We start from the raw sequence: 57,126 nt of genomic DNA, 5'->3' as shown, positions 1-57,126 counted from the left end.
TCGGCCGCGAACTCTCCGGCTGCCAGTCTCGCCCAGAAGGCCTTGTATTCCGCGGAGCGGCTGTAATCCGCTTCGCAGAACATCGCGTGATGCTTGCCGACGATCTCGGACAAGGAATAGCCGAGCGTCGCCAGAAAATTCTCGTTGGCGGTGATGATGTTGCCCTCGGGCGTGAACTCGATCACCGCCTGTGCGCGTGAGAGCGCTTCGAGCTTGCCCTTGTCCTCGGCAGCCTGCTTCTTGGCGGCGGTGATGTCGGTCGCGAATTTCATCACCTTGTATGGCTTGTTGCCGCGATAGATCGGATTGTAGGTCGCCTCGATCCAGATTTCGCGGCCGCCCTTGGCGATGCGTCGATATTGGCGCTGGTCGAACTTACCTTCGCCGAGACGCGCCCAGAAATCCGCATAATCCCTAGAGTTCGCCTCGGCCGGATCGACGAACATCCGGTGATGCCTACCGACGATCTCGCTGAGCTCATAGCCGACCGCCTTGCAGAAATTCTCGTTGGCCGTCAGAATCTTTCCGGTGAGGTCGAATTCGATGATTGCCTGCGACTTGTTCAACGCGTCCAGCACGGCGCTGCTGGAGGAGCCGATGCTTGATAGAAATCCGACCATGGACAAACCCCGATATGCCAAGCGTGCCAAACCGCACGCCGGGCAAATCTATGGGATTTGAGTAAATATTCGCTAAATCTCTATTAGTGTTGAGTTTTTCGGATTATGCGACCTTTGGTAGAGGGCCAGTATAGATCGAGCGGGGGCGGATCAATCGGCCGTTGAGTGCCTGCTCCCGGGCATGGGCGATCCAGCCCACAGTGCGCCCGATTGCGAAGACGCCGGTAAAGGCCTGCCGCTCGAAACCAAGCGATTCGAGAAGCAACGCCGTGTAGAACTCGACATTGACGTCGAGCGGCCGATCCGGCTTCCGCTCTTTGAGGATATCGAGAGCGGCGCGCTCGACGGACGCTGCCAGCGCCATCCGTTCACGATCGACCTGGCCGGAGCGAACCAGAGGCGAGAGCGCATTCTTCAGCGCGTCGGCTCTCGGATCGCGAACACGATAGATCCGGTGCCCGAACCCCATCAGCCGCTCTCCGCGATCAAGTGCTGATGTCAGCCATGCATGGGCGTTGGCTTCGGTTCCGATCGCATCCAGCATATCGAGCACAGGGCCGGGCGCGCCGCCGTGAAGCGGTCCTTTCAGGGCGCCGATGGCGGCCAGCACGGAGGATGTCAGTCCCGCCTGGGTGGAGGCGACGACGCGCGAGGCGAAGGTCGAAGCGTTCAATCCATGATCCGAGATCGTCACCAGATAGGCGTCCAGCGCCGCTGTCTGCTCCGCGCTCGGCATCCTGTCGGTCAACATCCGCAATATGTCCGCGGACTGCGACAGCGACGCATCCGGCGCCACCGGCCGCTGGCCGACCTGCAGCCTGAGGATGGCGGGCAGGAACACGGCTGGCGCTGCCATCAGATGCAGAGCCGTATCGAAATCCTGACCGTCGGCAAGGCGCGCGATCATCGCGCGCATGGCGTCGACTGGCGGCAGCGCCAAAAGTCCTTCGTCCAGATGCGTGATGTGCGAATAGAGTTCGACCCTCGCGGCCCCGAGCAGCGACCGCAATGTCGTCGCACTGACCGGACGTTCCATCAGTCCATCAAGCAGCAGTGCTGCGACACCCTCATATGTCTCACCGGGAACGAGATCATCAAGCGAGACGCCGCGTATCACCAAGCGTCCGCGTTCACCATCCACATCGGATAGTTGGGTTTCCGCTGCAATCACATCTTCCAAGCCGTTCTTCATTGCGTTTCTCCTTTACGCTTGGAAAGATCGGACCTAGATAGATTGACGTCAATATTGACGAATAAGATCAATGTAAGGGGTCGCATGGCGTGGCTGACAGCCGAGGAAGCGTTGGAACGGCTCGGCACGAAGCCGCAGACGCTCTATGCCAATGTCAGCCGCGGTCGCATCCGCGCGAAGCCCGATGCCGCCGATAGCCGCCGGAGCCTCTATCACTCCGAGGATGTCGCGCGTCTCGCCAAGCGCCATGCCGGCAGAGGAAAGGCGGAGGCGATAGCCGCCGAGACGATCGACTGGGGCGAGCCGGTGCTGCCGACAGCGATTTCGACGATCGCGGATGGCCGGCTTTACTATCGTGGCCGCGAGGCCGTCGCCTTGTCCGAACGGGCGACGTTCGAGCAGGTAGCGGCGTTGTTGTGGGACAGCCCGGCAGCGAAATGCCCGCCAGTCGAATTGTCCGCAGACGAGCCATCAAGGATATCAGGCGCTTTCGTCTTGCTGGCGAGGAGAGCGGCGGCGGATCTGCCGGCTTTGGGCCGTGCGCCCGCCGCGTTGAAGTCGGAAGCGGGGCAGGTGCTTGCAACGGTGGCAGCCGCGCTTGCTCCGAGCCAGACACTCGACTTGCCGCTGCACGAGCGCCTTGCGCAGAGCTGGGATCGGCCGGAGGCGGCGGAGCCGATCAGGCGGGCACTTGTGCTTGCCGCCGAACACGAACTCAACGTTTCCGCATTCGCGGCACGTGTCACCGCTTCGTCGGGCGCTTCACTGGCCGCCGCCACACTATCCGGTCTCTCGACGCTGACCGGCCCTCGCCATGGCGGTGCCTGGCAGGGCGCCGTGCGGCTGATGGAGTTGTCGCGGGAAATCGGCGCGCGCGAGGCGATCAGGACGATGTTGGCGACGGAAGGCTTGGTGCGGGCCTTTGGCCATAAACTCTATCCTGACGGCGATCCGCGTGCCGCAACGATCATGAGTTCGTTCGAGATGCCGAAGCTCTACGCCGAGATTGCCGGTCTCGGCGCGGAACTGTTGGGCGAGCCTGCGAATATCGATTTCGCGCTGGCGGCGATGGCCGGGCATTTCGACCTTCCCGACGACGCACCGCTTGTCATCTTCGCGCTTTCCCGCACCGCCGGCTGGCTGGCGCACGCCATCGAGCAGGTGACCAGTGGAACCATGATCCGTCCGCGTGCCCGCTATGTCGGACCATCGCCGGAGGCGCTCTGATGGAGCACGCGGGATGGTCTCATCGCCTGTGTAACTGCCGCCAAGCGCATTGCGGTGCCGGGCGAGGCGGGGTTAGAGTGCACTATTCGGTCGTGGGGCGGAAATTGTTAGAGGGGGATATCATGGAGACAGTATCGTACGGTCGTCCTTGTCTGGCCGCCGTTCTCGCCGGAACAACTTTGCTTTGGGCTGGCTTGGCATCGGCGCAGTCCGCAGGCTGTACGCTTGAACGCGTCGCCGGCACGGCGCGCCAGATCATGCGCTGCGCCGATGGCGTGACCGTCACCGCCGAAGGTGGCGCGCGCTTCCAGCTTGTCGACAGCAACGGCGACGGTCGCCCCGATTCGGTGTCGCTGCGTAACAAGGCAGTGCTTGTCGATGTCGACAGCGCCAGGCGCAGTGGCGGCTTTGAGGTGGTGACACCGCAGGCGATCGCCGCGGTGCGCGGCACGCGTTGGGCCGTCGACGTCAAGAATGGCACGACATCGGTCTTCGTCGTGCGTGGGCGTGTGGCTGTGGGCAGGCCATCGGCGGGGCCGAGGGTCGTGCTGGCGCCGGGCGAGGGCGTGGACGTGTCGCGCGGGAGCGGTGCGCTCACCGTCAAGCGTTGGCCGCAGGCGCGCGCGGCGGCACTTCTCGCGCGGCTGGGCCAGTAGTCGCCCATGCAGGCCAGACGGCTTCTGATAACCATATCGCTGATCGCGGCCGCCCTTTGGGGCGGCGCGCTCGGCTATCTCCACATGCAGGGCAATGCCGGCTTTCTCGATCGCATGGAAGCATCGCTGGCGGACCTCAGAAGCCATCTCATTGGGCCAAGCAGCGCGCCTTCGGTTGTCACCATCGTCGCGATCGATGACCAGACGGCGACCGCCAACGGATATCCCCTGAGCAGGGCGACGCTCGCGCGGCTGGTGGAAACCATCGGCGCGCTGAAGCCGAAGGTCATTGCGCTGGACTTGCTGCTCGTTGATCCCGGACCGGAGGAGGGTGATCAGGCGCTCGTCGATGCGCTGAAGGGCGTTCCGACTGTCATCGCTGCGGCCGGCGTCTTCCCGTCAAGTCTTCAGTCGGTGACATCGAGTGCCGAGGATCCGCTCGCCACCATTCCGGTGGCCGACCGGATGATGCTGCCGATTGCCCGTTTCGCCGATTCCGCCGCGATCGGCGTCGTCAACGTGTCGACCGATCAGGGCGGAACGCCGCGCTACATTCCGCTGATCTCGCGCGGTGCGCAGCGGGTCGATGCCTCGTTTCCGCTGCGGGTGGCGTCGGTGGCGCTCGGCGTCAATCCGGCCTTTACGCCGGCAGCCCTTGCGCTCGGAGAACTGCGCCTTCCGACCGATATTGGCCAGCGCCTGCCGCTGACCTTTTACGGACCGCGCGGAACGATCCCCACCTTCAGCGCCGCCGATGCGCTCGCCGGCAAGATCGACGCCAAGATGGTCGAGGGCAGGGTGGTCGTGATCGGCTCGACGGTAACCGGTGGCGGAGACGTCTTTCCGACGCCGTTCGATCCGGTGCTTCCCGGCGGCGAGGTGATGTCCACGGCTATCACCCGGCTGATTGCAGGCGACAATATCGTGCGCGACGGCAATGTGCGCTCGTTCGATGCGCTGCTTGGTATCGCCCTGCCGGTGCTGATCATCAGCCTGCTCGGCTGGCGCCGCAGCGCCGTGGCCTATAGCGCAATCGCAGCCGCCGTGCTGGCATGGCTCACGTTCAACATCGTCGCCTTCTCGCATGGCTATTGGTTCAGCGCCGCCCTGCCGATCGCCGCGACCTTGCCGCCGGTGCTGCTGTTCGGCGCGATGGAGCTATGGCTCGATCGCCGCCGCGCCATCCATTTCGCGGCGCAGAGCGACCTGCTGCAGCGAATCGAGGCGCCGGGCCTCGGCGAATGGTTGGCGCGCGATTCAACCTTCCTGTCGCGCCCGGTGCGTCAGGAAGCCGCGGCGGTGTTCGTCGATCTGTCCGGCTTCACCGGACTGAGCGAGGCGATCGGTGCTGCGCGCGTGCAAGAGGTCCTGAGCGGCTTCTTCGAGCTCGTCGATGACGAGGCGCGTGCCCATGGCGGCGCGATCACCAGTTTCATGGGCGATGGCGCGATGATCCTCTTCGGTCTGCCGCGACCGGCCGATGACGACGCCTTGCGGGCGGCTGCCTGCGCAGTCGGGCTCGGCGACCGCCTGAGGGCCTGGCTTGCAGCAGATCCCGGGCTTTCCGACCGCAAGATCGGCTTCAAGGTCGGCGCCCATTGCGGCACCGTCGTTGCCTCGCGGCTCGGCACCGGCACACGCCAGCAGATCACCGCGACCGGCGATACCGTCAACGTCGCAAGCCGCCTCATGGAAGTGGCGGCAGCTAACGGTTTCGAGCTCGCGCTCAGCGCAGCCGTGATGAGCGCGGCGGGCGCCGGGGCCGCACCCAACCACCAAGGGGACCTCGAGGGCCCAATCTCCGCCAGGATCCGGGGCCGTGCCGAAAGCATCGACGTCTTTCTGTGGCGCGGACATCCGCTTTGACATTTGTCGTTTGACGCAGTAGGAACAGCCCAACTTTTCAACCGGCAAGTTCCGGACGGCGCACCGTGCGCCCGATTATTCCGAAAGACAGACAAAATGACAGAGATAAGCGGCGTCGTTCCGGCGATCGGCAAGGCGTTGGCGAAGCGCGGTTATTCCGAGCTCACCCCCGTTCAGCAATCCATGCTCGATCCGGCGCTTGCCGCATCCGACGCGCTGGTATCGGCGCAGACCGGCTCCGGCAAGACGGTTGCTTTCGGCCTCGCCATGGCGCCGACCTTGCTTGGCGACGATGAACGCTTCGAGCCAGCCGCCACCCCGCTGGCGCTTGTCATTGCGCCGACCCGCGAGCTTGCGCTGCAGGTCAAGCGCGAGCTGGAATGGCTCTATGAGCTGACTGGCGCCGTCATCGTCAGCTGCGTCGGCGGCATGGATATCCGCAGCGAGCGCCGCGCGCTCGAGCGTGGCGCCCACATCGTCGTCGGCACGCCCGGTCGTCTCTGCGACCACATTCGCCGCCGCGCGCTCGACATGTCCGATCTGAAGGCCGTCGTGCTCGACGAAGCCGACGAGATGCTCGACCTCGGCTTCCGTGAAGACCTCGAATTCATCCTCGATGCGTCCCCGGATGACCGCCGCACGCTGATGTTCTCGGCAACCGTTCCTGCCGCCATCGCCAAGCTTGCGAAGAGCTATCAGAAGAACGCCGTGCGCATCGCCACCACGACGGAAGAAAAGCAGCACGTCGATATCGAATACCGTGCGCTCGCCGTCGCCCCGAGCGACCGCGAAAACGCCATCATCAACGTTCTGCGCTATTACGAGGCGACCAACGCCATCGTCTTCTGCTCGACCCGTGCGGCCGTCAACCATCTGACCGCCCGCTTCCATAACCGTAATTTCGACGTCGTCGCGCTCTCGGGCGAACTGACGCAGAACGAGCGCAGCCACGCGCTGCAGGCAATGCGCGATGGCCGCGCCCGCGTCTGCATCGCGACCGACGTCGCCGCCCGCGGCATCGACCTTCCTGGCCTCGATCTCGTCATCCACGCTGACCTGCCGACCAATCCGGAAACCCTGCTCCATCGCTCGGGCCGTACCGGTCGCGCCGGTCGCAAGGGCGTCAGCGCCATGATCGTGCCGCTCAACGCCCGCCGCAAGGCCGAACGTTTGCTCGACAATGCCGGCATCGCCGCCACCTGGGCGCTGCCGCCGTCTGCCGAGGAAGTCATTGCCCGCGACGAGGAACGCCTGCTCGCCGATCCGATCTTCGAAGAGGCTCCGCGCGAAGAGGAGCAGGACATCGTCAAGCGCCTGCTCGAAGCGCATGGCGCCGAGAAGCTCGCAAACGCCTTCGTCAACCTCTACCGCGCCAAACAGTCGGCGCCGGAAGATCTGATGGAGATCAGCCTGCAGGCCGGTCCGCGCAAGCCGCGCGACAACGCCGATGGCCCGCGCGATACCAGCCCGCGTGGCCCGCGTGACGATTTCGGCCCCAGCGTCTGGTTCTCTTTGTCGGTCGGCCGCAAGCAGAATGCCGAGCCGCGTTGGCTGATCCCGATGATCTGCCGTAACGGCAACCTGACCAAACGCGACATCGGCGCCATCAAGATGCAGCCGGAAGAGACCTTCGTTGAGATCGCCGCCGGTAGTGCCGATGCGTTCCTCGCCGCGACCGGCCCTAACAAGACGATGGAACGCGGCATCCGCGTCAGCCGTCTGCCCGGCACGCCGGAATTCGGTCGCCAGGATTATGGCAAGCCGGATTTCAACAAGTCTGGTCCGAAGCCTTATGCCGCCAAGAAGAGCTATGACGACCGCCCGCGCGACGGCGGCTTCAAGAAGGGACCGCGCAGCGATGCCGCCCCAGCCGGCGAGCGCGACAGCAAGCCGTGGAGCAAGCCCGGCAAGCCTAAGTTCGAGGGCAAGCCGAAATACGAAGGCAAGCCGAAGTTCTCCAAGAAGAAGGGCTGAGGCCCAAAGCGTGACGGCGAGGATCGCATGCGCTGCCAGTCGTTCGGATTGTCTTGATTTTCAGGGCACCACTCGACCTGGCAGCCATGTCTCGCCGTTTCTCATATCAAGCAATCGCGAAACATGAATCGCGCGGTTGCTGATCCGGACCGGGCGACGCGATGCATGACAGGACTGAGCGCATGACATCCGTTTCCGCTGACGACGGTGCCCAGCCGCAGAAGCGCACATCTTCCTTCGACATCAACGCGTTCATCGCCCGTAACCTCCGGCTTCTGCCCGTGCCGGGTCTCGAAGATATTCAGCTCTACACCGCCCATTCCGGCAGCCGCCTGTCACGGCTCGGCGGCACCGATCCAGACGCGCCGGCACCTTACTGGGCCTATGGCTGGGGCGGCGGTGCGGTGCTCGCACGTCATATCGCCGAGAACCCGCATCTCGTGCGCGGCCGCCGCGTTCTCGATCTTGGAACCGGCTCCGGCCTCGTCGCGATCGTCGCCGCCAAGGCAGGCGCAACATCCGTGGTCGCCGCCGACATCGACGACAACGCCATCGCCGCCGCCCGCCTTAATGCGACCGCCAACGGCGTCGAGATCGATCTTGTTCATGCAGATCTCCTCGACGGTGCGCCGCCTGCGGTCGATATCGTTCTGGCTGGCGATCTCTTCTATGACGAAGCGCTGGCAAAACGCGCGCTGGCGTTTCTCGAAACCTGCCGCGCCGCCGGTATCGACGTCCTGATCGGCGATCCCTACCGAGTGCCGCTGCCAACGGAGAAGCTGCGTTGCATTGCCGAGTATTTCGTTCCGGATTTCGGTCTTGGTAGCGACGGGGCCGAGGTGCGCGCTGGTGTCTTCAGCTTGGCCGCTGTTCCTGGCCGTTAGCCAATTCCAGGCGCTCCAACGTCAGTCTGCCGCTGCCTGCAGCTCCAGAAGCACCCGCATGGCTTCTTCGGCGTTGGCCGTTGGCACGAAGACATGGTCGTGATGATAGGCGGCCACCATGTTGCACGAGATGTTGTGATTGGCGAGCGCTGTGGCGACGGCGGCCGTCAGCCCGACACCTTCAAGCGATGAGAACACGGTGAGTGTGATCCGCCGCATGATGAGCGCGGTGTCGAAGCCCAGCCGTTGCGCATCGCCGGCCAGCAGTATCAAGGACACGCCTTCGGCTTCGCGAAACCAGCCGAGCGATAAAGGCGCAGCCTGCACGGCCAGTTGCTCGTCCTCCGTCGTGCAAAACACATAGTCTTTAGCATCAAGGCTCGGCGTCATGCCACGCAGCATGGCCTTCGTATCGCGAACCGGCTCGATGGTCATGATCAGCCCTCCCAACTATGAGTGAAGTGCGCGGAGTGTGGAACGCGCGCGCTATCCGCACAAGTCGCCGCGATAACCGAGATCTGTCGTTACCGGCGCACGACCAAGCGTTCAGCCGAGCAGCTCCGGACGGATCAGCATCACCTCGCATGCCTCTCTGGCCTCGAGAGCGGGCGCATGCGGGGGCCGTATGATCAGGCAGTCGGCTTCCGCGAAAATCTTCATCATCGACGAATCCTGCTTGCCGAATGGCTCGACGCGCAGCGCGCCCGATGCTGAACGCACCGCTCTTGCCCTGACGTAATCCTGCCTCTGGTCGTTCGCCTTCATGCTCACGCCAACTTCTGCCGTAGCGCTCCGCTTGACCGGCGGCAGGGATGCGAGCTTGCGGATCAGCGGTTCGAGAAACAGCAGGCCGCAGACGAGGCTGGAAACCGGATTGCCCGGAAGACCAAGCACATGCGTATCGCCGAAACTGCCGACCATCAGCGGCTTTCCTGGCCGCATGGCGATCCGCCAGAAATCGAGCTCCATGCCGGCGGCAAGCAAGGTCGCCTGCACGAGATCGTGGTCCCCGACGGACGCGCCGCCAAGTGTCACGATCACGTCCACCTTGGCTTGTCGCGCTCTTTCAACAGCGGCCGTGATCGCCGCCTTGTCGTCGGGAACGATACCGAGATCGAGCACCTCGGCGCCGGCCTTGCGCGCGAGTGCCGCAATCCCGAACGTGCTGGAAGCGATGATCTGCGAGGGGCCGGGCTGTTGTCCTGGCGTCACCAGCTCGTCGCCGGTGGCAAGCAGCGCGACCAGAGGCTTGCGCCGAACATCGAGCGTCGCATGGTTCATCCCGGCAGCAACAGTCAGTCGCGAGAAATCGATCACCGCGCCTGCCATCAGAACGGGCTCGCCCTCACGAAAGTCCTGCCCGCGTGGCCGCACATGCTGGCCGGGACGCACGGGATAGGTGGTGCGGATGCCGTTGCCCGTCTTTTCGGCGTCTTCCTGCAGCAACACGCTGTCGGCGCCCTCGGGAACGGGCGCACCGGTGAAGATCCGCACGGTCTCGCCGGCGCCGATCGTGCCGTCAAACGCGTGTCCTGCGGACGACGTCCCGATTATCAGTAGCTCGCTGCCGGGCTCAAGCGCGTCCTCGCCGCGCAGCGCATAGCCGTCCATCGCCGATGAATTGAAGGGCGGCTGGGTCAACCGAGCCGCGACGTCGGTCGCGAGAACACGCCCCTCGGCCTCAGCCAGGGAGACGGTCTCAGGCGCCATGATGGGCTTTGCCCGCGACAGCAGGCGTTCCTTAGCTTCGGCAACGGGCAGCAGGCTCATTTCGCATGCTCCGGATGTCTGAAATCGCCCGACTTCCCGCCCGACTTCTCAAGCAGCCGGATGCCGCTGATCTCCATCGCCTTGTCTGCCGCCTTGGCCATGTCGTAGATCGTCAGGCAAGCGACCGAGACGGCCGTCAGTGCTTCCATCTCCACGCCGGTCTTGCCTGTAAGCTTGGCGGTCGCGGTGACGCGCAGGCCGGGCAGGGCGCTATCCTCGGCAATCTCGACCGAAACCTTCGTAAGCATAAGCGGATGGCAGAGCGGGATGAGATTGCTGGTCTGCTTGGCGGCCATGATGCCGGCCAGCCGCGCCGTGCCGATCACGTCGCCCTTCTTGGCGTTGCCCTCTAGGATCAGCTGAAGTGTTGCCGCCGCCATCTTCACATGGCCCTCAGCGGTGGCGATGCGGGTGGTGTCGGCCTTGTCGCCGACATCGACCATATGCGCCTCGCCGGCCGCGTCGATATGGGTAAGACCGGCCTTCTCGCTACTCATCTTATTCGGCCGCCAGCGAGGCCTGGCCGAACAGCAGCGCCTGCGTGGCAGCCGTCACATCATCCTTGCGCATCAAGCTCTCGCCGACGAGGAAGGTGTTGATGCCGAAAGCCTGAAGCCGCTTGCAATCCTCATGCGTGAAGATGCCGCTTTCACCAACCAAAAGCTGGTCATCCGGCACCATCGCCGACAGTTCCTCGCTGACCGTGAGGCTGACCTCGAAGGTCCTGAGGTTGCGGTTGTTGATCCCGACCAGCGGCGACGAGAGCTTCAGCGCCCGTTCCATTTCTTCGGCGTCGTGAACCTCGACGAGCACATCCATGCCGAGCCCGAAAGCCTCGTCCTGCAGACGCGCCGCATCGCTGTCGGAGAGCGAGGCCATGATCAGCAGAATGCAATCGGCGCCCCATGCACGGGCTTCCTGCACCTGATAGGTCTCGAACATGAAATCCTTGCGCAGCGCCGGCAGCTTGCAGGCCGCGCGTGCCGCCATCAGGAACTCGGGCGCGCCCTGAAAGCTCGGCGTATCCGTGAGCACGGACAGGCAGGCCGCGCCGCCAAGCTCGTAAGCCTTGGCCAGCGCTGGCGGATCGAAATCAGGACGGATCAGTCCCTTGGACGGGCTTGCCTTCTTGATTTCCGCGATCAGACCGAACTGGCCCGCATCGCGCTTGGAGACCAGCGCCTTGTGGAAACCGCGCGGCGCGGTCTGGTCCTGCTGCATCGCCTTCAGATCGGCGAGCGATACCTTGGCCTTCGCAGCGGCGATCTCTTCGCGCTTGTAGAGTTCGATCTTCTGCAGAATGTCGGTCATGGCGGTATCCTAGTCGAGGTCGTTGGATACGGCGACAAGTTTGTCGAGCGCACCCGCGGTGGCGCCGCTGTCGAGCGACTGCGCGGCAAGCCGCATGCCGTCGCGCAACGTCTCGGCCTTGCCGGCGATAACGAGCGATGCGGCGGCATTGGCAAGCGCGATATCGCGATAGGCATTCTTCGCGCCGCTCAGCACATCGCGCAAGGCAGCGGCGTTGACAACGCCATCGCCGCCCTTGATCGCCTGAAGCTCGACCGTATCGACGCCGAAATCGCTAGGCGACAGCTCGAAGCTTTTGATCTTGCCGTTCTCGAGTGCTGCGACGCTGGTCTTGCCCGTCGTGGTGATCTCGTCGAGGCCATTGCCGTGCACGACCCAGACGCTCTCAGAGCCAAGATCGCGCATCACTTCGGCGATCGGCATGACGAGTTGCGGCGAGTAGACGCCGAGCAGCTGGCGGCGAACGCCGGCCGGATTGGAGAGCGGGCCGAGAACGTTGAAGATCGTGCGCGTGCCGAGTTCGACACGCGACGGGCCGACATGGCGCATGGCCGAGTGGTGCTGCTGCGCGAACATGAAGCCGACGCCGGCTTCGCGGATGCAGCGCGAGATGACCTCAGGCGTCACGTCGAGCTTGACGCCCAGCGCAGCCAGGCTGTCGGCAGCACCCGATTTGGAGCTGAGTGCGCGGTTGCCGTGCTTGGCGACCGGTACGCCGGCGCCGGCGACGATCAGGGCCGCCAGCGTCGAGATGTTGTAGGTGCCGCTGGCGTCACCGCCGGTGCCGACGATGTCGATGGCATCGGCTGGCGCTTCCACCGTCAGCATCTTCGAGCGCATGGTGGTGACGGCGCCGACGATCTCGTCGACTGTCTCGCCGCGAACGCGCAGCGCCATCAGAAAGCCGCCGATCTGAGAGGGCGTCGCCTGGCCGGACATCAGGATGTCGAAGGCCTCGCGGGCCTCCTCACGTGTCAGAGGTTCGCGGCTTGCGGCCTTCGCCAGGAGGGGCTTCAGATCGGTCATGCGTTCATCTTCCCCTTAGCGCGAGGCTGCCTGTTCGGCGAGCTGCTGGTTGATCGACACGCCATACTGCGTCTGCAGCAGGGAGACCATCTGGTCCAGGATGTCGTCGCCGGCGGCGTTGGCGATCGCGTTGATCTGCTGGTCCTGGTTGGCAAGCACGTCGCCGGTCGGCTCGGTGTTCACTTCTGTCACCTTCATCAGGATCTGCGTCGTCGGATCGGCGCCGATAGCGGTTGCGATCGTGTCGATCGGGCCAGAGAAGGAGGCGTTGACGCCGCCGGTGCCAAGAACCACGTCGTCCATGCCGCGAGTGATGCCGCTCTTGCTCTCGACCTGAATGCCGAACGGTGCGGCGATGTCGGCAAGCGAGGTACCCTTCTGGGCCTGCTGCTTCAGCTCGTCCGCCTTCTTGGCGAGCTCCGTCTTCTGCTGCTCGGCGGTCCAGTCGGCGACGGCCTTGTCGTGAACTTCGGCAAGCGGACGGTCGCGCTCGGGCGTGATGTCGCCGAGAGCAAACCACAGATAGCCATCCGTACCGATCGAGAGCGACGGGATATCAGCACCAGCTTCGGCACGGAACACCGCGCCCAGCACCTGCTGCTTCTCCGGGATGTCCTTGATCTCATTGCCGGCCTTGTCGAGGCCCGTTGCATCGACGGCGTCGACGGTCACGGCCTTGAGCTTCAGCTGCGTGGCGATCTGGTCGAGCGTCGAGCCGGAGCTGCGCAGGTCTTCGATCTGATCGTGAACGGTGATCATCTGCTGCGACGCATTGGCGACGGCAAGCTGCTTGCGCAGGTCTTCCTTGACCTCGTCGAAGCTCTTGGCGCTCTCCGGCTTGATGTTGGTGATGCGCAGGATAACCGGGCCGAAGCTACCCTCGACGACAGGCGAGGTGGCGCCATTGCGGGAAACGGCGAAGGCCGCGTCGGCAACGGACTGGTCGGGAACCTTGTCCTTGGTGAACTCGCCGAGCATGACGTCATTGGCGGTCTTGCCCTGGTCGGTCACCAGCTGGTCGAAGGTCGTGCCGGTCTTGAGCGCATTTGCGGCCGCGTTGGCGAGGTCCTTGTTCTGGAAGGTCAGCTGCTCGATCGTGCGGCTTTCCGGCGTACGATAGGCGTCCTTGCGCTTTTCGAAGTCCTCACGGATCTGATCGTCGGTCACCGTTCCGGCGTCTGCGATGTCGGCCGGCTGCAGTTTCAGATAGGTGAACTTGCGATATTCGGGCGCACGATAGCGCGCCTTGGCGCCTTCGAACCACTTGGCCAGAACATCGTCAGCCGGCGCCTTGATCGGCTCGATATTGGCGTTCGTCAGCAGCAGGTAGTCGATGCCGCGGCTTTCCTGGCGGTAGAGCTTCAGCGAATCGACCAACGTCTTCGGCGGCGTGAAGCCGTTCGAGATCGCATCGACGATCTGGCTGCGAACCGCGACCTTGCTGCGCTCCTTGATATAGTCGTCCTCGCGGATGCCGGCGTTGCGCAGGCGCGAGGTGAACAGCGAACGGTCGAACTGGCCGTTGACGGCCTTGAACGCCGGATCGTCACCAATCAGCTGGGCGAGACGATCTTCGGAGAGGCCGAGCCCCATGTCGGCGGCGAGCTGGTCGAGCGAAGCGCCGGCCACCAGCTGCGAAATCACCTGCTGCTCGACGCCGAAGGCGCGGGCCTGATCGGGTGTCAGGCGCATGCCGAACTGCTGGCTGAGGTTCGAGACCTGGCGCTGATAGGCGAGGCGGAACTCGTTGACGTCGACCTGCTGGTCGCCGACCGTCACCACGGTCGTGCTGGTGCTGCCGGTCAGCAGGGAGTGTGACACACCCCAAATGCCGAAAGAGGCGACCAGGAGCAGCATCAGGAGCTTGGCCGCCCAGGTCCGGGCAGCTCTACGCAGAAGATCGAACATCGAAACGCAAACCTCGCATTATATTCGCCCGTTCGCGGGCAAAGCATTGGACGTTCCTTAGAGCAAACGCATCAGGAATTGAAGGGTTATCGCGCGAAAACATCTGCGCTATACCAGCCGTGTTTCGCGACGCCGATCGAAGACAAAAGATGCTCTTTCGCGGAACCTTTGACGGCGCTATTTCGTTGAGCAGCATCCCCAAGAAACAGGAGCAAACAATGGCCGACATGAAAACCGCCTCCGCACAGTCCACAGCCGCGCGCGTCAAGGCGGAGATTGCAACGGACGATCTGTCCGCGCAGGTCGCCGCATTGCGGGAAGACCTGGCGCGTTTGTCCGAGAGCGTTGTCGCGCTGGGGCAGGGTGCAAAGACCGCCGTTGCTGATGAGGCCTCAGTTTTGACCGAGCGCGTTCGCGACAAGGTGCGCGAAGAGCCGATCCTTGCCATCGCGGTGACCGCCGGCGTGGCATACCTGTTTGGCCTGATGAGCCGCAGATAGAATTTTCTGAAATGAGATCGAAAGGGCCGGGCTGTGGAGCTCGGCCCTTTTTGCATCCGATTGTCGGCACGCCGAATTCGCCAAAGAAGACGCTTGTGACAACTGTGCTTTGGTTGATCGATCATCTTACCCAGATGTTCGCCACGACGCAGGAAATCACGCAAATGTGAAATACAACTACCGGGGGATTTTTATGAAATTACTCGACACATTGTGGAGTGATTGGACGTGGCGCGCGCTTCGATGAGCAGAGGTCTCTCACATGATGATCCATTTTGGTCGCAATGTTATTTTGGCGCCGCTTTGTGGTTTATATAAAATCAACCTTTAGAAGAATTTAGGATGATACATAGAGACAAAATATGTTCGAATATAAATGCGGAAACATGGTATCGATGTGATCTCGATTGTCTTGGATAATACTATGTAGAACTTTGACGGTGCGATAGATGTTGTTTGGTTGTTTTGTCGATGCCGAAGTATGTTTCATCATTTTCAATGATGTATCGCCAACTATGGAACATATTTATCACCCCATTCGCATCACTTTCGGTCAGGTTGCATGACTGATCGCTTTAGGCGAGTGTCGTTGAAAAACCTCATCCGCTGGCAAAATTTAGGTTTTGATCAGCAATCCCTTGCTCAACCTGCAATCTATGTCATGGTACAGCCTTGGACATGAGGGGTAACAGAGATGATCAATCTTCAGTCAGCTCGCAGTGACACCAACCACGACCAGCGTTTGCTCGATTGCCGCGCCGACGTCGAACCAGCACTCCACCAGATTATCAGGGAAGCGCAGAAGAACGGCTGGGCGGCGGCCGAGGTGGCGATGGCGATTGCCGATGCCGCCGATGATTATATTCTTCTGCTGGCGAACCGCAAAACCACCGCGCACTGATCGTCTTTTTCCTTCGCTCATCCGACGTCTTCGCTCGTGCTCCCGCGCCATTATGCGAGATCACGGCGCGAAGACGCGGCCGGGCTGGTTGACGGTGCCGACGAAGCAGCTTAAAGCCTTCGAAACCTGATTTGGTGACACCCAAGGTGCGCGCATTTTGCCGCCGGGCCATCAGATTTGGTGCGCTGGATGGGTGGCCGAGTGGTTTAAGGCAACGGTCTTGAAAACCGTCGTGCGGGGAACCGTACCGTGGGTTCGAATCCCACCCCATCCGCCATTTTCGGCAAATTATCGAACTAAACCGACTGAGCCCACACCGGACAAACGTCCGCTGTGCGCGGCTCTTCAGGTGGCCGTCAGCCTCAACGATCAAACTCCCTGCGTACTTCGATTATTGAGGTTTGCAGTGAAGAGCTTTTTTGCCAATAGTGGAAAGATGTTGCGGTCCGTTGCCGCTGGTGTGCTGCTCGCCGGCGCGCTTTTTGGCGGCTATATCGGTTATCTGCAGCTGAGCGGAAACTTCCATCGCGTGGTCAGAGACCAGCTGTACCGCTCCGCGCAGCTGTCCCCGGCGCAACTGGAGAAGCATGTTCGCGACCACGGTATCAAGACGATCATCAATCTGCGCGGCGAGAACGTGAACGCGCAGTGGTACAATGCGGAGATCGAGACGGCGCGGCAGCTTGGCGTCGAACATATCGACTTCGCCATGTCGTCTGGAACGGTGCTTACGCCGGAGCGCGCCGATGAACTCGTTGCGATCATGAAGGCCGCGCCCAAGCCGATCCTTATCCATTGCCAGAGCGGCGCCGACCGCACCGGCTTGGTATCGGTGATCTACAGCCAGCAGATCGCCAGCGTCAGGGAGGATGTCGCTGAGCGCCAGCTTTCCGTTCGCTACGGCCATGTCGCCATCCCGCACATTTCATCCGTCTATGCGATGGACGTCAGCTGGGACCGTCTGGAAACACATTATGGCATCAAAGGCTGAGGCGCGAATAGCTTTGGGCTGAGACGCGCTTTCAGGCTTGTGTCAGAAAAGGCAGGCATCCCGTCAACGATAGGCGGGATTTGGCCATCGTTTTCCGATGGGGTCCCGCGGCATGTATTGCGGAGACACCGAATTGAACGACAGTAAACCCCGAGGCGCGTCGCGCTTCTTTCGACCTGAAATCGGAAGCGTGACGCTCTGCCTGTTGACGACCGCCTATCTGCTGATCGTCACCAACCGCACGTTCTGGACGAAGGCATTTGGTTATTTTGCAGCGGATCGTTTCGGTTTCACGATCTTCGTGATCGGCATCGCAGCGGCGAGCATGGGTGTTATCACCTTTTTCTCTGCGAAATACATCACCAAGCCCTTCCTGATCTTCTTCGTCATCGCGGCATCGGCCGCTTCCTGGTTCACCGATTCGTTCGGCGTGATCGTCGACAAGGAAATGATCCGCAATGCTGCGGTGTCGACCGGCGCCGAAGCCGGGCACCTGGTTACGCCTCGTTTTGCCTTGCACCTCCTGCTCACCGGCATCATTCCATCGCTGCTAATCCTCTGGGTGCGTATTCGTCACCGGCCGATCCTGAAGAAGCTCGCGCACAACACGGCGGTCATCCTGGTATGCGCTGCGGTCTTCGCGGCGATTGGGATTGGCGACTATCGCACCTTCGCCGGCGTCGGGCGCGCTCACAAGGATCTGCTCGACACGCTCAATCCCTTCGTTCCGATCACCAGTGCTCTTCGCTTCGCGATCTCCTCCGGCCAGGATGCAAACATCGTCGCCCAGCCGCTGGGCACGGACGCCCATCGCGTCAACACCGCCGGCACGACGAAGCCGCGCGTGCTGATTGTCGTCGCCGGCGAAACGGCGCGCGCGCAGGACTTCTCGCTTGGTGGCTATGAGCGCGATACCAATCCGGAGCTGGCCAAGCAGAACGTCGTCTATTTCCCCAACACCAGCAGCTGCGGAACCGCCACAGCCATCTCGATCCCATGCCTGTTCTCGGTCTACCCGAGAACGGCCTATACGCATCGCAAGGCGCTCGAAACCGAGAACGTTCTCGATGTGCTCGGCCATGCCAACGTGTCCGTATCCTGGCTCGACAACGACACCGGCAGCTACCATGTCACCGACCGGATACCGTATCAGTTCCTTCCCGACACCGCCGATCCCCGTTTCTGCAAGGATGGCGAATGCCTGGATGCGATCCTACTCGACAAGATGGATGCGTGGCTGGACCAGGTGAAAGGCGATAGCGTGCTTGTGCTGCACCAGCTCGGCAGCCACGGCCCGGCATACTACGCTCGCTACCCGGAAGAATACCGTCGCTTCCAGCCGGATTGCCGCGCCAACGACTTTGGAAGCTGCTCGCCGGAAGAAATCCGCAACGCCTACGACAACACCATCCTTTATACGGATCACATCGTGTCGGCGGTGATCGACAAGATGAAGCAGCGCGCGGACAAGATGACGGCGTCGGTCGTCTACTTTTCCGACCACGGCGAATCCCTTGGCGAGAACGGCCTTTATCTACACGGCACGCCTTATGTCGTTGCTCCCATCCAGCAAACCCACGTGCCCTTCGTGGTCTGGTTATCCGATGATCTGCAGGCCTCTGCCGGCTATGACACGGCGTGCCTTGCCGCAAACGCCAACAAGCCGACCTCGCACGACAATGTCTTCCATAGCGTGCTCGGTCTGATGGATGTCTCCACGAAGGTCTACGATCCCGCGCTGGATGTCTTCTCCGGTTGCCGCAAGGCCGCTGCACACGTCGCCAGCGCGAAGGTGTCTGCAGGCGTGAACTGATAGCAGATAATGACATATGGGAGGCCGGGGCGGCTCCCGCTCCGGCCTCCTTTTTTGCGGAAATAATGTAGCCGGCTATCATTCAATGATCGTCGAGCGTTTGCCGGACGCAGGCGTGAGCAGATTCCACTGTCGCAATATTGTCATTCTCGCTTCAGGCTAGTGTCAGCAGCACCCAGCATAGAGTGTATCTCTCGATTGTTTCTTGGAGATACTTTTGCGCGCACTGAAACGACTTCGCATTCCACGTGCGGCTAAGGTTGCCGGCGGCCTTGTTCTTTTCGCTGGTCTGACCCTCGGTGGATACGCCGGCTATCTCCAATTGACCGGAAATTTTCATACTGTCATAGCCGGGCAACTTTATCGCTCCGCCCAGCCGTCGCCATCCCAGCTTGAGCGCTATATCCGTGACAACGGCATCAAGACCGTCGTCAATTTGCGTGGCAATTCCGGATACGCGAAGTGGTGGTCGGAGGAGGTTGCGGTATCCGAGCGGCTGGGTGTCGAACATGTCGATTTCCCGATGTCCGCTTCGAAGATTCTTACCGCCGAAAAGGCCGATCGCCTCGTTGCCATCATGCGCGACGCGCCGAAGCCTATCCTGATCCATTGCCTCTCCGGCGCCGACCGGACGGGGCTGGCCTCGGTGCTCTACAGCCAGCAGATCGCCAATGTCACGGAGGACGTTGCCGAGCGTCAGCTGTCCTTCGCCTTCGGTCATGTCGGCATCCCGCATCTGTCATCCGCCTATGCGATGGATCGAAGCTGGAGCAATTTCGAAAAGCGCCACGGGCTCGATAAGCCTGAGCAGGCTCTACCGGTCCGCGACGCTCAGCTTGAGAGCGATCCGGTCAACGGCGGCGCTGGTTAGGCGTCGAAGGGCAAGCAGCTATGAATGTCCTGCTGGTGGAAGATAACGCGGTGCTCGGCGATGCCGTCTGTGACCACGTCAGCGCCCACGGACATTCGGTCGAATGGTGCTTGACGCTCGCGGATGCGACGCGCGCTGCCGACAGCGGCGAGTATGGCCTCGTCCTGCTCGATCTGCGCCTTCCCGATGGAAATGGCCTGTCGCTGCTTCGCCAGTTGCGTGGCCGCAGCAACAATGTACCGATCATCATTCTGACAGCGCACGATCAGGTATCCGACCAGATAGAGGGCTTCAACTGTGGTGCCACGGATTATCTGGTCAAGCCGTTCGGCCTGCCGGATCTCGACCGCCGGATGCAGGCGGTGACCCGCGCGCAGCGCGCCAACTGAACAGCGCTTTGACTGATCAAGCCCCTTTGCTAGGCATGCAGCCGGCGAACACGTCGAGTTTCGCATCATAAGCGCTTGTGGTGACGTTCATCATTCCGAGGACGCTGTGAAAGAGGTTGTCGTGAGAGGTCGGCTGTGCGCGCTGCCGTGCCACGCATGCCATGTCCACGCCCATCGATTTCCGGAAGTCCGGGTCGAGCCACACGAGGAACGGCACATGCGTCTGTTCCTCCGGTGCGAAGATGTAGGGCGTCCCGTGGAGGTAGAGACCGTTTTCGCCGAGGGATTCGCCGTGGTCGGACATGTAGATCATCCCGGCCGCGATCTTGTCGCTGCGGGCCTTCAGCTTGTCGATGATGCCGGACAGGAAGTGATCCGTATAGAGAACGGTGTTGTCGTAGGCGTTGACGATGTCGGCGTCCTTGCAATTGCCGAGCTCGGCCGTCTGGCATTCGGGCGTGAACTTCCGAAACGCCGCCGGATATCGCAGGTAATAGGCCGGTCCGTGGCTTCCCATCTGGTGAAGCACCAGAACGCTGTCCTTCTTCACATTGGCCAGCCATTCGTCGAACTTGTCGAGAAAGATCCCATCCTGGCATTCGCCGCCGCTGCAGTAGCGAGCGTCTGTGGACTTTGCGAGGTCGATATAGGTGATCCGATCGGCGACGCCCTTGCTGCCCGTGTTGTTGTCGAACCATGCCGTGTCGATCCCGGCATGGGCGAGCACATCCATCAGCCCCTCGTTGGCGAGGCCTTTGGCATGATCGAAGTTGTCCCGCGTGAACTGGGAGAACATGCAGGGGATCGACGTTGCAGTCGCCGTGCCGCAACTCGTGGCATTCGGGAAATAGATAATGTCCTGATTCTCAAGTTCCGGATTGGTGTCGCGATGATAGCCGCCGAGCGAGAAGTTCATCGCGCGCGCGGTTTCGCCGGCGACGATGATCGTCACGCGCGGCTTGTCGATGGTGCCCGCGGGCGTCGAGACCTTCGCATCCAGTCCGAGCGGCGCGACCACCAGCCTGGCCTCTTCTCCCGTCTGGACGAAATACTTCGCCGTGCTGATGACCGGAACGACGGGGTTGAGGCTCTTCACGATATCGCGATGCTGCCGGATGGCCGCCGTATAGGTTTTCGAATAGGTGAGGGCGGCAACGGCAAAGACCGCCAGGCAGACTATGACGGTAAGGCTGTTCCACATGAGCTTTTGCAGGATCGGACGATGAACCACGCGCACCCATAGGACCAGCGCGATAGGGATAACGCCATACAACAACGAGTGCAGCAGTAGACCGGGCGTGATCAGATGTTGCGCCTCCGCCGGCGTCGTCTGCATCGCGTTGCGGATCATGTCGCTGTCGAGGATGACACCGAAGGAATCCGTGAACCACGCCGCCATCGCCGCCGCGATGATCAGGAAGATCAGCACCGGCTTGATAACATATTTCGCGGAGAACAGCGTGATCGCGCCGATGAACAGCATGGCGATCGCGATATAGAGCGCGACAACGGCACCCGGCTCGAAGCCGAGATAGGCGTGCACCTTCTTCCAGAAAGTGAAATTGGTGAACAAGACGAGATAAAGGCCGACGATGGCGGACAGGGTCACGCTGCCGATGCGTGGGCGCGCCAGCAGGGATTTACGCACGTCGCTTTTCTCTGTCATGCCGATACTTCTCGAGGTTGCTTGCACATCGCGGCGGCCTGGCCAACCTCGTCCCGCCGCCGGCCCGTAAGTGCTGCACAACCCTGACATCAGCCTGAATTTCCAAGACAATCGTGATGGCGTCGGCACGTGTGCGCCCAAAAGCGACCGGTGGTCGCGGCGTATGGCGCCGAGACGTGGTCCGCTCAAAACAGCAAGGCCCACGCAAGCAACCGGGCACACAAGTGAGCTCGAATATTTGCAAACCGGTGATAGCGCGGCGAGTCACGCCGCAGTCGATCAGGCCGGTTCAATGGAGTTGATGCCCGTGAAAACTGCCGCCGCCCAGATGCACGAATTTGAAGACCTGCACGCGATAGCGGGCAAGGCGGCGATCGTTCGCACGGTCTATGAGGGCAAGGACATTTCGCCCTATTGGGATGCGCTGATGGCGCGGGTATCCGCAGATGTCTCCGATGCGGGCGCCTTCATGGACCTCGCGATCATCCTGCAAACCCTCGGCAAGAGCCAAGAAGCCGCCATCACCCAGAAGGGCGCGCTGGAGATGAGCCGCAACTACCATATTCGCAACGGCAGCGGCGCTGGCCTTCGCGTCCTCGTGATCGCCACCCGCGGCGACTTCATGGCCAACACGCCGATCGAATTCCTGCTTGAGAGCTCAGATGCGAATATCTTTCTCCACTACGTCGATGAGCTGACGCCGCACCTTAACGATGTGCCCGAGCATGATGTGGCCTTCGTCGCCGTCGGCGAGTCGCCCGAAAATCTGGCCGTGCTGGAAAACCTCGAGCATCTGCTTGCAAGCTGGACCGGCCCGATTGTGAACAAGGCGCCGCGCCGGGTCATCGACCTGTCGCGTGAGGGCGTGGCCGAAGCCTTCCGCAACGAGCCCACCATTCTCGCTCCGGTGACAACGCGGATCGCTCGCCAGACACTCGTCGATCTGGCAGCGGGCCTGCTCCCGATCGCGGCGATGGACGGACTGACATCCTTCCCGATCATCCTTCGCCCGATCGGCACCCACGCCGGTCACGGAATGGAAAAGATCGGCTCTGCCGATGCGATTGCCGCCTATCTAACCGGCCGGCCGGAAGGCGAGTTCTACATTGCTCCCTTCGTCGACTACAGCGACGAAGACGGCAAGTTTCGCAAGCAACGCATCGCGGTCATTGATGGCAAGCCTTATGCGAGCCATCTGGCGATCTCCGATCACTGGATGGTGCACTACCTCAGCGCCGGCATGGCGGAGCATGCCGAGCGGCGTCTGGAGGAGGCGTCGTGGATGGCGGATTTCCAGACCGATTTCGCCGTGCGCCACGCCGACGCCTTTGCAGCACTGCACCGCCGCCTCGGCCTCGATTACTTCGCCATCGATTGCGCCGAGCTATCGGACGGACGCCTGCTGCTGTTTGAGGCAGACGTCGCGATGATCGTCCATTCGATGGATTCCGAGACCGTCTTTCCCTACAAGAAACAGGCAATGGCAACGCTGTTTTCAGCGTTCGAAGATGCGCTGGCCAGCCGCGCGCGGGAGGGCAAACCTCTACGAGGCCAGCAGGCGCACGGCTCCAATCAGGCAGGCGTCGTGTCGCTTGTGGAAGCGCTGTGATCGCAGCTTCGAGGGCGACCAGATCCGGAGACGACATATTCGCTGCCAGGGAGATGGCCGAACTTGTTCCTGATTACCGGCACAAGCTGGGCGCGGCCAGCATCGACCACACGCTGTCGCTTCTGTTGGCGGCCGGCGGCGACAGCCGTATCTGGCCGGATGCAGCAACCGGCCGCAATCGATACGGAACCCGCACTGCGCCTGCCAGGAACGAGATTTCCTTCGCGTCCACAACCGCGAGCAACGTCTCGCCGCAGGGCTTCACCGCTGCCGGCCATCAGCTGAAGCGGCTCTTCGGCGTCGATGGCGCCGCTGCGATCGCCGTCGACGAATGGTTCGCCGAAATCCGTGGCCGTATCGGCAGCAGCATCGGATGCGACGAGAGCGGCATCATGCTTGCCGCATCCGGAACGGATGTGGAGCTTCTCGCGCTCGGCCTGATGCTTGCGCTGTCGCCACGCCCGATCACCAACATCCTGATCGCGCCTGAAGAGACCGGAAGCGGCGTGCCGCGCGCTGCCGCCGGCCGCCATTTCGCGGGTGTGACGGCGCTGGGCCACGCGGTGAGCGCAGGCGACATGCTCGCCGGTATTGCCGCCGATCGCGTCGAAGTCCAGACGGTGGCGATCCGCAACACTTTGGGTCAGGCGCGGAACCCCGACGATGTCGACGCCGACGTCATATCGCTTGCCGAGGACGCGCTGAAGCGCGACAGGGATGTCCTCATCCATGTTCTGGATACCTCCAAGACGGGCTTGACCGGGGTCTCGCGACAGGCTGCGCGATATATTTCGGCGCGCGCGCCCGGACGTGTTCGCGTTCTCGTCGATGCCTGCCAGTTTCGCTGCAGCGCCGCCGCGCTCGCCAGGGATATAGCCGACGGCTTTCTCGTCGCCGTCACCGGCTCGAAGTTCCTAGCCGGACCGCCCTTCGCGGGCGCGCTCGCGATACCGCCGGCGCTCGTTGAGGAACTCGCTACGAAGCGCGCGTTTGCGCCAGGGCTATCCGACTACACGGCCCTTCATGATTGGCCGGCGCTTCTGCGCGGCGGTCATGATCAGCAATTCGGGTCGCACTTCAATCTCGGGCTGGGCCTGAGGTGGATCGCTGCGCTTGAGCAGCTTGATCCCTTGGCGGCAATCGACACCGCCGTTCAGCGTCGCATCAAGCAAGCCTTCGCCGATCTCGTACGCGCCCGCGCGGAAGCTCTTGAAGGTGTGTTGATCCATCCCGATGACGAAGGCGACCACATCGTCGATCGCGCCATCTTCCCCTTGACCATGACCGCCGAGGGCAGCGGCTTCGCGTCGCTTGCGCAGGCGCAAAGGATCCATCTGGCGCTCCGCGAGAACGACATTGGGCCAGTCTGCCACCTAGGGCAGGCAGTCAATCTCGGTGCCCGCACGATCCTCAGGGTCGCGGCCTCCGCGATCGACATCAATGCCGTGTCCGATAGATTGGCCGGCGGCGACAGCATGGAAAAGGCGATGCGTCCGATCGCCGACGATCTCGACGTCGTGTTCGAGAAATGGGCCGCCGTCTCCCGGGCTGATCGAGGGCTCTGATGTCACGGATTGCGAAGACGGACGCGCCGGCGGGCTCGGATCTGGAGAAACCAACGAGCCTCGACCCCGCAGACTGGCAGGCGTTTCGCGAAGCAGCGCACCGCATGCTCGACGACATCATCGATCATATCGCCAATGTCAGGCAAAAGCCGGTCTGGCAGCAGATGCCGTCGGACACGCGGTCAAGGTTCGCCCGCGCGCTGCCGGATGATCCCCGTGCGCTTGACGATGTGCTTGATGATATCCGCACGCATGTTTTTCCCCACGCCACCGGCAATCTGCATCCGCTGTTCATGGGCTGGGTGCATGGCGCGGGCACACCCGTCGGCATGGTCGCGGAGATGGTCGCCGCCGGCTTGAATATGAATTGCGGCGGCCGCGATCATGTCGGCATCGAGGTTGAGAAGCAGATCGCCCTGTGGATGGCGCAAGTGCTTGGCTATCCCTCATCGGCAAGCGGCCTTTTCGTCACCGGTTCGTCGATGGCCAATTTCCTGGCACTGACTATCGCTCGCACCGAGGCACTGACCCAGAGCGTGCGGCGGGACGGATTGCGCAAGGCCGACAGACAGTTGGTCGCCTACACATCCTCGCAGGCGCATGTCTGCATCGCGCAGGCCATGGAGCTGTCCGGCATTGGCTCGGCGAACCTGAGATCTATCGCGGTCGATGACGCAGGCCGCATGAGCGTCGAGGCGCTGGCCGTAGCGATCGCGCAAGACCGCGCGCGGGGCTTGCTCCCGTTCCTCGTGGTCGGCACGGCAGGCACGGTGAACACAGGTGCGATCGATCCTCTGTTGGAGATATCCAAGGTCGCCGAAGCGGAAAACATCTGGTTCCACGTCGATGGAGCCATCGGCGCGCTTGCCATGCTGTCGGCCGAGATGCGCCAGCTGTTTTCGGGCATCGAGCGGTCTGCCTCGATCGCGCTCGACTTCCACAAATGGGGGCACGTGCCCTATGACGCCGGCTTCCTGCTGGTTCGCGACAGCGCCGCGCACAAGCGCGCATTCGCCCAACCGGCCGCGTATTTGCAACGCTCGGGCAGGGGCCTTGCAGCCGGTGAGACATGGCCTTGCGATCTGGGCCCCGATCTGTCGAGAGGCTTCCGGGCGCTGAAGACCTGGATGACGATCGAAACGCTCGGAACGGAGCGGATGGGCAATGCCATCGCGCGCACCTGCGAACTCGCCCGCTATCTCGCCGCAAGCCTCAAGCGCGATCCTCGCTTCGAGATAAAGGCGCCGGTTGGCCTCAACATCGTCTGCTTCGGCATTCGCGGTGCCGACGACGGCTTCATTCGCGATCTCGTGCTTGATCTTCATGAGCAGGGATTGGCCGTGCCCTCCTGGACAACGCTGCAGGACGAGCTCGTGGTGCGCTGCGCGATCGTCAATCACCGCACGACCAGCGAGGATATCGACGTCTTTCTCAAGATTCTGACGGATTACCTCGACCGGTATCCGCGAGCCTGAGCCGAGGCGTCGGCAGCGTAGCCACGCGGGCACTGTTGTCTTCCAGACACTACGCAGCAAATGAATCAGACGAGCGGTGCTACTGAAATAGCCCTGTTACAAACGGCGGCGAATATCCCGGCCATCGCAACCTGGGGACCATTCATGCGCCGCGCATTCCGCCTCTCCACATACGCACTCGTTACCGCTGCCTGTCTCTACGCTCCGGCAAAGGCCGAGGATTTGCAGTTCTCCGCTTATGGTGGTTACCAGACGGCACCGCATAGCGGTGTGGATGTCTCCGACGGCACGCATTTCAATGCCGGCTGGGAAGGCAAGTCCTTCGGCTCGCCACCCTATTACGGCGCGCGCGTCACCTGGTGGCTCGAGAACTTCAATCATCCGAACCTCGGCTTCTCCCTCGATTATACCCACGCCAAGGTCTATGCAGACGAAAAGACGCTGGCGACATCGGGCTGGTCACATTTCGAATTCACCGATGGCCTGAACCTTCTGACGGCGAACGCGCTCTATCGCTTCCCGATCGAAGGCCAGCGTTGGACGCCATATATCGGCGCCGGCGTCGGCATCAACGTCCCGCATGTCGAAGTGACGCGCCCGCAAGGCACGACCTTCGATTACGAGTTCGGCGGCGTGACGTTCCAGGCCCAGGCCGGTGTGGATTTCCGGATCACCGACCGCTGGTCGACCTTCGTCGAGTACAAGGGAAATTACTCCCGCGTGAACGTGCCGATCGACAGCGGCGACAATCTGAAGACCAACATCTTCACGAACGCCGTTAACCTGGGTGTGTCGTTTCACTTCTGACGGCCCGGCCGGCAGCCAGTCCGCGCTGCCGAAGAGGTCATGAATGTGCCGGATCGCTTCATTAATTTAGCGATCCATTAACCATATTCATTAGAATTGTCTCTATCTCGGCGAAAGCTTTCGCAAATTCGCCGCGAAGGTCGCATGATTAAAGTCTCGTTAGGTTGATGGCGGTACGGCTTGTTTTGCCTGAATGGGCGGACTTTGAGCCATAACGGTCTTGAGCGGCGTGGGACATATGAGACGAGACTTCGGGGCGGCGGCACTTGCGACACCAATGCGGTGGGTAGGTTTGTCGCTTATCTGTGCGACAGTGACCGCTTGCGGAACGGCACCCACGACGACGGCCAAGCGCACGCACGGCAAGGAGTATTTTGCCGAGTCGGAATATGGCGTCAAGGCGAGCCCGCGTGTCGCCACCGGCAACAATATCCCGAAGGGCGGCGGTCGCTACATCGTCGGCAATCCCTATGTGGTCAAGGGGAAGACCTATTTCCCGAAAGAGGATTTCTCCTACAATAAGGTCGGTATCGCCTCCTGGTACGGCTCGGCTTTTCATGGTCGCCTGACAGCCAATGGCGAAGTCTACGACCAGATGCACATTTCCGCCGCGCATCCGACATTCCCGCTGCCGAGCTATGCGCGCGTCACCAACGTCGAAAACGGCTCCTCCATCATCGTGCGCGTCAACGACCGCGGCCCTTATCACGAAGGTCGCATCATCGACCTGTCGAACAAGACCGCAGACCTGCTCGATCTCCAGCACAGCGGCACCGGCAATGTGCGCGTTCAGTATGTCGGCAAGGCTCGAATGGATGGCCACGACATGCCGTATCTGATGGCCTCCTACGTGCCGAAGGGCAGCCGCATTCCCGGCGTCTATCCGGGCGAAGGGCAGATCGCGACTGGCGTCATGGTCGCCTCCAACAGCAAGCGTATCACGCGCGACGAGATCCAGAGCTTCGGCGGCTTCACGCCGCCGGCTGAGGACCGCGTTCCCGTGCCGCAGTCGATCACCTCCTACGCCGGCTCGACCCCGAGCGCGCCTTACAATGCCGCTCCGGTCCCGACGCCGCTGCGTGCGCCGTCCTTCGACAATGCCGCTCCGGCTTCGTTCGGCGAGATGGTCGTGTTGCCCGAGATCGGACCCTATCCCTACGAGCGCCCCTATGGCTGGCAGCAGGGATCGATGGCCATGGGCTACCAGGAAGAAGGCGTGAAGACTGTGACGGTCGATCTCGCCTTCGACGCGGTCATGGTTCGCAATGACGGCTTGACCGAAGACAGCATTTTGGCATCATTCAAGCGTCAGAAGGCAGCGAAGGCTGCGCTGAAGTAAGTGTTTCCGTGGTCCTTCGGGGCCGGATCGATGAGGGTTTCGATGCTGAAACATATGCTTCGTCTCTGTGTCTGCCTGTTGCCGCTGGCTCAGGTCGTTTCGGCCGATGCAATGGCGGCACCCGCCGACGCCAACCAGTCGTTCGTCACCAAGGCGGCACAAGCCTACATGGTCGAAGCGTCGACCGGCACCGTCCTGCTTGCCAAGAACGAGCATCAGACCTTCTCGCCGGCTTCGCTCGCCAAGCTGATGACCGTCGAGCTCGTCTTCGATGCGTTGACGAGCAAGCAGATCACGCTCGATACCCAGTATCCCGTCTCCGAATTTGCCTGGCGCACCGGCGGCGCGCCGTCGCGCACCGCGACCATGTTCGCGGCGCTGAAATCCAACGTGCGTGTCGAGGATCTCGTGCGCGGGATCGCCATCCAGGGCGCCAATGACAGCTGCATCATTCTCGCGGAAGGCATGAGCGGCGGCGAACCCGCTTTCGCCGAAAGCATGACGCGACGCGCGAAGACGCTCGGCATGCAGCACTCGCTCTTCGCCAACTCCACCGGACTTCCTGACGGAAAGAGCAAGACCACGGCCTACGACATGGTCGCGCTGGCTGAGCGCCTGCAACAGGGCTACCCAGCCTATTATCCCTATTTCGCCCAACCCGATTTCGAGTGGAATAAGATCTTCCAGCGTAACCGCAACCCGCTGCTCGGCTTCGGTCTCGGTGTCGACGGCCTGGCAACGGGCTTTGCCGAAGGCGAGGGCTATTCGATCGTGGCGTCGGCCGAGCGCAACGGACGTCGCCTGTTCATGACGCTCGGCGGCATCGCCTCCGACAAGGAGCGCACCGAGGAAGCCAAGCGCGTGCTCGAATGGGGCCTCAGCGCCTTCGAAATACGCCAGCTCTTCGCGGAAAACGAGGTCATCGGCACCGCGAGCGTCTATGGCGGCGCATCGCGCAGCGTCGAGCTCATCGCCAAAAGCCCGATCAGCGTCTATATCCCGGTCAACAATCCCGACCGGCTTGCCGCCCGCATCGTCTATCACTGGCCGCTACCGGCACCGGTTGAGGCGGACCGCGAAGTCGGCACGCTACGGCTTTTCGCTGGAAGCAGACTGCTGCGCGAAGTGCCGCTCTACACCAAGGCCGCGGTCGAGGAGGGCACTCTCAGCAGCCGCGCCGTCGATGCCGTGCTGGAACTCGGCGAAACGCTGCTGTTTTCCTGGCTCTGGGATAAGCCGGCCGAGCCCACATGATCGCCATAGTCGCGTTTCACCTTGTGACAAAGCCGAGAGATCGACGCGAAGCGGTTCCGCTCGCCGTCATCTTCGGCTAGATGTACGGACAAGGTGCCGCTGGCGCCGATTGAGTGCAGGCCAAGATCGCAGGAACATATTGTTGTCATCCGCTACCGGATTGTTCGTTACGTTTGAAGGCGGTGAGGGCGCTGGCAAGTCCACCCAGATCCATCGGCTGGCCGATGCCTTGCGCGCCAGGGGCCATGAGGTCGTGGTCACGCGCGAGCCGGGCGGTTCGCAGGGCGCGGAGGCCGTGCGCCATGTGCTGCTCTCGGGTGCTGCCGAATCCTTTGGAACGCGCATGGAAGCGATTCTCTTCGCCGCCGCCCGCAACGATCATGTCGAGGAGATCATCCGTCCGGCCCTTGGTCAGGGCAAGGTCGTGCTCTGCGATCGATTCATGGATTCCTCACGCGTCTACCAAGGCGTGACGGGCAATCTGGAGCCCGATTTCATCGAAACGCTGCAACGCGTCGCGATCAACGGCGTCGTTCCCGATTGCACGCTGATGCTCGACCTTCCGGCCAAGGCCGGTCTTGAGCGCGCCAAGCGCCGCGGTGCCGCCGGCGACGTCGCGCCCGATCGCTTCGAGAAGGAAGAGATCGAAACCCACGAGAAGCGCCGCGAAGCCTTTCTCGACATAGCCTCGCGCGAGCCCGAGCGCTGCCACGTCGTCAACGCCATGCAGAGCGAGGAGGCGATCGCAGCCGAAATCGTCTCTATCGTCGGCCAGTTGCTGGCGCCGGCAGGCGCTCCGAAGGTCGTTGAGCCAGCGATGAGTGCGATCGATGAGTGACGAGCACCCGAGCCTTCTCGACGGCGCGATCTGGCCGCCCGAAAACACCAAGCTCTTCGGTCATGAAGACGCCGAGGCCTTCCTCGCGCAGTCCTACCGTTCCGGCAAGGGCCACCACGCCCTCCTGATGGAAGGGCCGTCGGGGATAGGCAAGGCGACGCTCGCCTTCCGTTTCGCCAATCACGTCCTGTCGCATCCGGACCCGGAGACGGCGCCCGATATCATCGCCGATCCCGATCCGAATTCCTCCGTCAGCCGCCAGATCAACTCGGGCGCTTCGCACAACCTGCTGCATCTCGCCCGTCCGGTGGACGAGAAGACCGGCAAGGTGAAATCGGCGATCACCGTCGACGAGGTGCGCCGCGCCGGCCGCTTCTTCTCGCAGACATCGGGCACCGGCAACTGGCGCATCGTCATCATCGATCCCGCCGACGACATGAACCGAAGTGCCGCCAACGCCATTCTGAAGATCCTCGAGGAACCGCCGAAGCGCGCGCTCTTCCTGCTGATCTCGCATGCGCCGGGCAAGCTGCTCCCCACCATCCGCTCCCGCTGCCTGCCGCTCAAGCTGTCGCCGCTCGGTGACAACGCGCTGCGTTCGGCTCTGGGGCATCTCGGCGTGGACGCAAATGACCCGTCGCTGCTGGCGTCGGCCAATGGCAGCGTCGGTGAAGCGCTGAAGCTGGTGAACTACGGCGGTGGCGAGATCATCTCCGCCTACAACGAGGTTCTGACCCTGCAGGGACCATCGGCGCGCAAGGCGATGCACCGTCTGGCCGATGCGCTGTCTGGCAAGGAAAGTGACACGATCTTCGAGTTTTTCGCGGGCCATCTCGGCGACGACCTGATGGGCAAGGCGAAGGCCGCGGCAATGGCGGGGCAGGTGGCCCAGGCCGAGCGTCTGTCGCGCCTGCACAGCGATATCATCGAACGCCTGACGGTCTCCGACGCCTACAATCTCGACCGCAAGCAGACGATTCTGAGCATTCTCGGCGATATCAAGCAGCCCGGACCTTGATCCGGTAAGTCCCGGATCAGGAAGTCAGAAGCTTGTAAGCGACAAAAGCAAGCGTTCCTGCCAGCACAAGGCGGATGGTGCGCTCATGCAGCTTCGGCGCCAGCAGGCTGCCGGCGATGATGCCGGGGATCGAGCCGACCAGCAGCGCCGCAAGCATGATCCAGTCGATCTCGCCGATCATCCAGTATCCCATGCCGCCGATCAGCGTCAGCGGCACGGCGTGGACGATGTCGGATCCGACGATCTCGCGCACATCGAGCCTGGGATAAAGCACGAGCAGGATGGTGACGCCCAGCGCGCCCGCGCCGACCGACGTCAACGTGACGAGAATACCGAGCGCCAGCCCGAGCACGACGGTGAGAATGCCAAGCGTCGCCGGCCGCAGCGTTCGTCGCTCGCCTGTGGAACGCTGCGCGAAGGCCAGTACCTGTTTGCGAAACACCAGCATGAAGGCCGTCATGACGAGCAGCCAGCCAAGCGCTGTCGTGATCGTATGCGCGACTTCGATGCTCTTGCGGTCGACACCCGACAGCAGCCACAGCATGATCAGCGCTGCCGGCACGCTGCCGGCGGCAAGACAGCCGACGATCCGCCAGTTGATGCGCCCATGCATGCCGTGAACGGCGGTGCCCGCACTCTTGGTGACGGCCGCGTAGAGCAGGTCGGTCCCGACCGCCGTCGCCGGATGCACGCCGAACAAGAGAACCAGCAACGGCGTCATCAGCGAGCCGCCGCCGACACCGGTGATGCCGACAAGCGCGCCGACGAAGAAGCCCGAGAGCGAATAAAGCGGATCGAAATGGGAGAGCATCAAAAAGCAGGCCCCAGGCCTGTATGACACGGACCTACGTTGAAGCGGTAGGCGCGGGGGACGGCTGATGTCACGTTTGCGGAACCCTGTTCGATGGTTCCCTTGGGTAGAATGTGGAAAAAAACGAGTCAAGCGCGCGGCGGTCACGAAGATTGCACTGCTACGTGTTGGAGGCGTTGCTTTCCAAACTTACTGTTTCGCTTCGCCGCCACATGCGCTAAGGAGCGGCTATAGATTTCAAAGAATAAGCCGCACGAGAATGGCCGCCATGACAGACAAGACACCCTTCTACATCACCACCGCGATTTCCTACCCGAACGGCAAGCCGCATATCGGCCACGCCTACGAGCTGATCGCGACGGATGCCATGGCGCGCTACCAGCGCCTTGACGGCAAGGATGTGTTCTTCCTGACCGGCACCGACGAGCATGGCCAGAAGATGCAGCAAACGGCACGCGCCGAGGGCATCACCGCGCAGGAACTCGCGGACCGCAATTCCGGCGAATTCCAGGCGATGGCCAAGCTCCTCAACGCCTCGAACGATGACTTCATCCGCACCACGCAGGATCGTCACCACGAGACGTCGAAGAACATCTGGAACCTGATGGCCGACGCTGGCGACATCTACAAGGACAGCTATGCCGGCTGGTACTCGGTGCGCGACGAGGCCTATTACCAGGAAAACGAGACCGAGCTGCGCGCCGATGGCGTGCGCTACGGACCGCAGGGCACGCCTGTCGAGTGGGTGGAAGAGGCGAGTTACTTCTTCAAGCTCTCCGAATACCAGGACAAGCTGTTGGCGCTCTATGAAGCCGAGCCCGATTTCATCGGCCCGGCCGAACGCCGCAACGAGGTAATCTCCTTCGTCAAGTCGGGGCTCAAGGATCTGTCGATCTCGCGCACCACCTTCGACTGGGGCATCAAGGTGCCGAATGATCCTGAGCACGTCATGTACGTCTGGGTCGACGCGCTGACCAACTATCTCACTGCCACCGGCTACCTTGAGGACAAGAACGGCCCGCGTGCCAAGTATTGGCCGGCCGATGTCCACATCATCGGCAAGGACATCATCCGCTTCCACGCTGTCTACTGGCCCGCCTTCCTGATGTCGGCCAAGCTGCCGCTGCCCAAGCGCGTCTTCGCGCATGGATTCGTGCTGGCCAAGGGCGGCGAGAAGATGTCGAAGTCGCTCGGCAACGTGCTCGATCCGTTCGAGCTGATCGAGCATTTCGGCCTCGACGCCATCCGCTACTTCCTGATGCGCGAAATCTCCTTCGGCCATGACGGCAACTGCAGCGAAGAGGCGATCGGCACCCGCATCAACGCCGACCTTGCCAACGGTATCGGCAACCTCGCCAGCCGCTCGCTGTCGATGATCGTCAAGAACTGCGACGGCAAGATCCCCGTCTGCGGCCCGCTGACCGATGAGGACAAGGCGATGCTGGCAGCCGCCGACGCGCTGCTCGCCTCGACGCGCGAGGACATGGATAAGCAGCTCATCCATCGCGCGCTGACGTCGATCATATCTGTCGTGTCCGAGACCGACCGCTATTTTGCCGGCCAGCAGCCCTGGGCGCTGAAGAAGACCGATCCAGCCCGCATGGAGACCGTGCTTTACGTTACGGCCGAGGTCGTTCGTCAGATCGCCATCCTGCTGCAGCCATTCGTTCCGGGCTCCGCTGAAAAGATGCTCGACCTCGTGGGTGCTGCCGCCGACAAGCGCGACTTCACGGCGCTGGGCGAAGCCGGTCGTCTGGTTTCGGGCACGCCGCTGGAAGCCCCGACGCCGGTCTTCCCGCGCTACATCGCGCCGCAGGCGTGAGGCTGAGATGCTGATCGATACCCATTGCCACCTGGATTTCGCCGACTTCGAGGAGGAGCGCGACGAGATCGTCAAGCGCGCTCACGACAGTGGCGTCAAGCAGATGGTGACAATCTCCACGCGCGTCCGCAAGCTGGACACTCTGCTCGCGATTACCGAGAAGTATCCGTCCGTCTTCTGCTCCGTCGGCACGCATCCCAACAGTGCCGACGAAGAGCTGGATATCCAGGCCGAAGACCTAATCCGCCTGGCGAATGCGCATGAGAAGGTCGTTGCGATCGGCGAGGCGGGTCTCGATTACTTCTACGACACGCAGAAGCCCGAGGACCAGAAGACCGGTTTTCTTCGCCACATCGAGGCGGCCCGCGAAACGAAGCTGCCGCTGGTCATTCACAGCCGCAGCGCCGATGAGGATATGGCCGCGATCCTGACCGAGGAGACGGGCAAGGGCGCCTTCCCCTTCATCCTGCACTGCTTCTCGGCGGGAGCCGATCTGGCACGCGTTGGCGTCGAGCTCGGCGGCTACATCTCGTTTTCCGGTATCCTGACCTTCCCGAAGTCGCAGGAGCTGCGCGACATCGCCGCCACCATCCCGCACGATCGCCTGCTGGTCGAGACGGACGCGCCCTATCTCGCGCCGAAGCGCTGGCGCGGCAAGCGCAACGAGCCGTCCTATGTCGTCAACACGGCCGAAGTCTTGGCCGAGACGCTGGGCCTCAGCTACGCCGAGATGGCCACGATCACGACGGATAATGCCTTCCGCTGCTTCTCCAAGATGCCGAGGATCTGACACGGTGGGCTACAGGCGGCGGTTCACCATTCTCGGCTGCTCGTCGTCACCAGGCGTTCCGCGCATCACCGGCGACTGGGGCGCCTGCAATCCCGACAACCCGAAGAACCGGCGCACCCGCGCCTCCTTCATGATCCAGCAATATGACGCCAACGGCGGCGTCACCACTGTCGTCATCGATACCGGACCGGATTTTCGCGAGCAGATGATCGCGGCCAAGGTCGGGCATATCGACGCCGTGATGTACACGCATCCGCACGCCGATCATATCCACGGCCTGGATGATCTGCGCGGCTACTATTTCGGCGCGCAGCAGCGCGTGCCGATCTATGCCGACGAAGCGACGATGGACCGCATCCGCCAGGGCTTCGGCTATTGCCTGGAAACGCCACCCGGCAGCAACTATCCGCCGATCGTCGAGGCAAGGGTGATCCGCGATCTCGACAAGCCGGTCCATATTACAGGCGCGGGCGGCGCGATCTCATTGCGTCCACACGTGCAGCAGCACGGCGACATCACCTCGCTCGGCTTCCGCATCGGCGACGTCGCTTATTGCAGTGACATCAGCGACTTCCCGCCGGAAACAGTGCCGAAGCTGCAAGGCCTCGATGTCCTGATCATCGATGCGCTCCAATACCGCTACCACCCCAGCCATCTGTCGCTGGAGCAATCTCTGGAATGGATCGGCCGCCTGCAGCCGAAGCGCGCGATCCTCACCCACATGCACACGCCGCTAGACTACGACACCGTCATGGCCGAGACGCCCGATCACGTCGTCCCGGCCTACGACCAGATGAGCTTCGAGATCGAGCTGGAAAGCCTGGAGCGCGGAGCCTAAGCCCACGCGCTCTAACGCGCGCTACATCACCGCGCGCCGCCGACCTTCTGCTGGGCTCCCGCCTCGACATAGCTGCGCCAGCCGCCATAGCCGGTGATATCGGCCGCGCCGGAGATCGCCGCCGCCTCGACCAGAAACCCTTTCACTTCGGTTCCATCCGATAGCGAAATGCTGCCGATTCCGAGCGGCGAGGGGATGGCGGCCACGAAGCGGCCGAAGGCATCCGGCGTCAACCGCCACACTTCCACATCGATTTCCCCTCCCGCGCCCGCTTCGACGCGGATTAGCCCCGGCTTGGCGGGCACCTGACCGGCCAGCGCATAAAGGCGGTAAGTATCCGTCGTCCGCGCCTCGCGCACGAAGCTTGCGTTGAGTTCGCGAAGCTGACCGTTGAGCGGCATGCCCGATAGATGCGCCCCGACCACGACGATATCGATCCCGGGTGCGATCTCCGCATCCTGCTGTTCGGCACTCGGCAACGACCAACCGGTCGCACCCAGTGTCAGGCCGGAGGCGCGATGGATGTCGCGGGCAAGCGACGCCGTCAGCCCATCCCGGCCGAAGGGTGCGAGGAGGGTGACACTCGCCGGCAGCCCGTCGGAACGTTTGCCGGTGGGAACGGCGATGCCGCACATGTCGAGCAGGTTGACGAAGTTGGTATAGGTACCCAACCGAGAATTTTCGCGGATCGGCTCGGCGGCGAGATCGGCAAGCGTATAGTGGCTTGGAGCCGCCGGCACGCAGAAGAGATCGACGGAGGCGATGACGGGTGCGAGCTTCCGCTTCATCGCCTGCAGCGCATAGAACCCGTTGAAGGCATCCGCCGCCGTCAGCGTCTTGGCCGCGCCGTAGATCTTGCGGGTGACCGGATGGAAGCTTGCTTCACGCGTATCGAAGAAATCCTTCACCGCTGCATAGCGCTCGGCAACCCAGGCGCCCTCGTAAAGCAGGTTGGCGACATCGTAGAAATCGCCGAACGGTACTTCGACGATCCGATGACCAAGGCCTCGAAGCATGTCGAGCGCATCCTCATAGGCTGCCGCCATGACGGTATCGCCGAAGAAGCGCAGATCCGCCTTCGCGGGCACGCCGATCGAAAGCGTCGGCGGCAAGGGCCCATAGCCCGTCGCCGGCACCGCGCGCGAATAGGCATCCTCGCCATCCTCCCGGGCGGCGACGCTGAAGACGCGCCAGGCGTCATCGACGGAAAGCGCGAAGATCGACACGCAGTCGAGTGTTCGGCAGGCGGGAATGACGCCTGTGGTCGACAGCGCACCGACGCTCGGCTTCAGCCCGACGATATTGTTGAGCCCGGCCGGAATGCGGCCGGAGCCGGCGGTATCGGTCCCGAGTGCGAAGCTGACGATCCCCTGCGCCGTCGCCACCGCCGAACCGGAACTCGATCCACCCGGCACCAGCGTCGGATCGATCGCATTGCGCGGGATCGGATAGGGCGAGCGGACGCCGACAAGGCCGGTCGCGAACTGGTCAAGATTGGTCTTGCCGATCACAAGCGCTCCGGCTTCCCTCAAGAGCCGCACGACGGTCGCGTCCTCAGTCGCGCCATAGGCATAATCGGGGCAGGCGGCCGTTGTCGGCATGCCGGCCACGTCAATATTGTCCTTCACGGCGAAGGGAATGCCCCAAAGCGGCTTTGCCACTGGATCAAACGTACCAAGCGCGGCTGCTTCTGCCAGCAGCGACTGGCGGTCGGCGAGATGAAGGAAGATGCCGGGATCGTCGACCGCGGCGATCCGCGCGAAAACCTGATCGATGATTTCGGCCACCGTGCCGCCGGCGGCGTAGAACGCATGCAGCGAAGCGATGTCGAACGCAGGTCGGTTGCTCATGCCGCTTCCTCCTCGAGAATATTCACCGGTCGGTCCCACTGTATCAGCACCACGCAGCCCGTGTCGCTCCAGACCGAATGCTCGGTCCCGATAGCATTGACCACATAGCTCCCTACGCCATAGTCGCCGGCCTCGTCCGACTGGACGCCATCTAGCACCAGGATCGTCTCCAGCCCCTCGTGCCGGTGTCGCGGCACGGACGCGCCGGCCTCGTATTTCAACAGCGCCACGCCCGGCTGGTCGCCCTCGAAGGGCTTGATCCAGTGGATGGTCACGCCATCGCGAAACGGTCCGAAGGCCAAGTCCTTCCACCCACCCGATGTCAGCAGTTCGCGCGTTGTCTCAGGCATGGCTGATCGTCTCCAATATGTCATCGATATCGGCCGTCCACCCGACGATCGCCCCTTGGGCGCGGATCATCGCGATGGCGGCTTCCTTGAATTCCGGAAAATAGCTTTCCGTCGCCTGCTCGCAGAGCAGGCATTCGTAGCCCCGGTCGTTGGCCTCGCGCATCGTCGTCTGCACACAGACCTCGGTCGTCACGCCGGCAAACACCAGCTGCGTGATGCCTTTTTCCTGCAGCACATCACCGAGTTCGGTCGCATAGAAAGCCCCTTTGCCCGGCTTCTCGATGACGACTTCGCCTTCGATGGGTGCCAGTTCCGGCAAAATCGCCGTACCCGGCTCGCCCGCAACGAGGACCCGCCCCATCGGCCCCTCATCGCCGATCCTGAGGCTCGGCTTGCCCCGATTGCGCTTGGCGACGGGCAGGTCCGAGAGGTCGGGCCGATGGCATTCCATCGTGTGAATGACGGGCAACCCGGCATCGCGAAAGCCCTGGATCAGCCGCTTGACGTCAGGCACGATCCTGGTGATGCGACCGACATCGTTGCCGAGGCTGGCGCCGAAGCCGCCGGGTTCGGCGAAATCGCGCTGCATGTCGATGACGACAAGCGCGATCTCCTGTCTTTTGAAGGGAAAGGCAAACGGTTGCGCCTTGATCTCAGCCATCAGTGATGCCCCGCCATATGCGCGCCGATCACGGAGATATCGGCAGCCAGCGCCGGCGTCTCGTAGACGAGCTTGCCCTCGGAGATCACCATGATCCGGTCGGACATCTCCAGCAGTTCGTCCAGATCCTCCGACAGCAGCAGCACCGCCGCACCTGAATTCCGCGCCCGCATGATCCGCGCCCGGATCTCCGCCACCGCCGAGAAATCAAGCCCGAAGCAGGGGTTGGATACGATTAGCAGGGCGACCTCGCCGGTGAGTTCCCGCGCCAGCACCGCCCGCTGCACATTGCCGCCGGAGAGTGCCGCGATCGGCGAGGACGACGAGGCGGTCTTTACCTTGAAATCGGCGATCAGGTCGGTGGCGCGTTTGCGCATCTTGCCCTTGCTGAGCCAGATCGCATCCTTGCCGTCGGCCTTAAGGTCGAAGGTGCGGAAGGCGAGGTTTTCGCTGACGGTCATCTTCGGCGCGCAGGCGTTCTGCAGCGGTTCCTCGGGAATGAAGCGCACATTGTTGCGCCGCGTCTCCGGCCGCGTCGCGCCATAGGCGTCGCCGTTGACCTCAACCGTGCCCGCATCGGTCGGCCGTTGGCCGGCAAGGATTTCTGTCAGCTCCTTCTGGCCATTGCCCGAAATGCCGGCGATGCCGACGATTTCGCCGGATCGCACCGTCAGGCTGTCGATTTCGATCGTCTTCAGCCCGGACCGATCCGGCGCCTTCACCTTCTCGACCTTGAGAACCGGCTTGGCCGCCGATGAGACCGGCACGCGCGTGTCGAGTTCGGCTAGCTTTACATCGCCGATCATCATCGCCGCCATGTCTGATGTGGAGAGCTCGCCGACCTTGCCTGATCCCACCAGCTTGCCGCGCCGGAGAATGGAGACGGCATCCGCGAACTTGGTGACCTCATGGAACTTGTGCGAGATCATCAGCACGGTCAGCTCGCCGCGCTCCGTCATCCCGCGCACCAGCCCGAGCATCTCGTCGGCCTCGGCCGGCGTCAGCACGGAGGTCGGCTCGTCGAGCACCAGGAAGGAGCGACCAAGATAGAGCTGCTTGACGATCTCCAGCTTCTGCTTTTCGCCGGCGGCCAGTTCGCTCACTGGCCTGTCGAGCGGGATCTTGAAGGGCATGCGCTCCATGAAGGCGGCAAGGTCCTTGCGCTCCCTGGCCCAGTTGATGATCGCGGGCACTGCGGCGCGGCTGATGACGAGGTTCTCGGCGCCCGTCAACGACGGCACCAGCGTGAAATGCTGGTAGACCATGCCGAGCCCATAGGTCGCCGCATCCTTGGGCGAGGCCACCGCCACCTCGCGGCCATCGACCGACAGCGAGCCCGAGGTCTGGTGGTAGAAACCCATGATGCATTTCACCAGCGTCGACTTGCCGGCGCCGTTTTCGCCGAGCAGCGCGTGAAAACTGCCCGCCGGGATATCAACCGAGACATGGTCGAGCGCCGTGAAGCTGCCGAAGCGCATGGTCATGTCGAGTGTCTGGATGCCGACGGCCTTGCCGGCCTGCGGAAGAGGCGTGTCGCGGACTATGCTCACTTCAGGTCTCCTTTTCGACGATGATTGCCACGGGACCGCCGCCCGGCGGCCCCTGATGCTCGGCGCCACCCGAGACGTAGAGATCGGTCATCCCGAACACGCCTGACAGCACGCCGCCGACGAAAGCGCGGGCATGGCGCGTACCGGATATGTCGGAATCGCCGAGCATGGTGTGCCGATTGCCGCGCACCTGGCCGCTCGGGTCTGGCTCCGCCTTCGCCAGCACCGCCGCCAGCTTGCCCTCAGGCAGCCGTGCATAAGCTGCCTTGACCGCCTGCACATCGATCGCGTCCTGCATCACGGCATGGTCGATCTGGAAAGGGCCGAACCATCTGGAGCTCATGCCGAGCACGACGATCTCGTGATCCAAAAGCTCGACGCCAGCCGACGCCGAAGCGCAGCGCGAATAAAGCTCGTGGCGCGTGCCGATATCGCCATCGGTGATCTCGTCCGCGTCGAGCTCGCCGAGCGCCACGGCAACCCCGAGCGCCGACGCGCCGCGCGAAAGCCCCATGGATTTCAGCGTGTCGCGCGTGGCGACGGTCTTGCCGGATGCCTCCACCTTGGCGATCCGCTGCGTCGTCAGCAGCGGGCACTTGATCTGCACGAAATGCACGTCCGCCATATCCTCGATCCCGGCGTCCCGGATCGCGGCCTTTACGGCATCGGCCACCATCAGCACCTGTGCGCGGCACCCGAGATCATGCGAGGGCAAGGCAGGCGTGCGCGCCGCCCCGATCGCCAGCGCCCGCGTCGCCGGCGCTTCGGTCTCCTCGCGGGCAAACACCGTCCAGTGCGGCGACAGCGCCCCTTCGGTGCCGCCGGACATGACGATCGACACGCCCTCGACACCGTGGCGGCGAAACAGCGCCTCGAAGCTCGATGTCGCATAGCCGCGGGTGAAGTCGTTGACGCAGCCGTTGCCCTCGGTCTTGCCGAGGATGGCGACCACGCTCTCCGGCTTCAAGCCGGCAGCAAACAGCGCCTCGACGCCGGAGACATCATCCGGCCCATCGGCCGGCACGCGAAAGACCTGGGCACGCATTGATGACATCAGACGAGCGCCTCGATCAGGGCCTTGGAATTGGAGACCGAGCCGAACACACCGCCCTGCATCTTCACCATGTGAATGGCGGCGAGGTGGTTGTTATAGTCGGTGGCGCCGCAGCAATCCTCCAGCAACAGGCATTCGAAACCGCGATCATTGGCCTCGCGCATGGTGGTGGAGACGCAGACGTCGGTGGTGATCCCGGTGAGGATGATGTTCTCGATGCGCTTCTGGTTCAGGATCAGTTCCAGATCCGTGGCGCAGAACGAGCCCTTGCCCGGCTTGTCGATGATCACTTCGCCTTCGAGGGGATAGAGCTCGGGAATGATGTCCCAGCCCGGCTCGCCACGCACGAGGATGCGGCCGCAAGGCCCGGCGTCGCCGATGCCAGCGCCGATCCGCTGCGAGCGCCAGCGCTTGTTGGCCGGCAGGTCGGCGAGGTCAGGCCGGTGACCTTCGCGGGTGTGGATGATGTGGTAGCCCTTGGCGCGCATCGCCGTCAGCACCGCCTTGATCGGCTCGATCGGCGCCTGCACCAGAGCCAGATCGTAGCCCATGTGATCGACATAGCCGCCCTTGCCACAAAAGTCGGTCTGCATGTCGATGATGATGAGCGCCGTGTTGTCGGGCCTCAACGCGCCGTTATAGGGCCAGGGGTAGGGATCGGCCTTGACGTAGTGCTCTTTTGCCTCGGTCATCATGTCCATCGTCCGTCTCCTCTATTCGCCCGCAAGCTTGAATGTTTCGCCATAGCGCCTCGCCGGCTTGTCGAAGCCGCAGGAGGTGCCGTCGGTGATCTTGATGTCCGCTTCCCAGGGCAGCTTGTAATGGCCCGCGATCAGGTCGTGCATGTAGCTGTAGGGCGCGTCGCCCGCGCCGCCCGCGACAGCGACATAACCGCGATGGCCGAACTGGTAGATGTTGTTCTCCACGCCCCAGCCGAGCCGCGCCTCGCGCACCAGGTCGGGCCTGACTTCGGCGGTGATGATCTCGTTGACGCGGCCCGATGTGCCGTGGGCGATGATCGAGCCGTCGAAATTGCAGATCATGCCTTCGCCCATGCTGTCGAAGGTGCCGTCCGAACCGCACATGCACACGCTTGCCGTGACCATGAGGTTGCAGAAGGCGTTGGACTGGTTGGTGAACTTCCAGCTGTCGCGGATCGGCGCGGTATAGCCCGCGGTGCGGATCATGATCTCGGCGCCCTTGTAGGCGCATTCCCGCGCCATCTCGGGAAACATGCCGTCATGGCAGATGATAAGCGCCAGCTTGGCGCCTTTGGGGCCATCGATGACGGGAATGCCGAGATTGCCCGGCTCCCACGGCTCGACCGGCACCCAGGGATGCATCTTGCGATAATAGAGCTTCAACTCGCCCGTATCGTCGATGACGATGCCGGAATTATAGGGCATGCCGCCGGGATTGAATTCCATGATCGAGAAGCAGCCCCAGATCCGGTTGTCCAGGCACGCCTTCTTGAACGCCGCGACCTCAGGCCCATCCAGCCGGCACATGATCTCGGGGTTGATATCCATCGACAGCCCGTGCAGCGCATATTCGGGGAACACGACGAGATCCATGCCCGGCTGGTTGCGCCGCGCCTTGGCCACGAGATCGACGATCACCTGCGTTTGCCGCGCCAGATCCTCCTTGGTGACGGTTACCGGAAGCTGGAGCTGCACGAGGCCGATGCCGACGCCGTGTTCGGATTTGTTGAGGCCGCCGAGACCGTTCATGGCTAAATCCCTATTTCAAAACAGAATTACTGGGTGAGTGACTTACTTCGTGAGTGACAGGGCCCCCGGCGCACCCGCAAGCGAGCGGGTGGGCGAGGAGGTGGCGATCAGGATGGCCAGCGTCAGCACGTAGGGTGCCGCGTAAAACAGGTAGTAGCCTTGCGTGACGCCGACCGATTGCAGGGCAGGGCCGAGCGCGCCGGCTCCGCCGAAGAGAAGGGCGGCGAGGAAGCAGCCGATCGGGTTCCAGCGCGCGAAGATCACGAGCGCCACCGCCATCAGGCCCTGGCCGGATGAGATGCCCTCGTTCCAGGAGCCCGGATAGTAGAGCGAGAGATAGGCCCCGCCGACGGCGGCCAGCGATCCGCCGGCGGCTGTGGCCAGCAAGCGGACACGATCCGGATCGATACCCATGGCCCGCGCCGCATCCGTGCTGTCGCCGACGACGCGCAGGATCAGCCCGACGCGGGTATTCTTGAACGCCCACCACAGCGCCACCGCAAGCAGCGCGCCGATGACGAAGAGCACATTGATGTTCAAGGCAGCCTGCACCTGCGGCAGGCTCGACCAGCCGCCGAGCGGGATAGAGGGCAGATGCGGTGCCACCGGCTTGATGAAGGGCTTGCCGAGGAAGAAGGCCATCCCCAGGCCGAACTGCATCATGGCGATGCCGATCGCGATGTCGTTGACCTTCGGCCACTTGCAGATCCAGCCGTGCACGAGGCCGAAGACGGCGCCCGTTCCCATCGCCGCGAGCACGCCGAGCCAGGCCGAACCGCTCATGACGGCAACCGCGTAGGCCGTCATCGCGCCGAATACCAGCGTCCCCTCAAGCCCGAGATTGATGCGCCCGGATCGTTCGGTGATCGTCTCGCCGAGGCTGACGAAGATGAAGGGCGTGGAGACGCGGATGGCGCCGGCGAGGATCGCCAGAGGTACACCCCATATGCCGATACCGGTCTCGTCCATCACGGGTTCCTCTTCCAAAGGTCAGGGTTGAAGATCTTGAAACGGCCGTAGAAGGTCTCGAACAGCAGGATGACGACGAAGAGCGTTCCCTGAAGCACCAGCACGGTCGCATCCGGCAGGCCCATTCGCCGCTGGATCAACCCGCCCGAGGCATCGATGCCGCCGAGAAGGATGGCGACGGGAATGATCGCCAGCGGATTGTGTCGCGCCAGGAAGGCGACGAGGATGCCGGTATAGCCGTAGCCGGCCGCGATCGAAGCATTGGCGCTACCCTGGACGGCGGCGACCTCGATCATGCCCGCAAGCCCGGCGAAGCTGCCCGCAATCGCCGTGAAGCCGACGATCAGGCGTCCCACCGGCAATCCCTGGATCTGCGCGGCGCGCACATTGCCGCCGGCGATGCGGGCGGCGAAGCCGTAGCTCGTCACCTCGATCAGGATCCAGGAGACAATGCAGGCAACGACACCGATCACCAGACCCCAGTGCACATCCATGCCCGGTATCTTGCCCATCATGTATTCCGCCGGCAGCGGCGCGGTGGAGGGTTTGTTGAGGCTGGCTGGATCGCGCAGCGGCCCCTCGACGAACTGGTTCATCAGCGCGATCGCGATATAGGCGAGCAGCAGCGAAGAGATCGTCTCGTTCACCCCGCGATAGTGCCGCAGGAAGCCCGCGAAACCGATCCACAGGCCGCCGACCACCATGGCCGCCGCCGCCATCAGAAGCAGGACCAGCAAGGCGGGCAGGGTGCCGATAAAGGGAAGGGCGATTGCTGCGGCCGCCACCCCGCCAAGCACCACCGCTCCCTCGCCGCCGATGATGGTCAGCCCAAGCCTTGCCGGCAGCGCCACGCAGAGCGCCGTCAAAAGCAGCGGCGCGGAACGGCTGAGGCTGTTCTGCACCGAAAACCAGCTGCCGAAGCCGCCGGCATACATGAGCTGGAAAAGCACGGCCGGCGATTTGCCGACCGCCATGATGAAGAGCGAGAAAAGCGCCAGACCGACCAGGATCGCGCCGAGGCTGATGATGACGGGTTCTGCCCGCCGTGCCAGCCATTCCAGCAACGGCCCCAGGAAGGACCGCGCCGGCGTATCGGAGATAGCAGGCGATAGGGATGGAGTGTTCGCCTCGATTGTCATGACGCTTCTCCCTCTGGCTTAAGCCGTGGATCCGACGACGCCCTCGACCAGATAATCCATGCTCTCGAGCTCGATCGCGTCCTCGGCGAGCGCCTTGTCGGCGGCGACGATCACGTTGCCCTTGTTGTCCTTCATCGGTCCCTTGAAGACCGAGAATTTGCCGCTCATGATCTCGGCATGGACGGCCTCGAACTTGGTGCGGGCTTCAGTCGAAACGGCCGGCCCGAGCGGGCTCATCTTGACGAAGCCATCCTTCAGGCCGCCGCGCACGAAATTGCCGAGCTTCTCGCCGGCCTGTGCTTTCTTGACGAAGTCGGTGTAGACGTTGCCCCAGGCCCATTCGGCACCAGTGAGGTACTTCTCGGGCGCCAGCGGGCTCTGGTTGGCGTGGTAGCCGCAGACGAAGGCGCCGCGACCGGCCGCGGTCTCGACCACCACCTTCGGGCTGTCGACATGGCAGGTGATGACGTCGGCGCCCTGGTCGACCAGCGCGTTGGTGGCTTCCGCTTCCTTGACGGCCAGCGACCATTCGCCGGTGAAGATCACCTGGCAGGTGATGGCGGGATCGACGGAGCGCGCGCCGAGCAGGAAGGAATTGATGTTCTGCAGCACCTGCGGGATCGGCTTGGCGGCGACGAAGCCGATCTTCTTGCTCTTCGAGGCGTAACCGGCAGCGATCCCGTTCAGATACTGGCCCTGGCCGATATAGCCGAAATAGGAGCCGGTATTCATCGGGTTCTTGCCCTCCTGCCAGAGGCCGCCGCAATGGCGGAACTGGATGTCCGGATATTTCGCGGCCATGGCCAGCATGTGGGGGTCGAAATAGCCGAACGAGGTCGGGAAGAGCAGGGTCGCGCCATCGAGATTGATCATCGATTCCATCGTCTTCTGGACATCGACGGTTTCAGGAACATTTTCCTCTTCGACGACGGTGACGCCTTCGAGCGCCTTGACGGCCGCGGCACCCTCGGCGTGGGCCTGGTTATAGCCATAGTCGTCCTTCGGGCCGACATAGATGAAGCCGACGGTGAGCGCGGTCTGCGCCATCGCGCGACCCGCCATCAGGCCCGGTGTCATCGCCAGCGCACCGGCGGCGGAAGCCTGGAGGAAATGGCGGCGATTCATGGAAAGGAGCTTGGTCATTGCGATTCTCCCTGCGGCAAGGCCGCGTCAAACAAATGGTTGCGGGAAAAAGTGCATGCAATGACCGTGCCAGTTTCTAAGGTATTGTTATCGCGTGCATTTCAAAAGAGGGGAGGCGGCAGCGCGTAAACTGTATGCAGATTGCAATCTGGATATGATTAAAAATGCATCCATGTCTGAAAAATCGCCGCATGCACCTGATAACAAAGGAAAAATGCTGCACGCAGACATTAATATAAATTCATAAGTCACTGCAAATATATAATTATTTGACTTTCTTTGTTTTGCCGTTCATCTGTATGCAATGTGAAAAGCAGAGTTCTGAAGTGAAGCAGATCAGGCGCAGACAGGTCATACGCACGGGCACCACCGTCGAGCAGATGGTGCGCGCCATCGCGGACATGATCGTCACGGGCGTCATGCATCCCGGCGAGCGGCTGGATGAACTCTCGCTTGCTGTCCGTTTCGACGTATCCAGAACGCCGGTGCGCGAAGCCTTGCGGGAATTGGGCGCCATGGGCCTCGTCGATCGCGAGCCCAACCGCAGCGCCGTGGTCGCTAATGTCACGGAAGCCTATCTGCACTCCATGTTCGAGGCGATGTCGGAGCTCGAAGCCATCTGCGCGCGGCTGGCCGCGGAGCGCATGACTGTCGATGAGCGCCATGCGCTCGAGCTCGAACACCGCGCGTCGGCGAGGCTTGTCCACGCCAATGCCCAGGAAGACTACGCCGCGCACAACACGGAGTTCCACACCCGGCTCTATCGCGGCGCCCATAACGACCACATCTACGAAATGGTGACGCAGACCCGCGCACGCCTGGCGCCGTTCCGCCGTGCGCAATTCCGGCTCCCAGGGCGCCTCGCCAAGTCTTATGACGAGCACGACGTCATCGTCACAGCGATCATGCGCGGCGACGCCGCTGCAGCCAGCCAGGCCGCCTTTTCGCATGTTGCCATCGTCAGTGATGCCAGTATTGTGTTCGCATCCGATAAGGCGGAGTGATCTTCCTGTCCGATATCAGAAATGAACCATAAGCAATTGTGAAATATAGGTTTTCATGAAGAACGCGATCAATCCCCCATCTGTTCGCAAGCCCTTCGGCAACTACAATCACGGCCTCCTCGTGCCGCCAGGCGCCTCGCTGCTTGTCACATCAGGGCAGCTCGGTATCGCCCTTGACGACAGCATTCCGGAAGGCGTCACCGCCCAGGCGGAACTCTGCTTCAAGGCAATCGGCGCGATCCTGGAGGAGGCCGGCATGACCTACGCGGACGTGATCCGCATCTCCGGCTTCGTGACCCGCCGCGAGGACTTCCCGGCCTATATGGCGGTGCGAGACCGCTATACGCTCGACCCCAAGCCCGTCTCCACGCTGCTCGTCGTCGGCGGCTTTACGCGCGCGGAGTTTCTAGTCGAGGTCGAGGTGACGGCGACGAAGGTGGTCACGCTATAAGCCTAAGCCGCCGAGTAAATAATATATTATCAAAGACTTGAGAAAGAGTTCTCATAAGATAAGTGAGAACGAACGGGCAGGCGGGAATACCCGAGACGGTCTAAAACCGCCCCATCGCCGTCTCGACCTTCCCCATAAACGCTGCCCTCGTTTCTTCCGTGCAGTTGTTCATGTCGTAATGGGCGAGAAAGGCCACCGGGCGCACCGGATTGATCTGCGCCCTCAGCACCCGCTTGACGATCTTCTTCGGCGGATTGCCGGCGACGAAGGCGCGGAACGGGGTGGCTCCATAGGTCAGCACCGCGCCGAGCTTGCGGATGTGCCTGAGACGGGATTCCACCTTCCCGTCCACCAGTTCGAAAGACACGCCCGGCAGCCAGACGCGGTCGAAGTAACCCTTCAGGATTGCCGGAAAGCCGAAGTTCCAGATGGGTGTGACGATGACCAACCCCTCCGCCCGCTTCAGTCGCTCGACATGCTCCTTCACCAGCTCCGTATTCTCGGGATAGTCGTGGTAGACCAGCCGGTCATGCCGCGACAGAACGGGATCGAATTCCTCAGCATAGAGGTCGCAGGCATCGACCTCGTGCCCTGCCGCCTTCAGGCTCTCCAGCGTCTTTAGATAGAGCGCCTTGCCGTAGCTCGATTCCACCGGATGCGAGTGAAGGACGAGTACCCTCATGCGCTCTCCATCACCGAAGCGAGGCCCGGGAAGAGATAGTTCTCGCCGGCCGAGAAATCGAAGTTGGGGTTCTCCCAGGCGATCATCTTGCCGGGGTTGAGCAGCCCCTTCGGATCGGTCTCGTGCTTGAAGGCGAGCTGCACCTTGTCAGTCTGCTTCATGCCGCCTTCCTCGAGCGTATAGCGGTGCGGATTGAAGATCGGGCAGCCGTGGTCCTGGTGGATCTTGATGATCTCCTCCAGCCGCTCCTCGGTCGTGTAGCGCACCAGCGGCAGGCCCGAGCATTGGATCTGCCCGTCGAACTTGATGAACTCAAGATGGCCGGGCACCTCGTCGCCGAAGATTTCGACCATCTTGGCGACCTTCGCCACATGGTCGGGGCCGGGATACTGGACCTGAAGATAGGTGTACTCGGGATCGACCTTGAGCGCGCGCAGCGTCGTGTGGTTCCAGGCGAGCTCATAGGCATGCGGAATGCCCTTCATGCTCTCCACCTTGTCGGAGCGGAAGATGATCTCGCCCTTCTGCGAGACCGTGAACGCTGCGAAGGCATCGATCGAATGCGGCGCCACCATCACCACCACGACAGACTGCCCTTCGCGGATATAGGGCTTGTGGCGGGTGAAGTAGCTGTAGGGGATGGGAGCGGCGATCGGGGCGATCTCCTTGGTCAGGATGCCGTTGCACTTCGCCAGCGCATCGGCGTAGCGCACGCCGTCCATGAACTGGTCGTATCCGACGAGCACGTCGACCCAATCGTAAGCGGGCGCCAGCGGCATCTCTATCTCGGTGATGATGCCGTTGGTGCCATAGGCGTGGCTGACCTTCTGCAGGTCCCAGCCCGTCAGCTCCAGCACGCGCGGCTCGGCCTCCATGGTCACCACCCGCAGCCGGATGATGTTGCCGATATCACGCAGGCCGCCCCAGGTGATCGATCCGACACCACCGGAGCCGCCGGCAATGAAGCCGCCGATCGTCGCCGTCTGTGCCGTCGATGGATGGAAGCGCAGCTCCTGGCCGGAATGCGCCTTGGTCTGCTTGTCGAGCTGGGCGATGATGATACCCGGCTCGCAGATCACGCGACCGGGATGGATTTCCTTGATCTGGGCCATGGCCGCCAGATTGAGAACGATACCGCCCGAGAGCGGCATGGCCTGGCCGTAATTGCCGGTGCCGGCACCGCGCGGGGTGACCGGAACCCCGTGCGCAAACGCCACCTTCAGCGTCTGGATGACCTCGGCTTCGTTCTTCGGCGTGACCACCAGATCGGCGGTGACGCCATCGAGCTGCGCCTTCAGCACGGGCGAGTACCAATAGAAGTCCCGGCTCTTCTGGCGCACCAGCGCCGGATTGTCCTCGATGGCGATGCCTTCGAGTTCCTGTTTGATCTTCTGGTAATCCGGCATGTCAGGCTCCAACGACGCTATCGAGTTCACGGTAATCCGGCAGGCTGCGGTCGATGACCTTGCCGCGACGTAGCACCACGCGGTCGGCCTGCGGACGGGATAGAAATTCGCTCCAGCGCCGGGCGCTGAAAAGCACGAGATCGGCCGGCAGCCCGACGGCGATACGGCCCATATCAGGGCGCCCTGCGATATCGGCGGCCGATGTCGTCACGATACGCGCGGCGCTGTCGAGCGGATGGTCGAGCTGCAGGATGCGCACCGCCTCGCGGAACACTTCGACCGGATCGAGATCGCCATAGGCATAGAAGGGATCACGCGTGTTGTCGGAGGCGACGGCTGTCAGCACCCCGGCGGCATCGAGCTCCTTGAACAGCGTCACCCCACGCCAGCGCGGCGTCCGATCAGGATAACGGTCCTGAAGGTACATGTTGCACATCGGCAGGGAAATGATTGAAATTCCTGCGCTTTGCACGAGATCGATTGTCCGCTTGGCGAGCTCGTCGTCCTGTCTTGCCAGCGAGCAGCAATGGCCGGCCGTCACCTTGCCGGTAAAGCCGTTGCGCAAAACCGCCTCGGCGATCGCCTTCAGCGTCTCGGCGCCGGGATCGTCGGTTTCGTCGACATGCAGATCGACGTCGAGCCCATTGTCTGCGGCGGCCTTCAGCAGCGTATCGAGCTGCGAGGTGAGATCCGCGCTCATCTTCGTCACGCCGCCGAGCAGGCAGCCGGTGTCGCGAACGATTTGGACGAGTTCGGCGAAGTAGGCCTCGTTGACCATGTCGTCCATCGGAAACAGCGCCGCCGCCTGCAGCGCTATCTTGTCCTTCCAGGCGTCGCGCACCTCGGCAAACACCTCGAACGAGATGCGATGCTGCGGCGCTGGCGAATCCAGGTGCGTGCGGATCAGGCTGGTGCCGTGCGCGTATGCCGATCGTAGCGAGAACTCCATGCGCTTGCGCACATCGGCTGCATTCCAGTGCGTGGCGCGGTCGATACCGACCGATGTCAGCGCGCCCATGAAGGTGCCATCCGGATTGCTGTTGCGCCCCCAGATATGGCCCTTGTCGAGATGCGTGTGCACATCGGCGAAACACGGCCAGATCATGCCGTCGCGCATGTCGGATTTCGCAAGCTCCTGCGGCGCCGAGCCGGGCGGAAGGATCGCGGCGATCAGCCCGTCCTCAATCACGAGATCGGCCTTCACCAGCCCCTCGGCCGCGACAGCCTCGTAGCCCGCGACGGCGATATCGGGCAACGTGGCGTGGCTGAGCACGAAGCGTGCGGAATTGGGCGGCGACATGAAGGAAGAGGTCATCAGTTTTCCCGCTTCAGGCTGCTCTCATGCCAGCGATGCAGGCTGAGCCAGGAGATGAATGAGGTGATCGCGAAGATCGCCACGCCGAGCAGCGACAGCATCAACAAGGCGGCGAAGAGGCGAGGGATGTTCATGCGGTACTGCGCTTCGAGCAGGCGGAAGGCCAGACCCGATCCGGCGCCCGCCGAGCCCGCCGCGAACTCCGCGACGACGGCGGCGATCAGCGCCAGCCCGCCGCCGATCCGGAGCCCCGTCATGAAATAGGGCTGGGCGGCCGGCAGCTTCAGATAGAGCAGAGTCTGCCAGCGGGAAGCGCCGTAGAGCTCGAAAAGGTTAATCAGGTTATGATCGACGCTTTTGAGGCCCTGCACCATGTTCGACAGGATCGGGAAGAAGGCGACGAGAAAGGCGCAGATCAAGAGCGCCACCTGCGTCGATGGCGCATAGATCAGGATCAGCGGCGAGATCGCCACCACAGGCGTCACCTGCAGGATGACCGCCAGCGGATAAAAGGCGATCTCGATCCAGCGCGACTGCACGAGAAAGACGGCAAAGCCGACGCCGCCGATCAGCGCCAGGATCAGAGACATGAAGGTGATCTTGGTGGTGACCCAAAGGGCAGGGGCGAGCGTCCCCCAATCGCTGACGAAGGCACTGGCCACCGCCGCCGGACCCGGCAGGATATAGGGCGGCACGCCCGACAGCTTGACGTAGAGCCACCAGATCACGACCAGTGCCGCAACCGTCAGCACCGGAACGAGGATCCGCAGCGCCAGATCGCGGCGCCGCGCATTGATCGGCTTGGCAACCTCGATGGCGGGTGTCTCGGCGATATCGGCCATCAGTGATCCTCCTTCGCGGCATTGATCGCGCCGATCAGCGAGTGCGAAACGGTTTCGCAAGCCTGGCGGTATTCCTCGGAGGTGCGGTAATGCGCGTCGCGCTCAAGACTGGTGACGAGCGGCAGATCGGCATGCACCCGCCCCGGCCGCGCCTTCATGACGACGATGCGGTTGGAAAGGTAGGCGGATTCGAACACCGAATGCGTGACGAAGATCACCGTGATGCCGGTCTCCTTCCAGAGGCGCAGCACGTCGTCGTTGAGCTTCTGCCGGGTGATTTCGTCGAGCGCCGCGAAGGGTTCGTCCATCAACAGCAGCTTCGGCTTCGTCACCAGCGCGCGTGCGATCGACACGCGCATTTTCATGCCGCCCGAGAGCTCACGCGGATAGGCCTCGGCGAAATCCTGCAGCCCGACGGTCGCAAGCACCGCCATGATTTCCGCGCGCGACGCAGCTTTCGACACACCGCGCAGCTTCAACGGAAGGTGCACATTATCGAACACGTTCTTCCAGGGCATCAGCGTCGGCTCCTGGAACACGAAGCTGATATCGCCCTCCGGCAGGCCGCGCGAATTGATGCGTGAACTCGGCCAGTCGATCGTCCCGGACGACACGTCGCCGAGCCCGGCCATGATCCGCAGCGCCGTCGACTTCCCGCAGCCGGATGGACCGAGCAGGCTGATGAACTCGCCGCTCTCGACCGTCAGCGTCATGCCCGAGAGCGCGACCGTGCCGCTGGAAAAGATCTTGGAGACCTGCTTCATCGCAACGAGCGGCCGCCTGCGGGCTTCGGCTGGTGTCGCTGACGGGGTGGGCTGCGATGAAGTCATGAGGTCCGTTCGTTTCCTGGGTATGCCATGGGCCTCCTCTCCACACAGGAGAGGAGGAAGCCCGACTTACTTCTTCAGCGCCATGCCCACGCCCTTGCAGACGTATTTGGTCGTGAACGCCTTTGTGTAATCCGTGTCTGCCTTCAGCACCTTGATGCCGACCATCTCGTCGAAGAACTTTTTGTAGTGCGCGTCGGTCATGCAGCCGATGCCCTTGTCCAGCGCCTCGCCGGACTCGACGATCCCGTATTCCTTCATCTTGGCGATGGAATAGGCGATCTGACCGTCGGTCATCTCGGGATTGTCTTTCTTGATCAGTTCGTTGGCCTTGGCATTGTCGCCATAGAGATAATTGTACCAGCCCTCGATCGAGGCGTCGACGAAGCGCTGCACGACATCAGACTTGCCGTCGATCATCGCCTGCGTCGTGGTGATCGCCGTGGAGTAGGGGCTGTAGCCGTTGTCGGCGAGCAGGAAGACCTTCGGCTCCCAGCCGGTCTGCTTCTGGATTTCGTAGGGTTCGGATGTCAGGTAGCCCTGCTGCGCCGAGGACTTGTCGGCGATGAACGGGCCAGGGTTGAAATTGTAGGGCTTGTACTGCTCGTCCTTGAAGCCGGAATAGTTGGCCTTCATCCACTCGAAGAAGGTCAGATAGCCATCTTTGCCGAGAAACAGCGTGTTGAGCTTGGCGAGATCCTCGAACTTCTCGACGCCGGCGTCGGGATGCGCGATCAACACCTGCGGGTCCTTCTGGAATATCGCCGCGACATCGACCAGCGGAATACCCTGCTCGACGGCCGTCAGCTCGCCCTGCGAACTGCCCATGTAGAAGTCGATCTTGCCCGAGATCAGAAGCGCCGAGTTTGCCGCATTCGGCCCGCCCTGAACGATCGTCACGTCGAGGCCATGCTTGGCGTAAGTGCCGTCCGCGACCGCCTGGTAGAAGCCGCCATGTTCCGCCTGCGCCAGCCAGTTGGTCCCGTAGCTCACCTTGTCGAGCGCGTAGGAAGGAGCGGCCGCGCAAAGCGCCGTTCCGAGACCGAGCAGCGTCGTAAAAGCCATCGTCTTCAATGCATTGGACATGTCAGCCATTCCCCTTTGAGGCCAAGGAGCGTCTTCGACAGCGCTCCATTTCTTTCATTTGAGCGATTGCTTTGCTGTTTGAAAAGCATCAAAATTCGTGCGCAACGATGCCTTTTTGGCATCTCACAACGCGCCTGTTTCTAATTTGTGCGCGGCGCTTAAAATAGATGCACCGAGGGTCGAATGCTGCACTCCAGAAAGCTTCAATACATCGACGAGATTGCCCGCTCCGGCTCGATCCGCAAGGCCGCGGCCCGCCTCAACGTCGCATCCTCGGCCATCAACCGGCAGATCCTGGCGCTCGAGGAGGAAATCGGAGCGCCGCTTTTCGAACGCCTGCCGCGCGGACTGAGACTGACGGCCGCAGGCGAGCTGTGCATCGAGCATATCCGCGAGGTACTGAAAAATTACGATCGCCTGGAAGGTCGCATCCGCAGCCTGAAGATGCAACAGGCCGGCAAGGTGCGGCTGGTTACGACGGTGGGTCTCGCATCCGGCCCGCTTGCCGAAATCATCACCCAGTTCCAGACCGAGCATCCGCGCGTCTATTTCCAGATCAGGAACGACGCCGGCACGACGACGGTCAATCCGGTGCTTTCAGGCGAGGTCGACATCGGCCTCGGCTTCAACATTCCGGCCACACCCGGCATTCGCTCACTCGGAAGCTTCGACATCCCGATCGGCATCGTCCTGCCGCCAGGCCACCGGCTGATCGGCGACGGGCCGATCAATCTCGGCGACGTCGTTCAGGAGCGCCTGCTGCTGGCGCAGCAGGGCACCAGTCTGCGCGATGTCATCAATCTCGCGCTGGCGCGGCTCGATGTGTCCGTCGAACCGGTGCTGGAAAGCAACGCCTCGGAAATGCTGAAGAAACTGGTGAAATGCGGGGCAGGGCTGACCATGCTGAACCCGCTCGACGTGGTGACCGAATGCCGTGCCGGCGAGCTCGTGTTCCGCCCGATCGCCGAGCCGCATGCCCGCCATCAGCCGATGAAGCTCTTCGCCCGCGCCCGCGCGCCGCTGGATGCCGCGACCAGCCTGTTCGTCGAATACCTGCTGGCCGAGCTTGCCGGCCTCGTTCACGAGTTGCAGGACAAGGGCCATATCGCGCCCGACAGATCAGCGGGCGCGTGACGACATATCCAGCCGGACCGCGGCCTATTTGCTGTAGAGATTGGCGAGCGGGTAACGCTTGAGGTCCCCGAGCATCTCGACGAAGCCCTTGACCTGATGCCGGCAGATCGCCTCGCCCTTTTCGGCGGTGCCGCGCGAGGCATCGCCGACCACGCCGTTCGGATTGAGGTCGTGGGCGATCCAGGCGAGCGAATGCGGCGGCAGCGGCTGGATGAATTTCGACTGTTCGCGCATCCATTCCGCCTTCGAGGTGAAATTCTCGGCCTTCTCCATGCGCACCAGATCCGGCCGGAAATGCAGCATCAGCGATGTCTCGACCTCGCCGCCGTGAATGCCGTAGCGCGTCTCATGCTCGCTGATCATCCCATCAGGTTGGCCGAAGCGGCCCCACTGCGTGGAGACCACGGCCATCTGGTAGCGCACCCGGAGTTCGCGCGCGACGATGCTCATGATATCGACATTGCCGCCATGCGAATTGACGATCACCATCTTGCGCAGGCCGGCCTCCGCTACCTTCGCGCCGATCGCGGTCCAGACGGGGATGAGCAGTTCCGCGCTGAGAGACAGCGTGCCCGGGCCATAGACGTGCTCGTTGGCCTTGCCGATTTCTTGCGTCGGCAGCACCAATATGTCGAGATCGTCGGGCCGCTGGCGGCGCAGTTCCTGCAGCATCCCGTTGGCGATAGCGACATCGGTGGCAACAGGCAAATGCGGCCCATGCTGCTCGGTGGACGCGATCGGCAGGATCGCGATCGTGGTGTCGGCGGACAGCCCGGCGAAATCGTAGGTGTTGAGCTCGTTCCAGTAAAATGGGGTTGCCATCGCCGTGTCCTCTTCGATCTGATGGGACATTGACTAGGCCTTAAGCCGGCATGCGAAAAGCATCAATTTGCGTTCGTGCCGATGCCTTTTTGCGAGAGATCTGCACGACCGGGACGGAGGAGGGCGCGCCACAGCGCAGATGCCGGGCAGGGCGCCCCGCCCGCTTCTACCGCTCGGGACGCGGCATGCGCAGTACATACCAGCCGAAATGCCGCTGGATGGTCGGCGTCACCAGAAACACGATCAGCGACACCATGACGGGCGTGATGACGAGCGTGCGGTGCCACGTCTCCCAGCTGCTGGTGAGCGGCATCAGAATATAGAGAAGCGCCGTAATCAGCGGATAGACGGCGATGATCAGCAGGAAGGACAGGCGAAATCGGCACGGCTTCGGCAGCCGGTGCGGCGGCGTCTTGCCCTCATCGCCCGAAGACGGAGTGGTATCATTGTTGTCGGCGCTCATGGTTTTCCCCTCTTATAAGAACGCATCGTTTCGATGAGACCATAACGAAACGATACGTTTCATTCAAGTCTGCGTTGTGCTACGAAAGCCAGGGATAACGGAGGAGTTTCATGACAGCCGACCGACGCACCTCGATTGGCGCGCAGCGCAATCCGGCAAGCCAGGAGGCTATTCTGAAAGCCGCCGCCGACATTCTGCGCGAGACAGGATTGAGCGGCTTTTCCATCGAGGCCGTCGCCAGGCGCGCGCACGCCGGAAAACCGACGATCTATCGCTGGTGGTCGTCGCGCGCGGCACTTCTGCTCGACGTCTACCATGATCAGAAGCACGTCGAGCCCGTTCCTGATACCGGCACGATCGAAAGCGACCTGTTCGCCTTCGTCACCGCGCTCTTCGATTACTGGCGCGACAGCGAGGCAGGCTCGATCTTCCGCTTCGTTATCGCCGAGGCCCAAAGCGACGCCACGACATCAGCAGCGCTCAGAACCTACATGGCAGAACGCATCGACCAGACCGCCGAACTCGTGCGCCGTGCGGCGCGCCGAGGTGAGATCGACGCCGACGTCGATCCGCAACTCACCATCGAACTCCTGGCCGGCTTCGCCTGGAGCCGCTTGCTGACCGGCCGGCTGGACGTCGATCCTGGGCAGCTTCACAAACTCATTGGCCAGATGATCAGGGGATTGCGCAGCGGCGGTGATCGAGGTGGGGAGCGATGAAGTGAAGCAGCGGGCGGCTTGCGGAGCATTTCGAGCCAGTAGTTTTACGCATCAGTGCACATCTAACTGTTCCATAATCTATCTTATGCGATAACTGTGTGTAGCGGCTATTTAGTAATGCGACAGTTGGGCCAGTTAGAGATGCGACAGTCTCGCCTCTCGACGCACTGGTCAAAGCCAACGTTGGGAGCAAGGATG

General features: G+C 62.5%; 54 protein-coding genes and 1 tRNA gene (1 of these 55 only partly in view). 27 read left to right on the top strand and 28 right to left on the bottom strand.

What is annotated here, in order from left to right; genetic code table 11:
* Both J5286_RS11855 and J5286_RS11850 read right to left on the bottom strand, forming a co-directional pair.
* Nucleotides 1-620, bottom strand: partial view of a methyl-accepting chemotaxis protein gene (locus J5286_RS11855; protein ID WP_209190502.1) — the 5' end (the start) only. It extends 1,093 nt beyond the left edge of the window; only the first 620 of its 1,713 coding nucleotides appear in the window; the start codon lies at nt 618-620; the stop codon falls past the left edge of the window.
* 103 nt (nt 621-723) lie between these two features.
* The gene (locus J5286_RS11850) at nt 724-1,812 is read right to left on the bottom strand and encodes a citrate synthase/methylcitrate synthase (RefSeq protein WP_209190501.1); all 1,089 of its coding nucleotides are present in this window, start codon (nt 1,810-1,812) and stop codon (nt 724-726) included.
* A gap of 84 nt (nt 1,813-1,896) precedes the next feature.
* On the opposite strand from J5286_RS11850, the gene J5286_RS11845 reads away from it, so the two are divergent.
* The 5 genes from J5286_RS11845 to J5286_RS11825 all read left to right on the top strand — a co-directional run bounded on the left by J5286_RS11845 (nt 1,897) and on the right by J5286_RS11825 (nt 8,419).
* Nucleotides 1,897-3,039, top strand: coding sequence for a citrate/2-methylcitrate synthase (locus J5286_RS11845; RefSeq protein ID WP_209190500.1), 1,143 nt, complete (start codon nt 1,897-1,899; stop codon nt 3,037-3,039).
* A gap of 122 nt (nt 3,040-3,161) precedes the next feature.
* Nucleotides 3,162-3,695 carry a FecR domain-containing protein gene (locus tag J5286_RS11840; protein ID WP_209190499.1) on the top strand — a complete coding sequence of 178 codons (534 nt, stop codon included), beginning with the start codon at nt 3,162-3,164 and terminating at the stop codon, nt 3,693-3,695.
* A 6-nt stretch (nt 3,696-3,701) separates the two neighbouring features.
* Nucleotides 3,702-5,561: a CHASE2 domain-containing protein gene (locus tag J5286_RS11835; RefSeq protein ID WP_209190498.1), complete on the top strand. Its 1,860-nt coding sequence runs from the start codon at nt 3,702-3,704 to the stop codon at nt 5,559-5,561.
* A 96-nt stretch (nt 5,562-5,657) separates the two neighbouring features.
* Nucleotides 5,658-7,535, top strand: a complete 1,878-nt coding sequence (locus J5286_RS11830) for a DEAD/DEAH box helicase (protein ID WP_209190497.1) — start codon at nt 5,658-5,660, stop codon at nt 7,533-7,535.
* A gap of 182 nt (nt 7,536-7,717) precedes the next feature.
* Nucleotides 7,718-8,419 (top strand): class I SAM-dependent methyltransferase, encoded by a 702-nt coding sequence (locus tag J5286_RS11825; protein ID WP_245205877.1) that lies wholly within the window; start codon nt 7,718-7,720, stop codon nt 8,417-8,419.
* 21 nt (nt 8,420-8,440) lie between these two features.
* Here the strand turns inward: J5286_RS11825 and J5286_RS11820 are convergent, their stop codons facing one another.
* From J5286_RS11820 to J5286_RS11795, 6 genes are all read right to left on the bottom strand, one after another.
* Nucleotides 8,441-8,854 carry an ACT domain-containing protein gene (locus J5286_RS11820; protein WP_209190495.1) on the bottom strand — a complete coding sequence of 138 codons (414 nt, stop codon included), beginning with the start codon at nt 8,852-8,854 and terminating at the stop codon, nt 8,441-8,443.
* A 111-nt stretch (nt 8,855-8,965) separates the two neighbouring features.
* Nucleotides 8,966-10,189, bottom strand: a complete 1,224-nt coding sequence (locus tag J5286_RS11815; RefSeq protein WP_209190494.1) for a molybdopterin molybdotransferase MoeA — start codon at nt 10,187-10,189, stop codon at nt 8,966-8,968.
* Nucleotides 10,186-10,686, bottom strand: coding sequence for a cyclic pyranopterin monophosphate synthase MoaC (gene moaC / locus J5286_RS11810; protein ID WP_209190493.1), 501 nt, complete (start codon nt 10,684-10,686; stop codon nt 10,186-10,188). The genes J5286_RS11815 and moaC overlap by 4 nt, the downstream gene beginning before the upstream one ends.
* A 1-nt stretch (nt 10,687) precedes the next feature.
* Nucleotides 10,688-11,500, bottom strand: a complete 813-nt coding sequence (gene trpC / locus J5286_RS11805; protein ID WP_209190492.1) for an indole-3-glycerol phosphate synthase TrpC — start codon at nt 11,498-11,500, stop codon at nt 10,688-10,690.
* A gap of 9 nt (nt 11,501-11,509) precedes the next feature.
* The gene (gene trpD / locus J5286_RS11800) at nt 11,510-12,526 is read right to left on the bottom strand and encodes an anthranilate phosphoribosyltransferase (RefSeq protein WP_209190491.1); all 1,017 of its coding nucleotides are present in this window, start codon (nt 12,524-12,526) and stop codon (nt 11,510-11,512) included.
* Nucleotides 12,527-12,541: 15 nt separating this feature from the next.
* A complete protein-coding gene (locus J5286_RS11795; protein WP_209190490.1) occupies nt 12,542-14,434 on the bottom strand; it encodes a peptidylprolyl isomerase in 1,893 nt (630 codons plus the stop codon).
* A 218-nt stretch (nt 14,435-14,652) separates the two neighbouring features.
* Between J5286_RS11795 and J5286_RS11790 the strand changes: the two genes are divergently transcribed.
* The 7 genes from J5286_RS11790 (at nt 14,653) to J5286_RS11760 (ending at nt 19,899) form a co-directional block, all read left to right on the top strand.
* A complete protein-coding gene (locus J5286_RS11790) occupies nt 14,653-14,934 on the top strand; it encodes a hypothetical protein (RefSeq protein WP_018899882.1) in 282 nt (93 codons plus the stop codon).
* A gap of 694 nt (nt 14,935-15,628) precedes the next feature.
* Nucleotides 15,629-15,835 (top strand): hypothetical protein, encoded by a 207-nt coding sequence (locus tag J5286_RS11785; protein ID WP_018899881.1) that lies wholly within the window; start codon nt 15,629-15,631, stop codon nt 15,833-15,835.
* Between the two features lie 187 nt (nt 15,836-16,022).
* A tRNA-Ser gene (locus J5286_RS11780) sits at nt 16,023-16,112 on the top strand.
* 129 nt (nt 16,113-16,241) lie between these two features.
* Nucleotides 16,242-16,826, top strand: a complete 585-nt coding sequence (locus J5286_RS11775) for a dual specificity protein phosphatase family protein (protein WP_209190489.1) — start codon at nt 16,242-16,244, stop codon at nt 16,824-16,826.
* 133 nt (nt 16,827-16,959) lie between these two features.
* Nucleotides 16,960-18,639 carry a phosphoethanolamine transferase gene (locus J5286_RS11770; RefSeq protein WP_245205868.1) on the top strand — a complete coding sequence of 560 codons (1,680 nt, stop codon included), beginning with the start codon at nt 16,960-16,962 and terminating at the stop codon, nt 18,637-18,639.
* Between the two features lie 241 nt (nt 18,640-18,880).
* Nucleotides 18,881-19,510 (top strand): dual specificity protein phosphatase family protein, encoded by a 630-nt coding sequence (locus J5286_RS11765; protein ID WP_209190520.1) that lies wholly within the window; start codon nt 18,881-18,883, stop codon nt 19,508-19,510.
* A 20-nt stretch (nt 19,511-19,530) separates the two neighbouring features.
* Entirely contained in the window at nt 19,531-19,899 is a 369-nt protein-coding gene (locus J5286_RS11760) for a response regulator (RefSeq protein ID WP_209190487.1), read from the top strand.
* A gap of 16 nt (nt 19,900-19,915) precedes the next feature.
* Here J5286_RS11760 and J5286_RS11755 read toward each other — a convergent pair whose 3' ends face one another.
* Complete coding sequence (locus J5286_RS11755) at nt 19,916-21,565, bottom strand: phosphoethanolamine transferase (protein ID WP_209190486.1); 1,650 nt, start codon at nt 21,563-21,565, stop codon at nt 19,916-19,918.
* Nucleotides 21,566-21,872: 307 nt separating this feature from the next.
* On the opposite strand from J5286_RS11755, the gene J5286_RS11750 reads away from it, so the two are divergent.
* The 8 genes from J5286_RS11750 (at nt 21,873) to J5286_RS11715 (ending at nt 31,470) form a co-directional block, all read left to right on the top strand.
* Complete coding sequence (locus J5286_RS11750; RefSeq protein ID WP_209190485.1) at nt 21,873-23,174, top strand: ATP-grasp domain-containing protein; 1,302 nt, start codon at nt 21,873-21,875, stop codon at nt 23,172-23,174.
* Nucleotides 23,171-24,739, top strand: coding sequence for a hypothetical protein (locus tag J5286_RS11745; RefSeq protein ID WP_209190484.1), 1,569 nt, complete (start codon nt 23,171-23,173; stop codon nt 24,737-24,739). The genes J5286_RS11750 and J5286_RS11745 overlap by 4 nt, the downstream gene beginning before the upstream one ends.
* Nucleotides 24,739-26,214: a pyridoxal phosphate-dependent decarboxylase family protein gene (locus J5286_RS11740; RefSeq protein WP_209190483.1), complete on the top strand. Its 1,476-nt coding sequence runs from the start codon at nt 24,739-24,741 to the stop codon at nt 26,212-26,214. The genes J5286_RS11745 and J5286_RS11740 overlap by 1 nt, the downstream gene beginning before the upstream one ends.
* A gap of 144 nt (nt 26,215-26,358) precedes the next feature.
* The gene (locus J5286_RS11735; RefSeq protein WP_209190482.1) at nt 26,359-27,021 is read left to right on the top strand and encodes an outer membrane protein; all 663 of its coding nucleotides are present in this window, start codon (nt 26,359-26,361) and stop codon (nt 27,019-27,021) included.
* Between the two features lie 238 nt (nt 27,022-27,259).
* On the top strand, nt 27,260-28,360 hold the full coding sequence (locus J5286_RS11730) for a septal ring lytic transglycosylase RlpA family protein (protein ID WP_209190481.1): 1,101 nt from the start codon (nt 27,260-27,262) through the stop codon (nt 28,358-28,360).
* A 42-nt stretch (nt 28,361-28,402) separates the two neighbouring features.
* Nucleotides 28,403-29,614 (top strand): D-alanyl-D-alanine carboxypeptidase family protein, encoded by a 1,212-nt coding sequence (locus J5286_RS11725; protein ID WP_209190480.1) that lies wholly within the window; start codon nt 28,403-28,405, stop codon nt 29,612-29,614.
* A gap of 142 nt (nt 29,615-29,756) precedes the next feature.
* Nucleotides 29,757-30,452, top strand: a complete 696-nt coding sequence (gene tmk, locus J5286_RS11720; RefSeq protein ID WP_209190479.1) for a dTMP kinase — start codon at nt 29,757-29,759, stop codon at nt 30,450-30,452.
* Nucleotides 30,445-31,470: a DNA polymerase III subunit delta' gene (locus J5286_RS11715; protein WP_209190478.1), complete on the top strand. Its 1,026-nt coding sequence runs from the start codon at nt 30,445-30,447 to the stop codon at nt 31,468-31,470. Before tmk ends, J5286_RS11715 begins: the two co-directional genes overlap by 8 nt.
* A gap of 16 nt (nt 31,471-31,486) precedes the next feature.
* Here J5286_RS11715 and J5286_RS11710 read toward each other — a convergent pair whose 3' ends face one another.
* The gene (locus tag J5286_RS11710) at nt 31,487-32,281 is read right to left on the bottom strand and encodes a sulfite exporter TauE/SafE family protein (protein ID WP_209190477.1); all 795 of its coding nucleotides are present in this window, start codon (nt 32,279-32,281) and stop codon (nt 31,487-31,489) included.
* A 268-nt stretch (nt 32,282-32,549) separates the two neighbouring features.
* On the opposite strand from J5286_RS11710, the gene metG reads away from it, so the two are divergent.
* The 3 genes from metG to J5286_RS11695 are packed head-to-tail and all read left to right on the top strand — an operon-like array spanning nt 32,550 to nt 35,731.
* The gene (gene metG / locus J5286_RS11705; RefSeq protein WP_209190476.1) at nt 32,550-34,103 is read left to right on the top strand and encodes a methionine--tRNA ligase; all 1,554 of its coding nucleotides are present in this window, start codon (nt 32,550-32,552) and stop codon (nt 34,101-34,103) included.
* Between the two features lie 7 nt (nt 34,104-34,110).
* Entirely contained in the window at nt 34,111-34,893 is a 783-nt protein-coding gene (locus J5286_RS11700) for a TatD family hydrolase (RefSeq protein ID WP_209190475.1), read from the top strand.
* A gap of 4 nt (nt 34,894-34,897) precedes the next feature.
* On the top strand, nt 34,898-35,731 hold the full coding sequence (locus tag J5286_RS11695; protein ID WP_209190474.1) for an MBL fold metallo-hydrolase: 834 nt from the start codon (nt 34,898-34,900) through the stop codon (nt 35,729-35,731).
* A 26-nt stretch (nt 35,732-35,757) separates the two neighbouring features.
* Here J5286_RS11695 and atzF read toward each other — a convergent pair whose 3' ends face one another.
* From atzF to J5286_RS11645, 10 genes are read right to left on the bottom strand one after another with little or no spacing between them, the layout of a single operon-like run.
* Nucleotides 35,758-37,581 carry an allophanate hydrolase gene (atzF, locus tag J5286_RS11690; protein ID WP_209190473.1) on the bottom strand — a complete coding sequence of 608 codons (1,824 nt, stop codon included), beginning with the start codon at nt 37,579-37,581 and terminating at the stop codon, nt 35,758-35,760.
* Entirely contained in the window at nt 37,578-37,931 is a 354-nt protein-coding gene (locus tag J5286_RS11685; RefSeq protein ID WP_209190472.1) for a cupin domain-containing protein, read from the bottom strand. The genes atzF and J5286_RS11685 overlap by 4 nt, the downstream gene beginning before the upstream one ends.
* On the bottom strand, nt 37,924-38,592 hold the full coding sequence (locus J5286_RS11680) for a cysteine hydrolase family protein (RefSeq protein ID WP_209190471.1): 669 nt from the start codon (nt 38,590-38,592) through the stop codon (nt 37,924-37,926). Before J5286_RS11680 ends, J5286_RS11685 begins: the two co-directional genes overlap by 8 nt.
* Nucleotides 38,592-40,142, bottom strand: coding sequence for an ABC transporter ATP-binding protein (locus tag J5286_RS11675; protein WP_209190470.1), 1,551 nt, complete (start codon nt 40,140-40,142; stop codon nt 38,592-38,594). The genes J5286_RS11680 and J5286_RS11675 overlap by 1 nt, the downstream gene beginning before the upstream one ends.
* A 1-nt stretch (nt 40,143) precedes the next feature.
* Nucleotides 40,144-41,196 (bottom strand): cyanuric acid amidohydrolase, encoded by a 1,053-nt coding sequence (gene atzD, locus J5286_RS11670; RefSeq protein ID WP_209190469.1) that lies wholly within the window; start codon nt 41,194-41,196, stop codon nt 40,144-40,146.
* Nucleotides 41,196-41,897: a biuret amidohydrolase gene (biuH, locus tag J5286_RS11665; protein WP_112534222.1), complete on the bottom strand. Its 702-nt coding sequence runs from the start codon at nt 41,895-41,897 to the stop codon at nt 41,196-41,198. Before biuH ends, atzD begins: the two co-directional genes overlap by 1 nt.
* Before the next feature lie 12 nt (nt 41,898-41,909).
* Complete coding sequence (locus J5286_RS11660; RefSeq protein WP_209190468.1) at nt 41,910-42,926, bottom strand: formamidase; 1,017 nt, start codon at nt 42,924-42,926, stop codon at nt 41,910-41,912.
* Between the two features lie 42 nt (nt 42,927-42,968).
* Complete coding sequence (locus J5286_RS11655; RefSeq protein WP_037178229.1) at nt 42,969-43,895, bottom strand: ABC transporter permease; 927 nt, start codon at nt 43,893-43,895, stop codon at nt 42,969-42,971.
* Nucleotides 43,895-45,034 (bottom strand): ABC transporter permease, encoded by a 1,140-nt coding sequence (locus J5286_RS11650; RefSeq protein ID WP_209190467.1) that lies wholly within the window; start codon nt 45,032-45,034, stop codon nt 43,895-43,897. The genes J5286_RS11655 and J5286_RS11650 overlap by 1 nt, the downstream gene beginning before the upstream one ends.
* 18 nt (nt 45,035-45,052) lie before the next feature.
* Nucleotides 45,053-46,177: a BMP family ABC transporter substrate-binding protein gene (locus J5286_RS11645; RefSeq protein WP_209190466.1), complete on the bottom strand. Its 1,125-nt coding sequence runs from the start codon at nt 46,175-46,177 to the stop codon at nt 45,053-45,055.
* 326 nt (nt 46,178-46,503) lie between these two features.
* On the opposite strand from J5286_RS11645, the gene J5286_RS11640 reads away from it, so the two are divergent.
* Together J5286_RS11640 and J5286_RS11635 are read left to right on the top strand one after the other, a co-directional pair.
* Nucleotides 46,504-47,181: a GntR family transcriptional regulator gene (locus J5286_RS11640; RefSeq protein ID WP_209190465.1), complete on the top strand. Its 678-nt coding sequence runs from the start codon at nt 46,504-46,506 to the stop codon at nt 47,179-47,181.
* Nucleotides 47,182-47,236: 55 nt separating this feature from the next.
* Nucleotides 47,237-47,632 carry a RidA family protein gene (locus J5286_RS11635; protein WP_209190464.1) on the top strand — a complete coding sequence of 132 codons (396 nt, stop codon included), beginning with the start codon at nt 47,237-47,239 and terminating at the stop codon, nt 47,630-47,632.
* 100 nt (nt 47,633-47,732) lie between these two features.
* On the opposite strand, the gene J5286_RS11630 is transcribed toward J5286_RS11635, so the two are convergent.
* The 6 genes from J5286_RS11630 to J5286_RS11605 form a co-directional block, all read right to left on the bottom strand.
* Entirely contained in the window at nt 47,733-48,314 is a 582-nt protein-coding gene (locus J5286_RS11630; protein WP_209190463.1) for an NAD(P)H-dependent oxidoreductase, read from the bottom strand.
* Nucleotides 48,311-49,720 (bottom strand): FAD-binding oxidoreductase, encoded by a 1,410-nt coding sequence (locus J5286_RS11625; protein WP_209190462.1) that lies wholly within the window; start codon nt 49,718-49,720, stop codon nt 48,311-48,313. Before J5286_RS11625 ends, J5286_RS11630 begins: the two co-directional genes overlap by 4 nt.
* A gap of 1 nt (nt 49,721) precedes the next feature.
* On the bottom strand, nt 49,722-51,035 hold the full coding sequence (locus J5286_RS11620) for a cytosine deaminase (RefSeq protein ID WP_209190461.1): 1,314 nt from the start codon (nt 51,033-51,035) through the stop codon (nt 49,722-49,724).
* Nucleotides 51,035-51,877 carry an ABC transporter permease gene (locus tag J5286_RS11615; protein ID WP_111561515.1) on the bottom strand — a complete coding sequence of 281 codons (843 nt, stop codon included), beginning with the start codon at nt 51,875-51,877 and terminating at the stop codon, nt 51,035-51,037. The genes J5286_RS11620 and J5286_RS11615 overlap by 1 nt, the downstream gene beginning before the upstream one ends.
* A complete protein-coding gene (locus J5286_RS11610) occupies nt 51,877-52,707 on the bottom strand; it encodes an ABC transporter ATP-binding protein (protein ID WP_209190460.1) in 831 nt (276 codons plus the stop codon). Before J5286_RS11610 ends, J5286_RS11615 begins: the two co-directional genes overlap by 1 nt.
* Nucleotides 52,708-52,773: 66 nt before the next feature.
* Nucleotides 52,774-53,790, bottom strand: a complete 1,017-nt coding sequence (locus J5286_RS11605; RefSeq protein WP_047510616.1) for an ABC transporter substrate-binding protein — start codon at nt 53,788-53,790, stop codon at nt 52,774-52,776.
* A gap of 183 nt (nt 53,791-53,973) precedes the next feature.
* On the opposite strand from J5286_RS11605, the gene J5286_RS11600 reads away from it, so the two are divergent.
* Nucleotides 53,974-54,924, top strand: coding sequence for a LysR family transcriptional regulator (locus J5286_RS11600; RefSeq protein WP_209190459.1), 951 nt, complete (start codon nt 53,974-53,976; stop codon nt 54,922-54,924).
* 24 nt (nt 54,925-54,948) lie between these two features.
* Here J5286_RS11600 and J5286_RS11595 read toward each other — a convergent pair whose 3' ends face one another.
* Both J5286_RS11595 and J5286_RS11590 read right to left on the bottom strand, forming a co-directional pair.
* Nucleotides 54,949-55,746, bottom strand: a complete 798-nt coding sequence (locus J5286_RS11595) for a creatininase family protein (RefSeq protein WP_209190458.1) — start codon at nt 55,744-55,746, stop codon at nt 54,949-54,951.
* Nucleotides 55,747-55,912: 166 nt separating this feature from the next.
* Nucleotides 55,913-56,209, bottom strand: a complete 297-nt coding sequence (locus J5286_RS11590; RefSeq protein ID WP_209190457.1) for a putative antibiotic biosynthesis monooxygenase — start codon at nt 56,207-56,209, stop codon at nt 55,913-55,915.
* Nucleotides 56,210-56,319: 110 nt separating this feature from the next.
* Here J5286_RS11590 and J5286_RS11585 point away from each other — a divergent pair, with 110 nt between their 5' ends.
* Nucleotides 56,320-56,928, top strand: coding sequence for a TetR/AcrR family transcriptional regulator (locus J5286_RS11585; protein WP_209190456.1), 609 nt, complete (start codon nt 56,320-56,322; stop codon nt 56,926-56,928).
* Nucleotides 56,929-57,126 lie beyond the last annotated feature (198 nt).

It is taken from the genome of Rhizobium sp. 16-488-2b, assembly GCF_017741815.1.
Taxonomy (GTDB): Bacteria; Pseudomonadota; Alphaproteobacteria; order Rhizobiales; family Rhizobiaceae; genus Rhizobium.
This window is presented reverse-complemented; position numbering and strand designations above follow the sequence as displayed.

Bases quoted from the DNA above. Each gene is read 5' to 3' on its own strand.
- J5286_RS11815 (WP_209190494.1), bottom strand. From the start codon at position 10,189: ATGAGCCTGCTGCCCGTTGCCGAAGCTAAGGAACGCCTGCTGTCGCGG.
- J5286_RS11820 (WP_209190495.1), bottom strand. From the start codon at position 8,854: ATGACCATCGAGCCGGTTCGCGATACGAAGGCCATGCTGCGTGGCATG.
- J5286_RS11625 (WP_209190462.1), bottom strand. From the start codon at position 49,720: ATGCCGGATTACCAGAAGATCAAACAGGAACTCGAAGGCATCGCCATC.
- J5286_RS11605 (WP_047510616.1), bottom strand. From the start codon at position 53,790: ATGTCCAATGCATTGAAGACGATGGCTTTTACGACGCTGCTCGGTCTC.
- J5286_RS11660 (WP_209190468.1), bottom strand. From the start codon at position 42,926: ATGAACGGTCTCGGCGGCCTCAACAAATCCGAACACGGCGTCGGCATC.
- J5286_RS11725 (WP_209190480.1), top strand. From the start codon at position 28,403: ATGCTGAAACATATGCTTCGTCTCTGTGTCTGCCTGTTGCCGCTGGCT.
- J5286_RS11680 (WP_209190471.1), bottom strand. From the start codon at position 38,592: ATGGCTGAGATCAAGGCGCAACCGTTTGCCTTTCCCTTCAAAAGACAG.
- J5286_RS11710 (WP_209190477.1), bottom strand. From the start codon at position 32,281: ATGCTCTCCCATTTCGATCCGCTTTATTCGCTCTCGGGCTTCTTCGTC.
- J5286_RS11790 (WP_018899882.1), top strand. From the start codon at position 14,653: ATGGCCGACATGAAAACCGCCTCCGCACAGTCCACAGCCGCGCGCGTC.
- J5286_RS11620 (WP_209190461.1), bottom strand. From the start codon at position 51,035: ATGACCTCTTCCTTCATGTCGCCGCCCAATTCCGCACGCTTCGTGCTC.
- J5286_RS11755 (WP_209190486.1), bottom strand. From the start codon at position 21,565: ATGACAGAGAAAAGCGACGTGCGTAAATCCCTGCTGGCGCGCCCACGC.
- J5286_RS11645 (WP_209190466.1), bottom strand. From the start codon at position 46,177: ATGACCAAGCTCCTTTCCATGAATCGCCGCCATTTCCTCCAGGCTTCC.
- J5286_RS11715 (WP_209190478.1), top strand. From the start codon at position 30,445: ATGAGTGACGAGCACCCGAGCCTTCTCGACGGCGCGATCTGGCCGCCC.
- J5286_RS11835 (WP_209190498.1), top strand. From the start codon at position 3,702: ATGCAGGCCAGACGGCTTCTGATAACCATATCGCTGATCGCGGCCGCC.
- metG (WP_209190476.1), top strand. From the start codon at position 32,550: ATGACAGACAAGACACCCTTCTACATCACCACCGCGATTTCCTACCCG.
- atzF (WP_209190473.1), bottom strand. From the start codon at position 37,581: ATGAGCAACCGACCTGCGTTCGACATCGCTTCGCTGCATGCGTTCTAC.
- J5286_RS11825 (WP_245205877.1), top strand. From the start codon at position 7,718: ATGACATCCGTTTCCGCTGACGACGGTGCCCAGCCGCAGAAGCGCACA.
- atzD (WP_209190469.1), bottom strand. From the start codon at position 41,196: ATGTCATCAATGCGTGCCCAGGTCTTTCGCGTGCCGGCCGATGGGCCG.
- J5286_RS11595 (WP_209190458.1), bottom strand. From the start codon at position 55,746: ATGGCAACCCCATTTTACTGGAACGAGCTCAACACCTACGATTTCGCC.
- J5286_RS11850 (WP_209190501.1), bottom strand. From the start codon at position 1,812: ATGAAGAACGGCTTGGAAGATGTGATTGCAGCGGAAACCCAACTATCC.
- J5286_RS11785 (WP_018899881.1), top strand. From the start codon at position 15,629: ATGATCAATCTTCAGTCAGCTCGCAGTGACACCAACCACGACCAGCGT.
- J5286_RS11735 (WP_209190482.1), top strand. From the start codon at position 26,359: ATGCGCCGCGCATTCCGCCTCTCCACATACGCACTCGTTACCGCTGCC.
- J5286_RS11795 (WP_209190490.1), bottom strand. From the start codon at position 14,434: ATGTTCGATCTTCTGCGTAGAGCTGCCCGGACCTGGGCGGCCAAGCTC.
- trpD (WP_209190491.1), bottom strand. From the start codon at position 12,526: ATGACCGATCTGAAGCCCCTCCTGGCGAAGGCCGCAAGCCGCGAACCT.
- J5286_RS11845 (WP_209190500.1), top strand. From the start codon at position 1,897: ATGGCGTGGCTGACAGCCGAGGAAGCGTTGGAACGGCTCGGCACGAAG.
- J5286_RS11650 (WP_209190467.1), bottom strand. From the start codon at position 45,034: ATGACAATCGAGGCGAACACTCCATCCCTATCGCCTGCTATCTCCGAT.
- J5286_RS11685 (WP_209190472.1), bottom strand. From the start codon at position 37,931: ATGCCTGAGACAACGCGCGAACTGCTGACATCGGGTGGGTGGAAGGAC.
- J5286_RS11740 (WP_209190483.1), top strand. From the start codon at position 24,739: ATGTCACGGATTGCGAAGACGGACGCGCCGGCGGGCTCGGATCTGGAG.
- J5286_RS11600 (WP_209190459.1), top strand. From the start codon at position 53,974: ATGCTGCACTCCAGAAAGCTTCAATACATCGACGAGATTGCCCGCTCC.
- J5286_RS11615 (WP_111561515.1), bottom strand. From the start codon at position 51,877: ATGGCCGATATCGCCGAGACACCCGCCATCGAGGTTGCCAAGCCGATC.
- J5286_RS11830 (WP_209190497.1), top strand. From the start codon at position 5,658: ATGACAGAGATAAGCGGCGTCGTTCCGGCGATCGGCAAGGCGTTGGCG.
- J5286_RS11655 (WP_037178229.1), bottom strand. From the start codon at position 43,895: ATGGACGAGACCGGTATCGGCATATGGGGTGTACCTCTGGCGATCCTC.
- trpC (WP_209190492.1), bottom strand. From the start codon at position 11,500: ATGACCGACATTCTGCAGAAGATCGAACTCTACAAGCGCGAAGAGATC.
- J5286_RS11590 (WP_209190457.1), bottom strand. From the start codon at position 56,209: ATGAGCGCCGACAACAATGATACCACTCCGTCTTCGGGCGATGAGGGC.
- J5286_RS11760 (WP_209190487.1), top strand. From the start codon at position 19,531: ATGAATGTCCTGCTGGTGGAAGATAACGCGGTGCTCGGCGATGCCGTC.
- J5286_RS11610 (WP_209190460.1), bottom strand. From the start codon at position 52,707: ATGACTTCATCGCAGCCCACCCCGTCAGCGACACCAGCCGAAGCCCGC.
- J5286_RS11730 (WP_209190481.1), top strand. From the start codon at position 27,260: ATGAGACGAGACTTCGGGGCGGCGGCACTTGCGACACCAATGCGGTGG.
- biuH (WP_112534222.1), bottom strand. From the start codon at position 41,897: ATGGACATGATGACCGAGGCAAAAGAGCACTACGTCAAGGCCGATCCC.
- J5286_RS11630 (WP_209190463.1), bottom strand. From the start codon at position 48,314: ATGAGGGTACTCGTCCTTCACTCGCATCCGGTGGAATCGAGCTACGGC.
- J5286_RS11700 (WP_209190475.1), top strand. From the start codon at position 34,111: ATGCTGATCGATACCCATTGCCACCTGGATTTCGCCGACTTCGAGGAG.
- J5286_RS11585 (WP_209190456.1), top strand. From the start codon at position 56,320: ATGACAGCCGACCGACGCACCTCGATTGGCGCGCAGCGCAATCCGGCA.
- J5286_RS11840 (WP_209190499.1), top strand. From the start codon at position 3,162: ATGGAGACAGTATCGTACGGTCGTCCTTGTCTGGCCGCCGTTCTCGCC.
- moaC (WP_209190493.1), bottom strand. From the start codon at position 10,686: ATGAGTAGCGAGAAGGCCGGTCTTACCCATATCGACGCGGCCGGCGAG.
- J5286_RS11635 (WP_209190464.1), top strand. From the start codon at position 47,237: ATGAAGAACGCGATCAATCCCCCATCTGTTCGCAAGCCCTTCGGCAAC.